We start from the raw sequence: 57,671 nt of genomic DNA, 5'->3' as shown, positions 1-57,671 counted from the left end.
ACATCGATCCCGTCATCGTGGTCAACAAGGCCGACCTGCCGGAAACCGAGGGCTTGCTGCGCAAGTTGGAGCTGTACCGCCAACTGGGCTACCAAGTGGTCACCCTGTCCGCCAAGCAGGACGTCGCGCCGCTGCTGCCCTTGCTGCAAGGCCAGACCAGCGTCTTCGTCGGCCAGTCCGGCATGGGCAAGTCCACGCTGACCAATGCGCTGCTGCCGGACGCCAACGCCCGCATCGGCGACATTTCCACCGCGCTGGACTCCGGCCGCCACACCACGACTCACGCCACGCTTTACCATCTGAACGCGGACAGTCATCTGATCGATTCCCCCGGCCTGCAGGAGTTTGGCCTCAAGCATTTGAAGGCCGCCGAACTAACCCGCTACTTCCCGGAAATACGCCCGTTGATTGGTCAATGCCGCTTCCACAATTGTTCGCACCGCGTGGAACCGAACTGTGCCATCATGACCGCATGTGAATCGGGCGCCATCGCCAAGTCCCGGCTCTCTTTGCTGCAACGTCTAACGGATGAACTTTCACCGTCCAAGCCGTGACGAAGGGTGTGCGTACTTTCCATTCACATACGCGGGTAATTCACTTATCCTAAAAAACTGAAAGTCGTATCGCATAAGCATATCCAGACAGACAGCCAAAAAAGGAGCCAGCACTATGACTAAGCGAATCGCACTCGTAACCGGCGGCATGGGCGGTATTGGCACCGCCATCTGCAAAGCCCTGGCGGAAAGCGGTCACATCGTAGTCACCACCTACAGCAAGCCCGGCCGCGAACAAGCCTGGCTCGCCGACATGAAGGGGCTGGGACTCAAGGATATCCACGCCTACCAATGCGACGTCACCGACACCGCAGCCTGCAAGGCACTGGCCGAAAAGGTGGCCAAAGACCTGGGGCCGGTGGACGTGCTGGTCAACAACGCCGGCATCACCCGCGACTGCAGTTTCAAGAAGCAGACCAAGGACGATTGGGACGCGGTGCTGCGCACCAATCTGGACTCCCTGTTCAATATGACCAAGCCGGTGGTGGACGGCATGGGCGACCGCGGCTTCGGCCGCATCATCAACATCTCCTCGATCAACGGTCAGAAGGGGCAGTTCGGCCAGACCAACTACTCCGCCGCCAAGGCCGGCATGCACGGCTTCACCATGGCCCTGGCGCAGGAAGTGGCGCGCAAGGGCGTGACCGTCAACACCATTTCGCCCGGCTATATCGCCACCGATATGGTGATGGCGGTGGCGGAGGAGACGCGCAACAAGATCGTGGCGCAGATTCCGGTGGGCCGCCTGGGCAAGCCCGAGGAAATCGCCGCCCTGGTCGCCTTCCTCGCCTCCGAACAAGCCGGCTTCATCACCGGCGCCAACGTGGCGATGAACGGCGGTCAACACATGATGTAAACGGGCCCCGGCCCGCCGCGCAACGCCGCCCCGCCGGGCGGCGTTTTCTTTTGCCCGCCCGCTGTGTATGCTGTCGCTTTCCCAAGCCACACCCCGACGACACCCCATGGCAGAACAGCTGATCATCCACGGCGCCGACAAACAAGAGCGCTATCAAACCCTATTGCCGCAGGCGCTGGCGCTGATTGAGTCCGAAACCGATCAGATCGCCGCGCTGGCCAATCTCTGCGCCGCCTTGCACAGCAGCTTCGACTGGCTGTGGACCGGCTTCTACCTGGTCAAGGACAAGCAACTGGTGCTTGGCCCCTTCCAGGGCCCGATCGCCTGCACTCGCATCCCGTTTGGCAAAGGGGTGTGCGGCAGCGCCTGGCAGGCCGAAAAAACCCTGGTGGTGGAAGATGTCGACGCTTTCCCCGGCCATATCGCCTGCTCCTCCAGCGCCCGTTCGGAAATCGTGGTGCCCGTCCGCAACGCCGCCGGCGAAGTGGTCGCGGTGCTGGATGTGGACTCCAGCGAACCGGCCAGCTTCGACGCGGTGGACGCCGAATACCTGGAGCGCATCGCCGCGGGGCTGGCCCGCTTGTTCTGAGAAAGCCCGCAAACCGGCCTCAAGAGCTTGCGAGGCCGCCGCGGCCATGAAAAAAGCGCGCCCTTTGGCGCGCTTTTCATTGCCGGCCCTTGCCGCCGGCTACGACTGCAAATGCATAGGGTCTCGCCCCTCGCGGGATCTAGACCACGCGCGTCCCGCCAGCTCCAGAACCCAGAACACGGCCAGACCGGACAGAATGGACAGATTCTTGCCCGCGGCCATCGCCAGCAAACCCTGCCAGAAAGAGCCGCCGTCCGCCCAGCACAAGCCGGACCACACGAACAAGGCCAGCAGGGAGATCAGCGCCGGCGCGCGATAATATTCGACGAAAGTCATATTGCCTCCAATCAAGACAATCCTCACGTCAAACTAGCAAAGCCGGCTTCCGCCGGCATCGTGGCAAGCACTTAGTAGAAACACGCGTCCGGAGCGAGCTAGCCCAGCAGGGGCAATTGCAGTTGCCGCCCCAGCCATTCGCGCAAGCCCGCCTCGTCCAGCGCCAACAGCTCCTGGCGCGAACCGGCCAGAATCTCGACCAAACGCGCCAGCTGCCGCTCGGCGCCCAGATTCACCTCGCCGGCCAGCCGGCTGTTCTCGCTGGCCATATCCAGCAAGCGCGCCGAAGTCTGCTCCAACTGCACCGCCTGCCGCAACGCATCCTGCTCCAAGGCGGCGCTGCGCCCTTCCAGCCACTCCAGCCTCGCCTCCAAACGACCGTTGTCTCGCTCGCGCTCCGCCAGACGGTCGCGCCACTCGCTTTCCAGCCGCGTCCGCTCGCGCCGGCTTTGTTGCAAAGCCTCTTCCTGGCGCGCCTGCGCCTGCTGCATCGCCCGGCGCTCCTCTTCCATCTGTTCGTAGAGCCGCAGCCGCAAACCTTCCAGCCGCTCATAGGCCAGCGCCTCGCGCCGCGCGGCTTCCTCCCGCGCCTCCTGCACTTTCAGCTCGGCGCGCTCTTCCAGTTCCTGCTGACGTTGCTCCGCCTGACGCCTAAGCTCGGACAGCTCCTTCCTGGACTGCTCCAGCCTCGACTCCTGCTCCAGCTGCGCCCGCTCCAACATCTGGCGCCGGGTTTCCTCGCCCTGCAAGCGTCCTTCCAAGTCCGCCAGCCTCGCGGCGCGCAACTCCAGCTCGCGCAAGGCGGACTGCAACTCGGCCTGGCGCGCCGCCAGGCCGGCTTCCAGCTCGCGGGTCTCCGCCGCGGCCTGGGCCACCGCGGTTTCCGCGTCCTGACGCAAAGACTCCAGCCGCCCGTCCGCCTCGTCGCAGGCCCGCTGCCACACTTGTTCAAAGGCTTCGGCCAGGCCGGCCGGCCAATCCGGCCGCCGCGACGACACCGCCACCCGCGACAGAAACTCCTGCCGCCATTCTTTCAAGGTGTTGTTGATCGTGGTGTTGGAGCCCGCGCCTATCCTGGCCCTCACCTCCATCACCGTCGGCCATACGCCTTCGCCCACCAGCTCGAACGCCGCCTGCCGGATGCGCGAATAAATATCTGTCGCCATGCCTGAAAATGCCCGTTTGTCGTGGCCGACATTCTAGCAAAGCGTCGCTTTAAAATATATTACGTATTACATTTAAAATTTAACAGACAGCCTGCGCATGCCTCGGCAGAAAAACACAAAGGGCGGCGCGCCGTTTACGGCGCCCGCCCCGCATCGCTCCGTCCGCCCGCGTCAACCGCGCGCGGCTTCGCCCACGAAGATTTCCACCCGCCGGTTCTTCGCCCGCCCCGAGGCGCTGGCGTTGCTCGCCACCGGCTCATGCGAGCCGCGGCCGGCGATGCTGATCCGCCCCTCCGCCACGCCGCGCGCGGTCAGATAGTCGCGCGTGGCGCGGGCGCGGTTCAGCGACAGCGGGTCATTGACCGCATTGGAGCCGGTGTTGTCGGTATGGCCGACGATCTTCACCGTGGTCACCGGGTTCTGGTTCAAGGTGGCGGCGAAACGGTCCAGAATCGGCCGCAGATTGGGCTTGATGTCGTAGCGGCCCACGTCAAAAGACACATCGCTCGGGATGTCCAGCTTCAGCTGATTGTCCGCGGTCTGGCTGACGCTGACGCCCGAACCCTTGGTCGCCTGCTCCATCGCCGCCTTCTGCTCCTGCATGTGCTTGGACCACAAATAGCCGCCGCCGGCGCCCAGCGCCGCGCCCAGGGCCGCGCCGGTGGCGGCGCTGCGGCCAGGGTTGCCGCCGGCGGTCAGGCCGCCCAGCACCGCGCCGGCCACCGCGCCAATCGCCGCGCCGGTACCGGTGTCTTTCTGGGTTTCGGACATGTTCGCGCAGCCGGACAGGCCGCCGCTCCCCAGCGCCAATGCAACAAACATCACGATCAGTTTATTCATGCCTGGATCCTTTCCATTCAGTCCATTACCCGCCCCGGCTCCTGCGGGACGCGCTTTCAGCATATACCCATTGCGTTGCGGCCACCGCGCGCCCCGGCCAAAAGACAGGCGCGGCCGAAGCCGCCAAAGCGACAAAACGCTTGATTCGGTTGCCAAAGCCTTCCCTTGCCGCGCCAATCCGCGTACCATCGCGCCTCGCTTTACGGGAGGGAATATGAACACGCAGACTACGGCCCGCGCCTGCGGCATTGACTTTGGCACATCCAACTCCACCGTGGGGTGGCTGCGCCCGAACCAAGCCACTCTATTGACGCTGGAGGACGGCAAGATCACCTTGCCCTCGGTGGTTTTCTTCAATTACGAGGAAGATCATTCCGTGTTCGGCCGGCTGGCGCTGCAGGAATACATGGAAGGCTACGAAGGCCGGCTGATGCGCTCGCTGAAAAGCCTGCTGGGCTCCAACCTGATCGACAGCCAAACCGAAGTGCAAGGCAAGGCCCTGCCTTTCCGCCACCTGCTCAGCCTGTTCATCCAGGAATTGAAGCTGCGCGCCGACCGCGCCGCCGAGCGCCCGTTCGAACAAGTGGTGCTGGGCCGCCCGGTGCACTTTGTCGACGACAACCCCAAGGCCGACGCCGAAGCCGAGACCACGCTGGGCGAGATCGCGCGCCAGGTGGGCTTCAAGGACGTGTCCTTCCAGTTCGAACCCATCGCCGCCGCCTTCGACTACGAAGCCCGGCTGGAGCGCGAAGAGCTGGTGCTGATCGTCGACATCGGCGGCGGCACCTCGGACTTCACCCTGATCCGCCTGGCGCCCGAGCGCCACCGCCTGGACGAGCGCCTCGACGACATTCTCGCCACCGGCGGCGTCCACATCGGCGGCACGGACTTCGACAAGCAATTGAGCCTGCACGGCGTGATGCCCCTGTTCGGCTTCAAGAGCCGGCTGCGCAACAACGCGGAGATGCCGTCCAGCCAGTACTTCAACCTGGCCACCTGGCACACCATCAACTTCGCCTACACCCGCAAGGCCTGGATGGACCTGCAGGACGTGCACCGCGACGCGGCGCAGCCGCAGGTGCTGGACCGCCTGTTCCGCCTGATCCAGGACCGCGCCGGCCACCGACTGGCGATGCAGGTGGAAGCCGCCAAGATCGCACTATCGGACGAGGCGCAGCACCGGCTGGACCTGGGGCATATCGAGGCCGGCCTGCATTGCGAGTTGAGCCGCGATCAATTCAATCACAGCATAGATGCGATGCTGGGCCAGATCGGCGCCACCGTGCGCCAATTGCTGACCGACGCCTGCGCGCAGGCCGACGACATCGACACCGTCTTCTTCACCGGCGGTTCCAGCGGCGTGCCGGCGCTGCGCGACAGCATCAAGCGCCTGCTGCCCCAGGCCCGCCATGTGGAAGGCGATCTGTTCGGCAGCATCGGCAGCGGCCTGGCGATCGAAGCCGCCAAACGCTACGGCTGAACGCCTGTGCGCGAATAGCAAAAGGCCGGGCATTCGCCCGGCCTTTTGCCTATGAGGTTCCGTATCAAGCGCCCGGCTTGCCGCCGTCCGCCTTCTTGCCCTTGCGCCGCGCCTCCGGCGGCAGTTCAAACTCGAACAGCTGCGCGGTGCGCCCGGTCTGCGATTGACAGGCTATCATCAGCGCGCGGTTGATCGCCTCCTTCTTGCTGACGCCCCACCACTCTATCATTTTATCCAGCGACTTCTGCGCGTCCCGGCTCAGTTCCACCGTCACCGACAGCTCCTGCAGGCGGCTGCGGCGCAGTTCGCGGCTGCGCCGCTTGCGCTCGGCCACCGTCATCGCGCGCTCGCCCAAGGGCTTGCGTCCCGGCTTTTTGCGGACGCCGCCAATCAGATCGAAGGTGTAGTGATCGCAAGGATCTTTCATGGCTTGAGTGACGGGTCACGGTCGTTGCTGAAGAGGGGCGCAAGGATAGCACAAAGCAAGCCCTGACGGGCGTTTCACGCATTCCCGGCGCAAAATATCCCATTGCGATGCGGCGGGCGCAAAAAAACCCCGGCCTGGTGCCGGGGCAGACTCAATCAGCCGCCCTGAAGGCTGATCGAAAGCGACTATACAGTTCCAGCATAGCCCTTGTTTCGGCTTTGCACAGCCCGCTTTGGCGTAGTCGGGCCCCGTCTCAGTCGCTGCCGAATTCCCGCTCCAGTTCCGCCAGCGCCTGGCGCGTCACCCGCACCGGCATCAAGGCGCGGCGCAAAGGCTGGGCCTGCCCCAACACCAGCTCCTCGAACTCCAGTTCGGTGGAGTCTTCGCCCGGCGCGTCCTGCTTGATCCCCATGCGGTTCAGGTACAAGGTCCGCCATTCCAGCCGAAAATATTCGGCCGGATGCTCCAGCACATGGCGCACCGTCTCCAGCAAGCCCTCAAGGCTCAGCGCGCCGCGCGCCTCGCGCAATTGGGGCTCGATCTCGGCCATGCGCCGCTGCACCCCTTCGCAGGTATCGGGCAAGGGCGAACCGTCCGAGGAGCCGTCCACCACGGTGCCGGCCTCGCAACGCAGCACGCTCAAGCGCAATTGCAGCCGCGACATCTCGTTGTCCAAGGTCTGGCGCAACTGCTCCAGCAGGTTCAGCCGCCGCGCGATCACCGTGACCAGCATTTCCTCGCTGCGCCGCGCGCTGCTCTCAAGCAGCAGCTCGCGCGACGCGCAGGGCATGGCCAGCCTATGACCGTCGAAGCTCACCACCTGCTGCGGCACTTCGCGGCGCAGCTCCCCGCCCTCCATCGCCACGCCCAGGCGGCCGGTTTCGCTGCGCGCCATCGACAACAAGGCCCAGGCCTCGTCGCCCTGGCTGGCGGACAGGAAGAAATTGCGCAAGGCTTCGCTCTGCCGCAGGCAGGACAAAAGGCTGGCCGGCCCGGAAAACAGCAAGCCCAGCCGCGGGTCCTGCGCAAAGCCGCGCAAGGACAGCGTCAGCGGCTCCGGCATTCGGCTGGGCAACTCGGCCAGATAGGCCTGGGTGACGCGCATGCCCGGGGCCAGCGCGTCCAGATAGCCGGGAGACAGGCGCAAACGCTTGTCCGTGCCGTCGACCAGGCTCTCTATCGCCTGCGTCAACTCCCGCTGCTGCTGCCGGCTTTCGGCATCCAGCCCCCATCTTTGCAACAAGCGCCCTAACATGCGTCCCCCACTGACAACCGGCCGTCCGGCCGGATCAAAACGATTCGTCGTCGCGCAGATAGCGCCATTGGCCGGTGGGCAGATTGCCCAGCTTGACCTTGCCGATGCGAATCCGCTTCAGGCCTACCACGCGCAAGCCCACCAGTTCGCACATGCGGCGGATCTGGCGTTTCTTGCCCTCGCGCAGCACAAAACGCAACTGATCCTCGTTTTGCCAAGCCACGGTGGCAGGCAGCAATTTTTTACCATCCAGCTCCAGACCGTGATTGAGCAGACTCAAACCTTCTTCGGAAAGTTCGCCCTCCACCCGCACCAGGTACTCCTTGTCCACGCTGGAATGCTCGCCGATGATCTGCTTGGCCACCCGGCCGTCCTGGGTCAGGATCAACAGGCCCACCGAATCGATGTCCAGACGGCCGGCCGGCGCCAGCCCTCTCAGATGCTGCGCAGAAAACCGGCGGCGGCTCTTGTCCTCCGCCCACTGGTTTTCCGGTTTGACCAGCACCACCGCCGGCTCGTAGCCGTCCTCGGCCTGGCCGGACACGTAACCCATGGGCTTGTTCAGCAGGATGGTGACGCGCGAGGCTTGAGCGTCCTGCGCCTTCTTGTCCACTTCGATCAGATTGTGCGGCAGCACTTTCTGCCCGAGGACGGCCACCTCGCCGTCCACTTTCACCCACCCTTGTTCGATATAGCTATCGGCCTCGCGGCGCGAGCACAAACCCAACTCGGCCATGCGTTTCGACAGGCGCACTGGTTCCATCATTTCGTTCCGTAATAAAAAAAGCGGCTTGCGCCCGCTGCGGCGCCCGCTCCGTCTCCATCTTCCAAGACAGACGCTCGGGCCACCCGCAACCACCGGCAAGTCCGCTGTTGCATTCCCGCTATTGTAGGGGATGCCACTGCAACTGGCTATGCGCCAACCATCACCCTCCTGTTGGGGACTTATTCAGCACCCCGGTACCACGCACCTCCTCTCTGGTGGACAAGCGCCACTGCAGTACCTTACCCCCAACGTCAAACAATAACACCAGCTCCTTGTCGTAACGGTTCTGCGCACTGAACAAGGGCCCCAGGTCGGTGAAGTTTTGCAACTGAGGCCGATACTGAACATAGCTGTACACCCACAATTCACGATTGCTGGAAAAACGTATTCGGTCCTGCGGCTCCCCAAAAGCATCAAGCACCTCGCGCTGGCTGCCTCCGCTTTGCAGCATTCGCTTCACCGCCGGTTCATCCACTTCCGCCAACTGCCTGCTTCCGCTGCTGGCGCACCCCATCAACCAACAAACGCAACATAGCGCCCACCATCGCTTTTTCATTTGCCGCCCTCCCCAATCATGGGTTCCAACACGACTTGCGCATCGTCAGACCATGCCCCTACATCCAGCGGCACCGAATACAAATACTCACGCGGGTACGGCCATTGAAAGAACGGTGTGAACGACTCAGCGCGACCGTAAAGCCAGATGACGGGCAAGGTGAACTGCTTGCCACGCTCCAACAAGGTAACGCTGAACACCGGCTTGTCAGCAATGAACAAGTATTGAACGCGCCCTTGCTCATAAGGGTTTTTCTCGCTCTGCAAGCGCGCCAGCCCCTTGAGCATCGCCTCACCCAAGGCCGCTGAAGCCTTGCGCGCGCAGGCCACCACATCCTCCTGACACGCGGCCTCCACTACCGGCAAGCAGGCCACCTCCCTCTCATCCCGCAAGCTCACCCTACTCTGGACCCCCACCAAGCACTCCAGTCGCAAATCTCCCAGCCGCCGGGTATTGGCGGGCAGACCTTTGCTGCGTACCACCGGACGCCAACTCAACTCCACCGGGGGCAGGTTCGCCACCAACAGTGCTTTGCGCTGCGCCAGCCCCGCCAACTCATCCAGGGCAAAGCTGTAGTCGCTGGCGAGCTTGACCATGCCTTTGCCCCCACTGCCATCGCGCCAAAATAGCCCTACTCCCGCCCGCGGCGGATGTGGATAAAGGCGATAGCGCAGCGAGGAGCCCGGTGCCAGCGCGCGGAATGCGTCGAAGGCCGCCCGCCCCTTAGCCAATTCGGCATAGGCGTAAACCGACTCCTTGCGCGGGGCCTGCGAGTGTCCTGGTGTTTCGGCAACCGCCCCGACCGCCATCAGCAAACCCAAGAAACCAACTCCCGCCCTCAGATTGCGCATTGCCACGCCTCCCCCGTAAAATTCATATTGCATCATCAAGACAAGAAAACCATCGCATTCGATTTTATTTAGTCGCAATCAGTACATCAAGCCGTCTTGTTCGACTATGCTGGTACGCCATGGAGCGCCAGCCAAGCCCCCGGAGGCAGGCATGAACTGTTTCAATGAATACGAAGACTACGACGGCATTGGCCTGGCCCAGCTGATCGCCGATGGCCAGATCAGCGCCGGCGAGGCCGCGGCCGCCGCCCAGGCACGGCTGGAGCGCTGGAATCCGGCGCTGAACGCGGTCTGCCTGCCGCTGCCGGAACAGGCTCAGGCCCAGTTGCGGCAAGCGCAAGGCGCCGGCCCGCTTGCCGGCTGCCCGGTGCTGATCAAGGATTTGCTGGCCGACATCGCCGGCGTGCCCACTCGCAACGGCAGCCGCCTGTTCGACGGCTACGTCGCGCCGCGCGACGCCGACATCATCCAACGTTATCGCCAGGGCGGCCTGATCTTCATCGGCAAAACCGCCACGCCTGAACTGGGCCTCAGCCCCTACACCGAATCCGAGGTCTACGGCCTCAGCCGCAATCCCTGGGACCTGACCCGCACCCCGGGCGGCTCCAGCGGCGGCTCGGCCGCGGCGGTGGCCGCCGGCATCGTGCCCATCGCCCACGGCGGCGACGGCGGCGGCTCCATCCGTATTCCCGCCTCCAACTGCGGCGTGTTCGGCCTCAAGCCCAGCCGCGGACGCGGCCCGGCCGGACCGGACTACAGCGAGGGCTGGCAGGGCCTGGTCTGCCAACACGCGCTGACGCGCAGCGTGCGCGACAGCGCGGCGATGCTGGACCTGCTGGCCGGCGGCCCGCGCGGCGGCGAGGCCTATTACTGGCCGGCGCCGGAACAAAGCTTTTTCGCCGCGCATCAGCGCGAGCCCGGCAAGCTGCGCGTCGCCTGGAGCAAGCGCCCTATCCTGGGCGGCGCGCTGCACCCGGACTGCGCCGCCGCGCTGGACGACGCGCTGGCCTTGCTGACCGAGCTGGGACACGAGGTGGAAGAAGCGTCGCCGCCGCTGGCGTCGCCGGAGGAATACAACCGCGCGATGCTGGCCATCATCTGCGGCGAGATGGCCGGCCTGCTGCGCGACATCGAGCGCCGCACCGGCAAGCCGGCGCGCCACCAGCAACTGGAAGCGGCCAGCTGGGCGCTGGCGCGCTACGGCGAGCGGCTCAGCGCCGGAGAGCTGGCCTGGGCGCGCGGTTTCGCCTGGGAGCAGGCCCGGATCATGGAAACCTTCCACCAGCGCTACGACGCGCTGGCCACCCCGACCCTGAACCAGCCGCCCGCCCTCGTCGGCGGCCTGGGGCCCAGCGCCGCCGAAACCGCGATCTCGCGCTGGATGCTGGGCAAGCTGGGCTGGGATTGGACTTTGCGCTTCGGCCAGTTGATTCCAGCCACTTCGCGCCGTCTGATGGAGTATCTGGGCTGGACCATACCCTTCAATATGAGCGGACAGCCGGCAATGAGCGTGCCGCTGTACTGGAGCCAGGCCGGGCTGCCGATAGGCGTGCAATTCGTCGCGCGCTGCGGCGACGACCTGACCCTGCTGCGGCTGGCCCGCCAGTTGGAGCAGGCCAGACCGTGGGCGCAACGGCGCCCGCCGGCCCCTCCTAGCGCTTGAAGCCGGCCAGAGCCGGCCCCAACTCGCCGGCCAGCCGGCGGCCCAGCTCGGTCACCAGCGTCTGCAGGCCGGCCGCGGCCGCCGCGGCGTCCGGCGTCGCCAAAGGCTGGCTCTGCAGGAAATAACCGCTGGCCAGCGGCCGTTTGTCGCCCTGCGTCGGCAGCGCCTGCCAAGCCACTTCCAGCGAGGCGTCGCGCCCCGGACGCAGGCGCAGCTGGCGCACGTCCAGCAATAAGCGGACGTCCCCGCCGCCCATGCCCGGTTGCGGATAGGCGTAGATACTGGCCAGGCCCAGCGAGCGGGACAGGTCCGCCGCCACGGCTTGCGTCAGCATGCGGTCCAGCGGACCGGCCCAGCGTTGCAAGTCCAGCAATTCGACATTGCCGGCGGCGTCTTCCACTACCAGCTGGGGGCGCTCCAGCCCCGCGGGCAGGCTAGCCGGCCCCACCATCACGCTGACGCCCAGCACGGGGGTCGCGGCCGCCGTCGACAACGCCGGCCGCAATTGATGGAAGGTGGTGGGCGGCGAGGCGCAGGCGCTTAGCAGCGCCAGCATGATCAAGCTCAGCGCGATGGATTTCATTTTTTCTCTCCCTTGCCGCGTATCAACGCTTCCGGATGGCGGTCCAGGTAATCGGCCAGCGCGCGGAAACTGCGCGCCGTTTCCGACACTTCCTGCGCCGCCGCGCGCACGTCCTGCTGCAGCGGCGAATCCGCCTGCATCGTCTGGCGCGTGCTTTCCAGCGTTTTCTGCAAGTCTTCCAGCGTTTTCACCGCCTGCGGCAGCACCTTGCCGTCCATGTTCTCGGACAGCTTGCGCATGCCGTCCAGCGTCTGGTGCAGCGATTTCAACGATTGATTCAGCTCCTCGCCTATGCTGTCGAACGGCACCTTGTCCAGCCGGCGCGCAATGCGCTGCAATACCCGCTGCAGTTCTTCCAGATCGCCCGGCAGCGTCGGCAACTCGGTCATGCCGTTGCGCACCGCCACCTTGGCCGGCTTGGCCTCGGGGAAGAAGTCCAGCGCCACGTAAAGCTGGCCGGTGATCAAGCTGCCGGAGCGCAGTTGGGCGCGCAGGCCGTTGCGCACCAGCGATTCCACGGAAATCTTGGCCGACAGGCTGTGATCGCCGGACAGGGTGTTGAGCCGGCTGGGATAGGTGCGGATGTCCACCGTCATGTCGAAGTCCTTGCGCGCCGCCGCGTATTCGATGCCGATGGCGGTGACTTCGCCGAAGGTGATGCCGCGGAAATCCACCGGCGCGCCCACGGTCAGGCCGCGCACCGACTGCCGAAACTTCAGCCGGAAGGACTGGGTTTCCCGGTCGCGGTTCTGCAGCGCTTTTTCGCGGGTTTCATTGAGCAGGAACAGGTATTTGGCGTCCGGCGCCTTGTCCGGCCCGTCGCTGAGCGGGGTTTCAAAGGCGATGCCGCCCAGCGCAATCGCCGCCAAGGACTGGGTGTTGACGCTCAGGCCGTTGGCGCCGATGGCCACGTCGATGCCGCTGGCGTGCCAGAAGCGGCTGTTGACGGTGACGAAGTGATCATAGGGCGCGTTGACGAAGACCGACAGCTTCACCGCGCTACCGGCCGGGTCCAGCTCGTAGCCCACCACCTGGCCCACCGGCACGCGGCGGAAATACACCGGCGAGCCGGCGTTGAGCGAGCCCAGATTGTCGGAGCGCAGCACGAACATCTTGCCCGGCAGGTCCGCGTTGATGATGGGCGGCACTTCCAGGCCCTTGAACTCGGTGCGGCGCTCCTTGCTCTTGCCCACGTCCATGCCGATGTAGGAGCCGCCCAGCACCGTGCCCAGACCGGACACGCTGCCGCCGGAGATGCGCGGCCGCACCACCCAGAAACGGCTGTCCGCCACCAGGTAATCGTCCACATTCTTGCTCAGCTCCGCGGTGACCAGGATGGACTGACGGTCCGAACTCACCGACACCGCCTTCACCTCGCCTATCTCCACGTCCTTGTACTTGATCCGGGTTTTGCCCGCCTCCAGCCCTTCCGCGTTCTGGAAGGCGATGGTGATGGTGGGCCCGCGCGATAAGACCGCGCTCACCGCCAGCCAGCCGCCAATCACCGCCGCCACCACCGGAATCAGCCACACCAGCGACGGCGACCAGCGCCGCCGCTTCACCGGCACCGCGGCCGGCAAGTCCTCGCCGGCTGCGGCCGGTTTTTCGGGTTGATCACTGCTCATCGTCTTCCTTTACCTGATCCCAGATCAGCCTGGGATCGAAACTCATCGCCGCCACCATGGTCAGCACCACCACCGTGCCGAAGGCGATCGCCCCCGGCCCGGCCTTGATCGACGCCAGCGACTGCCATTGCACCAGCGCCACCATCAGGGCCACCACGTAAATGTCCAACATCGACCACGGGCCGATCACCTCCACCACCCGATACAGCCGCGTCCGTTGCCGCGGCGCCCAGCCGGAACCCAGCTGCACCGTCACCAGCAAGAGCAGCAAGGCCAGAATCTTCAACAGCGGCACCAGCACGCTGGCGGTGAACACCACCAGCGCCAGCGGCCAGGAGCCGGATTTCCACAAATACACCACCCCGCTCATGATGGTGTCGTTCTGCATGCCCATGATGGTGGAGGTTTCCATGATAGGCAGCAGATTGGCGGGCAGATAGGCCACCATCGCCGCCAGCAGCAAGGCCCAGCTGCGCTGCAGGCTGTGCGGCTTGCGCGAGTGCAGCGCGGCGTGGCAGCGCGGGCAGGATTGGGTGCCTTCTCCGGCCCGGCACAGCAGCCCGCAGCCGTGGCACAGCCACAGGCCGGACTGCGCAGCGGTTTTCACGCGGTAGTCCGACATTGCTGACAACGCTCCCACAAGTCTTCCGGATTGAAACGACTGGCGCTGGCCGCCATCAACACGATCAAGGCGAACAAGGCCATCAGGCCCACGCCCACGTGCACGGTGGCCAGGCTGACCAGTTTGACCAGGGACACCAGGATGCCCAGCAAAAACACTTCCACCATGCACCACGGGCGGGTCAGTATCTTCAGCCGCATCAGCCAGGGAAAGCCGCGCGGCACATGGCCGAAGGCCAGCGGCAGCCGCACATAGAGCATGCTGCCCAGCTCCAGCGAAGGCATCACGATGCCGGTGAACATCACCAGCATCGCCACCGACAACATGCCCTGGCGCTCCAGCGCCACCACCGTCTGCCACAAGGTGGCCGCGCTGCGGGCTCCGGCGGCCTCCAGGGTCACCACCGGATAGACGTTGGCCAGCAGAAAGGCGATCACCCCGGTCAGCAGCAGCGCCAGCTCGGCGTCCTGCCGCTGCGCGCCGTAACGGCGCACCAAAGCGCCGCAGCGCGGGCAGCACGCCCGGCCCTCCCCCTTCAACGCCACCCGCATCAGCAGATCGCAATCGTGGCAGGCGGTCAGCTTGGAATCGGCGTCCGGCCGCGCCATCAGTAGCCGCCTTTCGCCTTGCGCTCGGCGGTGAAGCTCCACCACGGCCGCGCCTCGTCGCTGTCCATGTAATGGACCACCGACATCAGCGTATCCAGCACGCACGGGTCCTGCCGGGTTCCGGTCAGTTCGCACAAACGGTGGTACAGCCGCAAAGGCTCGGCGCCGCGCAATTGGCGCGGCTCTTCGATGCCGAGCAGGCGCAAATCCTCGGCCAGGCTGGGGCCGATATTGGGCAGCTCGCGCAAATGCCGCGCCCGCGCCGCGGGCGGACAACGTGATGGATGCATAAACTCTCTGCGCAGATGGCGACAACCCGCATCATAAAGGAGGCCGCGCCAGAGTTCAAAAGCCGGCCCGGTCCGGAGGCCGTTCAACATCCCGAGAATTAGGCGAGACAAGGAGGGAGGAAAGGAAGAAACGGAAGGGAGGCGGCGCATGCGCCTTGCGCAACGGCGCCCGCCGCGCCCGGTCCAGCGCGGCGGACTTGAACAGACGCTCAGCCGTGGAAGATGTCCCAGCCCAGCTTGAGGATCAAGGTGCTGGTCAACAGCAGGAACAGCACCCGCACAAAGCCGGTGCCCTTCTTCATCGCCACCCAGGTGCCCACTGTCGCGCCGGCCATATTGCACACCGCCATCGGCAGCGCGTACTGGAACAGCACATGACCGGCGGGGATGAAGAACAGCAGCGCCGCGCAGTTGGTGGTCAGGTTCACCACCTTGGCCGAGGCCGAGGCGTGCAGAAAATCGAAAGCGAAGAAGCGGATGAACAAAAACATCAGAAAGCTGCCGGTGCCGGGGCCGAACAGGCCGTCGTAAAAACCGATGGCGCCGCCGATGGCCATGCCTATCGCCATTTCGCGCCGGCCTATCGCCACCGGCTTGTGCAGGGAGCCGAAGTCCTTCTTCCACAAGGTGTACACCGCCATCACCACCAGGAGCGCCAACACCAGGGGGCGCAGCACGGCCTTGTCGATCAGGCTGACCGTGGCCGCGCCGGCGATGGACATGAAGAAGGCCGCCACCGCCGCCGGCAGCACCAAGCGCCACGGCACCTTGACCCGCTTCAGATAGGAACGCGCGGCGGACAGCGTGCCCATGGCCGCCGCCAGCTTATTGGTGCCGAACACCGTGGCCGGCGCCAGATTGGGCAAGGCGCTGAACAGGGCCGGAATCTGAATCAGGCCGCCGCCGCCCACCGCCGCGTCCACCAGGCCGGCGGCGAAGGCAATCACGCACAAAAAACTCAAGGTCAACAGCATCCACTTCTCCCGGCTCCGCGCCGCTTACAGTTAGGACAAGATTCTATGCCTTGCCAGCCAAGCGTGCTTGCAATACCGTATTGCGAAAATCGCAATCAGAATACCGGGGCCGGGATGAAATCCTTATGGGAATTGCGCGTGTTCTGCGCGGTGGTGGAAAGAAAAAGCTTTGTCGCCGCCGCGCGCCAGCTGGGCACATCGCCCAGCAGCGCCACCCGCGCGGTGCAGACGCTGGAAGAAGCGCTGGGCGGCAGCCTGCTGGCGCGCTCGCAAAAACAGGTCAATCTGACCCTGGCCGGCGAAAGCTATTACGCCGCGGCGCGCAAAATGCTGGACCTGCAGGAAGAAGCCGAGGACGAGCTGGCGGCCTTGAGCGAGGCGCCGCGCGGTCTGCTGCGCTTTTCCGCGCCGGAGGCGATGAGCCACGCTCTGTTGCCGCCGGTGCTGACCCGCATGGCCGACGCCAACCCGGAGCTGCGCTTCGACGTGCTGTACAGCGACACCATACTGGACCCGATACGCGAGAAGCTGGACTTCAGCATCCGCGGCGCCTTCCCCGCCTCCAGCGAGCTGATCGGCTACCCGCTGTGGGATTACCAGCGCCACCTCTATGCCAGCCCGGCCTACGTCGAGCGCCACGGCGCGCCGCAAACGCCGGAACAACTGCCGGAGCACCGGGTGCTGATCCACTCCGCGCCGCGCGTGCTGAAAGCCTGGAATTTCGTGTCCGCCGGCCACCAGCTCAGCCTCAATCTGACGCCCTGGCACCGCGTCAGCTCCGGCAGCGCCGTGCTCCACGCCGTGCTGGCCGGCCTGGGCGTCGCCCGTCTGGGCAATTGGCTGGCCGAGCCGCTGGTGCGCGCCGGCCAGCTGCTGCGGCTGTGCCCGGATTACCGCATCGTCTCCAGCCACGGCGACAATCCGCAGATGCACGCCGTCTTCGCCAACCGCCGCATTCCGCGCAAAGCCCGGCTATTGCTGGAGGAGGTGCGCGCGGCCGCCCGCGACGCCGGCTACGGGCTTAAAGCGCGCTGAACCATAAAAAAACGGAAGCCAAAGCTTCCGTTTCGATCATGTTCACCATGGGCCGGAACACCGGCCCGCCATGGCCCCGCTCAACCCACCCAGCGGCGGGCAGCGGCGAACATCCGGTACCAAGCGCCGTTCTCGCCCCAATCCGCCGGGTGCCAGCTGTTCTGCACGGTGCGGAACACCCGTTCCGGGTGCGGCATCATGATGGTGAAGCGGCCGTCGGCCGTGGTCACCCCGGTGATGCCCGCCGGCGAGCCGTTGGGGTTCAGCGGATAGGTCTGGGTGGCGCGGCCGTCGAAATCGACATAGCGCAACGCCGTCAGCGCCTGCTCCTGCGCGCCCGGCGCGAACACCGCGCGACCCTCGCCGTGGCTGACCACCACCGGCAGCTGGCTGCCCACCATATCGCCCAGGAAGATGGACGGCGAGGCCGTCACCTCCACCATGGCGAAGCGCGCCTCGAACTGCTCGGAAGCGTTGCGGTGGAACTTGGGCCAGTGTTCGGCGCCCGGGATGATGGACGACAGATTGGACATCATCTGGCAGCCGTTGCACACGCCCAGCGCGAAAGTGTCGCCGCGGCCGAAGAAGGCCTCGAACTGATCGCGGGCGCGCGGATTGAACAGAATGCTCTTGGCCCAGCCTTCGCCGGCGCCCAGCACGTCGCCGTAGCTGAAGCCGCCGCAGGCGGCCAGGCCCTTGAAGTCCGCCAGCGACACGCGGCCGCTGATGACGTCGCTCATATGCACGTCCACGGTATCGAAACCGGCGCGGTCGAAAGCCGCCGCCATCTCCAGCTGACCGTTGACGCCCTGCTCGCGCAGCACCGCCAGGCGCGGACGCGCGCCGCCGGCGACGAAGGGCGCCGCCGGATCGGCGTGCACGTCGAAGCTCAGCTTGGCGCTCAGACCCGGCGCTTTCGGGCTGGAACGCAGCAGGTGTTCGCTGTCGGCGCAGGCCGGATTGTCGCGCAGGCGCTGCATGCGGGCGCTGGTCTCGGACCATTCGCGGTGCAGATCGGAACGGCTCTCGTTGAACAACTCCACGCCGCGGTGCTTGATCACCAGGCGGTCCTTGTTGTTCACGCGGCCGATCACGAACAGCTCGCGGCCGATACCGGCCTTCATGAAGCGCGAAATCACTTCCGGCGTGTCGGATTTCTTCACCTGCAACACCGCGCCCAGCTCTTCATTGAACAGCACCCGCATCAGGCGGCCATGGGTGGCGGCTTCCTGAGTGGGCTGCACGAAGTCGTCGATGATGCGCTGGGTGTTCTTGCGCTCGATCACCAGTTCCTGCAGATCGATGGTGACGCCGATATGGCCGGCGAACATCATTTCCGACAAGGTCACGAACAGGCCGCCGTCGGAGCGGTCGTGATAGGCCAGCAACATATCGTCGCGCAACAGCGTCTGCACGGTGTTGAAGAAGGCCGCCAACTGGTGCGGGCTTTCCACGTCCGGCGCCTTGCCTTCCATCGCCTTCCATACCTGGCCGTAGATGGAACCGCCCAGACGGCAGCGGCCGTAGCCCAGGTCGATCAGGATCAGATCGGTGTCTTTGTCCTCTTTCAGCTCCGGCGTAGCGGTTTTGCGCACGTCTTCCACCGGGGAGAAAGCGGAAATGATCAGCGACAGCGGTGCGGTCACGGCTTTCTTCTCGCCGGCCTCTTCCCACACCGTCTTCATCGACAAGGAATCCTTGCCCACCGGGATGCTGATGCCCAGGTCCTGGCTCAGCTTGGACACCGCGTCCACCGTACGGTACAGGCGCGCTTCCTCGCCCGGGTGGCCGGCGGCGGCCATCCAGTTGGCGGACAGCTTGACGTTGCCCAGGTGGCCGACAAAAGAGGCGGCGATATTGGTCAGCGCCTCGCCTATCGCCATGCGGCCGGAGGCCGGCGCGTCGAACAGCGCGGTGGGCGTGCGTTCGCCCATCGCCATCGCTTCGCCGCGGTAGGTGTTGAAACCCATGGTGGTGACGGCCACGTCCGCCACCGGCACCTGCCAGCGGCCCACCATCTGATCGCGCGCGGTCATGCCGCCCACGGTGCGGTCGCCGATGGTGATCAGGAAGGATTTGTCCGCCACCGTCGGGTTGCGCAGCACGCGCAGCGCGGTTTCCTTCAATTCAAAGCGCGAGGCGTCGAAGATGGCCAGATCGCGCTCGCGGGTGCTCACGTCGCGGGTCATCCGCGGCGGCTTGCCCAGCAACACCTCCAGCGGCATGTCCACCGGATGGTTGTCGAAGTGATCGTCGCGCACCTGCAGATGGCCGTCGTCGGTGGCCACGCCCAGCACCGCGAACGGGCAGCGCTCGCGTTCGCACAGCGCGGTGAAGCGTTCCAGATCCTGCGGCAGCACCGCCATCACATAGCGCTCCTGCGACTCGTTGGACCAGATCTGCATCGGCGTCATGCCCTTTTCTTCCAGGTGCACTTTGCGCAAATGGAAGATGGCGCCGCGGCCGGCGTCGTTCACCAGCTCCGGGAAGGCGTTGGACAGACCGCCGGCGCCCACGTCGTGAATCGACACGATGGGGTTGGCGTCGCCCATCTGCCAGCAGCGGTCGATCACTTCCTGGCAACGGCGTTCGATTTCCGGGTTGCCGCGCTGCACGGAGTCGAAGTCCAGATCCGCGCTATTGGCGCCGGTGTCCATGGACGAAGCCGCGCCGCCGCCCAGGCCGATCAACAGGCTGGGGCCGCCCAGCTGAATCAGCAGCGCGCCTTCCGGAATCTCGTTCTTGTGGATTTGCTGCTGCTGGATATTGCCCAGGCCGCCGGCGATCATGATCGGCTTGTGATAGCCGCGCATCTCGCCTTCCACCACTTCTTCGAAGGTGCGGAAATAGCCGGTCAGATTGGGACGGCCGAACTCATTATTGAACGCCGCGCCGCCGATAGGACCTTCCAGCATGATCTGCAAGGCGGAGGCGATGCGCTCCGGCTTGCCGTATTGCGCCGCTACGTCGCTGTAACGTTCCCACGGCTGCACAAAGCCGGGGATGTTCAGATTGGATACGGTGAAACCGGTCATGCCGGCCTTGGGACGCGAGCCGCGGCCGGTGGCGCCCTCGTCGCGGATTTCGCCGCCGTTGCCGGTGGACGCGCCGGCGAACGGCGAAATCGCCGTCGGGTGGTTATGGGTTTCCACCTTCATCAGAATATCGGTGGGCTCGCTGTGGTAAGCGTAGCCGTGGCCGTCCGGCTGCGGATAGAAACGCTCGATGAAAGCGCCTTCGATCACCGAGGCGTTGTCCTTGTACGCCACCAGCGTGCCTTGCGGATTGGCGTCGTGGGTGTCCCGGATCATGCGGAACAGCGACTTTTCCTGCTCCTCGCCGTCGATGATGAATTTGGCGTTGAAGATCTTGTGGCGGCAGTGCTCGGAGTTGGCCTGCGCGAACATCATCAATTCCACGTCGGTGGGATTGCGGCGCATCTTGGTGAAGTTTTCCACCAGATATTCCACCTCGTCCTCGGACAGGGCCAGGCCCAGATCGGCGTTGGCCGCCTCCAGCGCCGCGCGGCCGCCGGCGAGGATGTCCACGCTGCTCATCGGCTGCGGATCTTGATGGACAAACAGGCGGGCGGCGTCGTCCAGCGAGGCCAGCACCGTTTCCGTCATCCTATCGTGCAAGAGGCCCGTCAAAATATGACGAGCCTCTTCATTTAAAGATTGTTGCGCGGACTTAACCCAGAAGGCGGTGCCGCGTTCGATGCGGTAAATTCCTCCCAGCCCGCAGTGCTGGGCGATATCGGTGGCCTTGGAGGCCCAGGGCGACAAAGTGCCCAATCGCGGCGTCACCAGAAACAGTTCGCCATCCGGCTGGCCGGCCAACGGCGCTTCGCCGTAACTCAGCAACTTGCCCAAGGTGGCCTGCTCTTCCAGCGTCAGTTCGGTTTCGCTTTCGGCGAAATGCCAGAATTCGGCACTGATGCTGAGGTCCGGCAGCCCGGCTTCGGCGGCTGCGGCAAGCAGTTTTTCAAGACGGAACGGCGACAGCGCAACGCCGCCACGGAGCTTGGTAAGGTAAGACATTAGACACCCGCGACAAGTATCAGGAAAGCGCGTCATAATACAGCAATTCACTGTTTGTTTTAAGCGGCTAATTGCCCGGATGTCCGCCGCTTAATAAAATAATCCGCATTTAGACAGCATTTCATCTCATCAGCAAGGAGCTTCCAGCATGAAAAAGGTTGAAGCCGTGATCAAGCCGTTCAAACTGGACGAGGTGCGCGAGGCCCTGTCCGAGCTGGGCATCAACGGCCTGACCGTCACCGAGGTCAAGGGCTTTGGCCGCCAGAAGGGCCATACCGAGCTCTATCGCGGCGCCGAATACGTGGTGGACTTTTTACCCAAGGTGAAAGTGGAAGTGATCCTGCCGGATGACCTGGTGGAGCGCGCCATCGAAACCATCGTCGCCACCGCCCGCACCGGCAAGATAGGCGACGGCAAGATCTTCGTCACCCCGGTGGAGCAAGTGGTGCGCATCCGCACCGGCGAAACCAACGAACAGGCGATTTAAGCCCACCGGCAAGCGCCGGAACCCGTTCTCCAAAGCCCCGCTTCCGCGGGGCCTTGCCATTTAATCCAAAGGCCCGAACAGGCAGGTATGCGTATCCTGCCCCGCGGCCACCACCTTGCCGTCCCCGGACATGACAATGTGGCTGCTGCTCCGCTCCTCGCCCGGGCAGAACAGGCGCTGCGTCTTGGGCGCGCCAAAATGCCAGCGTAAAGTGGCGTAGCCACCCTGCTCCGGCTGGGTGGAGATGCCCGCCACCACGCGGCCGTCCTGACTATAAGCGGTCAGCGTCAGATCGCCGATCACCGGCGAGAACGGCGCCAGCTTGCCGTTTTCCAAGCGCAGCGGGTGCTCTCCGTCCGTAGCGGACGCGCTTAGCCATACGCGGCGGCCATCCTCGGAAACCGAACGCAAGAACATCCCCAGGCTCTCCTTGCGGGTTTCCGCGCGCACCGCCGCCTCCAGATCCGCCTCGCCCTCCGGCGAGATTTGCACCAAGGCGCGCCTATGGTCGTTTTCCCGGTCAAAGGACACAAAAACCGTGCGCCCGTCCGCGGACAAGCCCTCCAGCACCGACTTGGCGCGGATCACGCTGACGCCCTCGCCCGCGCGCCAACGCACCGCGTCGCTTTCCGTGAAGGTCTTCCCGTCTGCGCCGCTCATGCCGGCCCAGGCCAGCACTTGCGCGTCGCGCTGCGCGTCATCCATCTTGCCTTCCGCCTCTACCGGCCACGGCAAGGGCTCGCGCCGGCTTGGCTTGCCCTCGTCCGGATTCCAGACAAAGCCGTGCCACACGCCGGAGTCGGCATGCTTGAAGTAGCCGGCCACATCGCCGCGCCCCAGATGGACGCCGGAAACATGCAGCTGATTCGCCGCGCCATCGCTCATCAGCGGGCTTTCGTTCATGAAATCTTGCATGCGCCGCATCCGCCGCAGCGTGTCCAGATCGCCGCGCAGGGCGATGCCAGCCGTTACGGCCCCGTCCGCGCTCAGCGCCAGCGGCAGGCTCATGGGCTCCGGCAACAAGCTGAAGCCCTTGCCCTCCACCCATTGGAAGCCGCGCGGCATGGCCCCTTTATCGCTCAGCAGCCAGCCAATCACCGTGCGGCCGTCGGCGCTGATGTCGGTGACGCCGGACAGCCAGGCCTGGCCGGCAGGCACCAGCGTTTCCAACGTCCCGCCGCGCCGCCAGCGCACCGCCTCCAGCTTGCCGTCCCGGCCGCTTCCAAAAGCCAAGGTCAGGCCATCTCGCGACATCGCCACATAGCTGGCGGTGAAATAACCGCCCTTGGGCAAAGGCAAGGCCGCCTCCGCGCGCCCCTGACGCAAGCTCAGGCCATTGGCCGAACGCAGCGCCCACAGCTCATGCCAGGGAAAACGCAGCTTGAGCGCGTCGATCAAACCCATGGCGGAATCGTTCAGTTCGCCGCCGCCGGCGCTCAGCAATTGCGCCGAGCCGTCGTAGGACAGCTTTTCCGGGTAACGCGCTTTCAATAGGACGAAGTCTGGTTTTGCGGCGGCGGCAAGCGGCGCGCACAAGACGGCCAGCGCCAATAGGGAGGCGAAGGTTTTGGACATGGCTAATTATGATTATCGGCTTAAAGGGCGAAACCATATCATCCCGCAGGCATTGCCCTCAAACCCTTGCCCCGCTGCGCCTGCGCGGCGTCAAACAAAAAGCCCCCGGATTCCGGGGGCTTTCAAACCATTTAAGGTCGGCTTACTTCCACAGCTTCCACCACGGCATGTCCTCGATGGACCAGCCTTCTTTCAGGTATTCGCTATTGGGGTAGTTCAGCGCCAGCACGCGCTTGGCGTCGTCGCGCAGCTGCGGCATGGACAGCTTGTCGTAAGCCGCCACCATGATGCCCAACGCCTCTTCCGGATACTTGGTGTTGGCGTAACTCTTCACCACGCCCTGGGCGCGGTTGGCCGCCGCCAGGTAAGCGCCGCGCTTCATGTAATAACGGGCCACGTGCATCTCGTTGCCGCCCAGCGCGTCCAGCAGCCGCTCCATCTTCTTGGAGGCGTCTTCCTTGTAAATGCTGTTGGGGAAGCGCGTCACCAGCTCGCGGAAGGCGGCGAAAGCCTCGCGCGCGGCGCGCGGATCGCGCTCGCTCATGTCCTGACCGGCCCATTTGGCCAGCAGCCCGGAATCATCGTTGTAAAACACCAAGCCTTTCAGATAATAGATGTAGTCCAGGTTTGGATGGGTGGGATGAAGCTTGATGAAACGGTCGGCGGAGGCGATGGCCTGCTCCGGCTCATTATCCTTGTAATGGGTGTAAGCCAGGTCCATCTGCGCCTGCTGGGCGTAGCGCCCGTAAGGGAAACGCGCTTCCAGCGTTTCGTAGAGCTTGACAGCGCGGGTATAATTGCCGCTGTTCAACTCATCATGCGCTTCCGAATACAGCTTTTCCACGGTCCAGCCGCGAGTCTCATCGTAGGTTTCCGTGGTTGCACAACCGGCAAGCCCCATCACCAACATTGCAGCGACAACGTATCTTTTCATGACTGATCCTTACTTTGACCCGGACGATTATAGCGACATCTCGGAAAACGAGGTATCCGCTACACAACAACTTGATGTTCCGCTGTCGCTGTGCGGCGAACGGCTGGACGCCGCGCTGGCGAAATTGATGCCGGAATACTCGCGCAGCCGGCTGACGCAATGGATCAAGGACGGCCATGTGCTGCTGGACGGCAAACCCGCCGCGCCCAAGACCAAAGTGCTGGGCGGCGAAAAGCTGGACGTCACCCTGATGCGCAGCAACGAGGAGATGGCCTTCCAGGCGGAAGCCATGGACCTGCCCATCATCTTTGAAGACGATCATATCCTGGTGATCAACAAACCGGCCGGTTTGGTAGTCCACCCCGCCTCCGGCAACTGGAGCGGCACCCTGCTCAACGGCCTGCTCCACCATTGCCCGGCGCTGGCCCAGGTGCCGCGCGCCGGCATTGTGCACCGGCTGGACAAGGACACGAGCGGCCTGATGGTGGTGGCCAAGACGCTGCCGGCCCAGACCGAGCTGGTGCGCCAGTTGCAGGCGCGCACCGTCAAGCGCATCTACCGCGCCATCGCCGACGGCAACGTGCCGTTTGACGGCACCATAGAAACCCAGATGGGCCGCGATCCGCACAACCGCCTGAAAATGGCCGTGCTGAAGTTTGGCGGCAAACAGGCCATCACCCATGTGCGGGTGCTGGAACGCTTCGCCAGTCACTCCTACATTGAATGCAAGCTGGAAACCGGCCGCACCCACCAGATCCGCGTGCACATGCGCGAGGCCAACCACCCGCTGGCCGGCGATCCGGTCTACGGCAACCTGCGCCACAAGATGGACGAAGGCGTGGCCGCCGTGGTGAAGACGCTGGGCCGCCAGGCGCTGCACGCTTACTCCCTGACCCTGGTGCATCCGGCCAGCGGCGAAGAACGCAACTGGAAAGCCCCGCTGCCGGACGACCTGCGTCACCTGCTGGACGTGTTGCGCGGAGACGGCGACACCGCCGACGCCGCGCCGCTGCCGCAGTTGCAGGACGAGCCGGAAGACGAGGACTGGGACGAAGAGGACGATGAAGACGACGGCGACGTGGAGGTGATCTATGTCCGTTGAACGGCCCGCCGAACAAGCGCCGGACTGGCTGGAGGCCGACTGGCCGGCGCCGCCCAATGTGCGCACCCTGATCACCACCCGCAACGGCGGCGTCAGCGCTGCGCCCTTCCACAGCCTGAACCTGGGCCAGCACGTGGGCGACGACCCGGCCGCCGTGGCCGCCAACCGCGCGCTGCTGCGCCAGCAACTGCCGGCGGAGCCGGCCTGGCTGAACCAGGTGCACGGCGTGACGGTGCTGAACGCGGCCGAGGTGGGTGCCCAGCCGCCGGACGCCGACGCCAGCTTCAGCCGCCAAAGCGGCGCGGTGTGCGCGGTGATGACCGCGGACTGCCTGCCGCTCCTGCTGTGCAATAGCGAAGGCACGGTGGTGGCCGCCGCCCACGCCGGCTGGCGCGGCTTGTGCGAAGGCGTGATAGAAGCCGCCGTGGCCGCCTGCCAGGAACGCCCGGCGCGGCTGATGGCCTGGCTGGGCCCCGCCATCGGCCCGGACGCCTTTGAAGTGGGCGCGGAAGTGCGCGCCGCCTTCATGGAGCGGGACCCCGCCGCCGCGGCCGCCTTCAGCGATATCGGCGACGGCAAATTCCTGGCCGACATCTACGCGCTGGCGCGTCAGCGCCTGAACGCCGCCGGCGTGGAGCAGATTTACGGCGGCGAAGAATGCACGGTGATAGACCGCGCGCGCTTCTACTCCTACCGCCGCGACGGCCAGACCGGCCGCATGGCCAGCCTGATCTGGCTGGAGTAAGAACCTGTTTACGATCTAAGAGCGTGTTTACGATCTCGCGAGCTAGAGCGAGACAAGGCGAAAACGGCTGAGAAAGCGGAGTGTACATACGGTACATGAGCATTTCGAATCCGGTTTCAACGCCGTATCGCCGACGCGCAGCAGATCGTAAACAGGTTCTAAGACGCCCGCCCCACAGCCCCGCCGCGCGCGGGGCTTTTTATTGACCGCGCGGTCGGACAGGCCAAAAACCCAACACACCAATTACGCACCAATTTCCGCCCGCGCGACGCCATCCGCGCCCTGATGCAAATCCACAACATCTAGTGGCCCGCGCCGCCCTCCCCGCTGCGGCTTGTTTCAGCAAGGTTTCCTGCCTACAGAATGAAATGTGTCGGCCGGCCAAAAAAAAATCTCAGGCCCCGCAAAGCCAACAACCACGGGCTTTCGCCCCTCGTCCGCGCCAAAACAGCCATTAAATCTTCCGCTGTCAAGACTTGTACTGCCCCATACTCAACACTAGAATTTGGGTGTTCCGCGAGCTACAAACAATACATATTGTGTTTACCCACAGCTCGCGCACAGCTTTTCAACAGATTTGTCCACAGCCGGCCTGCCCCTCGGGAAACGCAGCAACGGAAGGACGCAACCACCCACCTTATCGAGGGCTACATGCAATTGACCACCTTTGAAGGGCAGACCGCCGCAGAACTCGGCCGCGCAGCCGCGCCCAAGGCCGATTTCAGCCAGTACAAAACCATCCGTCGCAACGGTGCGGTGGTGCCGTTCGAGCCCGTCAAGATCTCCATCGCCATGACCAAAGCCTTCCTGGCCGTCATGGGCCATCAAGGCGCCACCTCCGCCAGCCTGCGCGAAAAAGTCGCCCAGCTGAGCGAGCAAGTGGCCAGCGCCCTGATGCGCCGCAAGCCGGAAGGCGGCGCCATCCACATTGAAGACATCCAGGACCAAGTGGAACTGTCTCTGATGCGCTTTGGCGAGCATGATGTAGCCCGCGCCTACGTGCTGTACCGCGAACAGCGCGCCCAAGAGCGCGCCGCCCGCGGCGAAGCGCTGACCCAGGTGCAGATCAACGTGGTGCGCAAAGACGGCCGCAAGCTGCCGCTGGACATCGCCCGCCTGCGCGCCACCATCGAATCCGCCAGCCAGAACCTGGCCGGCATCGATATCGACGCCATCCTGAGCGAAACCCTGAAGAACATCTACGACGGCGTCAGCGAAGACGAAGTCAACAAATCCGCCATCCTGGCCGCCCGCTCCATGATCGAGCAGGACCCGGCCTACGATTACGTAACCGCCCGCCTGCTGCTGAACAACATCCGCCTGGAAATCCTGGGCGAAGCCGTCAGCCAGGAAGAAATGGCCAAGCAGTACGCGCTGTACTTCCCCACCTTCATCAAGAACGGCATCGACGCCGAACTGCTGGATGAAAAACTGGGCGAATACGACCTGAAAAAAATGGGCGCCGCGCTGGACGCCAACCGCGACCTGAAATTTGGCTACCTGGGCCTGCAAACCCTGTTTGACCGCTACTTCCTGCACGTGGACGGCAACCGCATCGAAATGCCGCAAGCCTTCTACATGCGCGTGGCCATGGGCCTGGCGTTGAACGAAGTGAACCGCGAAGAGCGCGCCATCGAGTTCTACAACGTGCTCTCCAGCTTCGACTTCATGTCGTCCACCCCCACCCTGTTCAACTCCGGCACCCGCCGCAGCCAGCTGTCCAGCTGCTACCTGACCACCATTGCCGACGACCTGGACGGCATCTACGAAGGCATCAAGGAAAACGCCCTGCTATCCAAGTTTGCCGGCGGCCTGGGCAATGACTGGACCTCCGTGCGCGCCATGGGCTCCCACATCAAGGGCACCAACGGCAAATCCCAAGGCGTGGTGCCCTTCCTGAAAGTGGTCAACGACACCGCCGTGGCGGTGAACCAGGGCGGCAAGCGCAAAGGCGCCGTCTGCGCCTACCTGGAAACCTGGCACGCGGACATTGAAGAATTCCTGGAGCTGCGCAAGAACACCGGCGACGACCGCCGCCGCACCCACGACATGAACACCGCCAACTGGATTCCGGACCTGTTCATGAAGCGCGTGATGGAAGGCGCGGACTGGGCCCTGCTGTCCCCGTCCGAAGCCCCGGACCTGCACGACCTGTACGGCGCGGCCTTCGAGAAGCGCTACAAAGAATACGAAGCCATGGGCGAGCGCGGCGAGCTCAAGGTGTACAAGCGCATCCCGGCGCTGTCCCTGTGGCGCAAAATGCTGACCATGCTGTTTGAAACCGGCCACCCGTGGATGACCTTCAAGGACCCATGCAACATCCGCAGCCCGCAGCAGCACATGGGCGTGGTGCACAGCTCCAACCTTTGCACCGAGATCACCCTCAACACCAATGAGGACGAAATCGCGGTCTGCAACCTGGGTTCCGTCAACCTGTCCGCCCACCTGAAGGCGGACGGCAGCCTGGACTCCGAAAAACTGCAGCGCACCATCCGCATCGCCCTGCGCATGCTGGACAACGTGATCGACATCAACTTCTACCCGGTGAAGAAGGCGCGCAACTCCAACCTGAAACACCGTCCGGTGGGCATGGGCATCATGGGCTTCCAGGACTGCCTGCACCAGAAGCGCGTGGCCTACGGCTCCGACGCCGCGGTGGAGTTTGCCGACGAATCCATGGAAATGGTGGCCTACTACGCTTACTGGGCGTCCACCGAACTGGCGGAAGAACGCGGCCGCTACCCGTCCTACAAGGGCAGCCTGTGGGACCGCGGCATCCTGCCGCACGACAGCATCAACCTGCTGGCGGCCGAACGCGGCGGCTTCCTGGAAGTGGACCGCAGCGAACGCATGGACTGGAACGCGCTGCGTGAACGCGTGAAAACCCACGGCATGCGCAACAGCAACTGCCTGGCCATCGCGCCCACCGCCACCATCGCCAACATCATCGGCGTATCGGCGAGCATTGAGCCGACCTACCAGAACCTGTTCGTCAAATCCAACCTGTCCGGCGAATTCACCGTCACCAACGAATACCTGGTGCGCGATCTGAAAGCCGCCGGCCTGTGGGACGAAGTGATGGTGGCCGACCTCAAATACTTTGACGGCAGCCTGGGCCAGATCGACCGCGTGCCGGCCGAACTAAAAGCCATCTACGCCACCGCCTTTGAACTGGACCCGCGCTGGCTGGTGGAAGCGGCCTCCCGTCGCCAGAAGTGGATCGACCAGGCTCAGTCCCTGAACCTGTACATGGCGGGCGCTTCCGGCAAGAAACTGGACGAGCTGTACAAGCACGCCTGGTTGCGCGGCCTGAAAACCACCTACTACCTGCGCACCCTGGCCGCCACCAGCGCCGAGAAATCCACCGGCCGCGGCGGCGAACTGAACGCGGTGTCCAACAGCCACAGCCAAGCGGCCGCGGCTCCGGAAGCCATGGTAGACAACACCCCGGCCACCGACGCCAAGTTCTGCAGCATCGACAACCCGGATTGCGAGAGCTGCCAATAAGGCGGAAGCAGCCATCCTGGCTTGAACGGCCGGCCCCTCGGGGCTGGTCTAGCCTGGCCCCGGCCAGGCTCCATCTCACAGCCCCCTGCCCGCAGCCGGCTGTGACATGGCCCCGTAATCCGGCCGCCCCACCCATTGGCCAGCCGCCTGCCCGTCCAGACGGCTGGCCAATGGGGAACGCAGCAACAACCCGCGCCAGACCGTAAGGGCAAGGGAAGCTGCACACACACAAAACCAGGGGAAACCGGATGAACATAGAGGAATTTTTCAACAGCTACGCCGTTGGCTACAGCCAGCTGGATGTGCCCCAAGTGACCGCGCACTTCACCGTGCCCTTCACCGCCATCCACCAGGGAGACCTGAGCAGCTGGGAAGACATGGCATCGCTGCGCGACACCACCACCGCCTTGCTGGCGTGGTACCGCAGCCAGGGCTTTCTCAGCGCCAGCCACCAGCTGGACAGCGTGCTGAATTTTGGCGAAGACGCCGCCAGCGCCCGCGTGCGCTGGATTGTGCAGCGCCAGGACCAGCCGGCCTGGGAATACTGCACCGGCTACCACCTGAAACGGGTGGACGGCCAGTGGAAGATTTACGGCCTGGTCCAGTACCAGGACGCGCCGCAGCAGTAAGTAGCGCCCAGCCTCAAGCCGCTTGCCCTCAGGCGGCTTCGGGATGGAAACGCCGCCGGCCCGCGATGCGGGCGACGGAAACAGCTCAAGGCCAAGCAAGCAAGCGCGGCGGGTGTTGAGCGGGTTCCAGGAAGACGAGGCCCACGGCCCCGCCGCCACAAGCCAGGCTTCAGCAGGAGGTCAGATGCAAACGTTTGAAAACATCCGGATCAACGGGTTTTGCGAACAAAGAACCCACAACCCCGACAAGCAGTTTGTGCTGTTCAATATGTACCTGACGCTGAACCAGGCCCCGCCCTGCGAATGGAAGGACCTGTTCAACGAAGCCCGCCGCCTGCCGCGCCAGAAAGTATGGCGCAAAGCCTGGGTGGAAGCGGACGCGCTGGTGGTGTACTGCCAGCCGGAAGAACTGCAGCAGCAAATAGAGCTGCTCAAGCAAGACATAGAACAAGCCAACCGGCAATACCGCCAGCTGCTGAAGCTGCGGCAGCCGCGCGGCAGCCAGGTGGAGCAGGAGGAAAGCAGCGAACGCCAGCTGATCCACCGCCTCAGCCAACAGCTGCGCTTCTGAAAGGACGCCGCTCATGAGCGCCACCGCATTCTGTATCGCCCGCCATGGCGAAAATGGCAAAGACGCAGGCTACCGCAAACTGGGCAGCCTGCACGTGGACCTGGACCCGGTGCCGGCAATCGCCGCCGCGCCGCGCCAGATACAAATACTGCGCAAAAGCAGCCTGCCGCTCAGCCCCAGCCTGGCTGGCGACAAGCAGCCGCTGCCGCCCCAAATCACCGCGCCGGACGCGGAGTAAATCCAGACAGGAGCCCTTAATGCTGAACTTTGACGACACCATCGAAACCAAACCGGCCGCCCCCTCCGCGGGCGCCAACGCCGCCGGCCGCGTCAACGTGGTGGACAAAAAAGTGATCAACGGCACCACCGACGTCAACCAGCTCGTGCCCTTCAAACACAAATGGGCATGGGAAAAATACCTGGCCCAATGCGCCAACCACTGGATGCCGCAAGAAGTGAACATGCAGCGCGACATCGAACAGTGGAAAACCGGCCAGCTGACCGAAGACGAAATGCGCATCGTCAAGCGCAACCTCGGCTTCTTCGTGACCGCGGACTCCCTGGCCGCCAACAACATCGTGCTGGGCACCTACCGCCAGATCACCAGCCCGGAATGCCGCCAGTTCCTGCTGCGCCAGGCCTTTGACGAAGCCATCCACACCCACGCCTACCAATACATCGTGGAAAGCCTGGGCCTGGACGAAGGCGAAGTCTTCAACGCCTACAACGAAATCAAATCCATCCGCGACAAAGATGAATTCCTGATCCCCTTCATCGACGTACTGTGCGACCCGGCCTTCAAGACTGGCACGCTGGAAAACGACCAGAAGCTGCTCAAATCCCTGATCGTGTTTGCCTGCATCATGGAAGGCCTGTTCTTCTACGTGGGCTTTGTGCAAATCCTGGCGCTGGGCCGCCAGAACAAGATGACCGGCGCCGCGGAACAGTACCAATACATCCTGCGCGACGAGTCCATGCACTGCAACTTTGGCATCGACCTGATCAACACCATCAAGCTGGAACAGCCGGAAATCTGGACCGAGAGCTTCAAGGCCGAGATCACCGAACTGTTCAAACACGCGGTGGAACTGGAATACGCTTACGCCGAAGACACCATGCCGCGCGGCGTGCTGGGCCTGAACGCCAGCATGTTCAAGGAATACCTGCGCTTCATCGCCAACCGCCGCATGCAGCAGATTGGCCTGGACCAGCTCTATCCCGGCGTGAACAACCCCTTCCCGTGGATGAGCGAGATGATTGACTTGAAGAAAGAGAAGAACTTCTTTGAGACACGGGTTACGGAATATCAAACTGGCGGGGCGCTGAGCTGGGATTGATTTAGAATAAAAGGACTGCTCAAGCAGTCCTTTTTTATTAACCATACCAATACAATCTATGCGCTACAATCAATCGCAAGTTGACATTTCCAATAGAAAATGGTTTGAAAACGACTATTCAAGAACCACTCTTAGGAAAATAAATCTTCGCATCGGATCTGTAAGGGGGTTAAGATCATTTTCCATTGAATTTAATTATCCACTAGCTGCAATTTCAGGAAAGAATGGCAGCGGGAAATCAACAATTTTGGCAATAGCCGCATGTGGATATCACAATACGGCAGGAGGGTACTGCCTACCAGGAAGAAAGCAAAGCTACTATACATTTTTTGACTTTTTCATAGTATCAAAAGATGAATTCCCCATAGAGGGTGTTTACATTGACTATTTATTCATGCACAACAATTGGAGAAGTGAAAAATCAGAAGACAAAGTTGGAAAAAAATGGCAAACCCGATTTAAAAACCACGGTGGAAAGTGGAATAACTATGACTCAAGAGTGCGAAGACCCGTTCTTTATTTTGGCATAAGTCGAGTCACCCCACACTCAGAGAAGAGTACATCAAAATCATATAAATCAAGATTCAAGACAGCAGAAAAAAAGGGAATCGAAGAGAGGGTTTATCAAGATGTCGCTTTTGTCTTGGGCCTGAAATATACAGATTTTGAATATGGATTTCATGTTGGATACAGATTACCCTTTGTAAAAAAGGGTGATGTACAATACTCTGGATTCAACATGGGAACTGGTGAAAATGCGCTATTTGACCTATTTTGGCACATCCATGAAAGCCCCACAGGAACTCTAGTATTAATTGACGAAATTGAGCTAGGCCTTCATGAGAGTGCACAGAAAAATTTAATTCTAAAACTAAAGGAAGTAGCTCTTGAAAAGAAAATGCAATTTATTTTCACCACCCACTCATCCCACATATTAAAACACCTCCCTCCAGACGCAAGGTATTTTATCGAGCCTGGCAGCAGAACAAAAATACATCAAGGAATATCACACCAGTATGCAAAGGGGCTACTAGGTGAGGAATGCAGCAATGAGCTTGCAATATATGTCGAAGATGTTTTGGCAGCCACAATAATATCAAGCTTGTTAAGAACGACCATTAGAAGCAGGATAAAAATAATTCCCATTGGCTCTGCAGCTGCTGTCATGAATCAAGCTGCTGCTGAAAGGAAAAACCCTCATCAGGAGTCCATTTTCATATTAGATGGAGATCAAAAAAGTAAGAAAAAAATCCATTACAGTAACTTCAAATCAAGAATGGAGAGATCTCAAAATGAAAAAGAAGAAGAAGATAAACAATGGATTGAATCTAGACTTCACTTCCTTCCGTCAGATACATGGCCCGAAAAGTGGGCATTAGAAAAAATATCAACCCGAGAAGGAATAAGACACATTGCAGACATTACTAAATCAGAGACTGACCAGGTTGAGTCAGCACTATCAAATGCCTCACTATCCAAAAAGCATGGCGAGATCGCCACTCTAGCAAACCAACTTCTTATTGATCAGCGGTATTTGGAAAATTCAATATTTATATTTATATGCAATCAAAATGCAGATGAATTCTTCGAAATAACAAACACAATCGAAAGAATGCTGAATTAATATTGCACTACTGCAAATTCAACCGGTAGGTGTGCTGAACTTGTGAAGCCCTACGTTTACCACGCAATAGAATTAACCAATTGGAATCGTAGGAGTATATTTTTATAACCCGCTTCACGGATAACATTTTTCATACCTGTTCCACCTGGGAAACAGGCAAGAGGATTACGCAGTCAATCCCCCGTAACCCTAGGCCATCCCTATAGCGCTGCGGAACTCCATCTTTCTCGCTCTCATGCCCTAACAACACTTCCACACTCCTCGTGCAGAGTCATGGCTAACCAAAAGTCCAGTTCCAAATGACGATACTTCCATAATCGCCGCTGTCTCAGATTGATAGATGTAAGTTTTGAATCCAACGGCAAGAACATCATCAATACAGCTTATAATTTTTGAAATAAACGAAGCTGGAATTTCCAAAACGGGAACAGCAGCATCATCCCAAAAAATATAAAGCCCCCCACTTTCCTTATTGAATTCATCCAACAGCTTCCTGGCCTCCCCTCTCTTCGACAGGCACCCATCTCCGATTTGAAGACCACCAGACACGGAAAATAGAAATTTCTTTTCAATATCAGAAAAAACAACTTCCGCATCGCTAGCACTTATAACCTTCGCATCACCACCCAAAGCTTGCAAACATTCGGCAAATAAAACTGACATAGCCATCTCCAAAGCCAAGTTACTGTCCATTCTACCTGAATGAATTGCTACCAAGCAGCATCGCTGCTAGATTGATCAATGGTGCTCAACACACCTCCGTTAGCGGTAGCCCACGCCCGAAAGCCGTGGTTGTTCAACACGCCCACGCATTGCATCTCAACGCGCCCTTGCGCTCGCAATGCTTGGTCGGGCAAAGCCGTTTGGAGACATCGCCATGGATGCTCGTCTTATCGTTTCCCCTCCTCTTATTTACTCTCCCCGCCGCCTATCACATGCCCGCTTGCGCCTGTGTGCCGCGTATCGTCTTGCGTTTTTGGCGGCGCGGTTCACTCGTTTCACTGGGGAGGCTCGGCCATGAATACCGCTATCGGTCTGGACGTGAATACGCCGCTGCGGCTGGATTTCGCCAAGGATTTGGCGATGCGGGTGCTGCGGCGGCCGGAGGGGTTCTGGTTTGTCGCGGCGGAGGTGGCTGTGTCCATGAAGCTGGAGGTGAAGGATTTGCAGATAGCCTTGGGCGAGCCGCTGGGACGATCCTTCTGCCTGGCGGATGAGGCGGAGCCGGTGCTGTGCCTGTCCGAAAGCGAGCTGGACGAGGTGCTCCGCCGTATCAAGAAGCCCGGTGCGCGGCGGCTGCGGCGCTGGTGGCTGGAGGAAACCCGCCCGGCCTTGCTGCATGAGGCCGGCGCGGCTGGCACAACGGAAACCCTGCACCTGGCGCTCGCCCTCGCCGCGGAGGCGGCGCAACAGGTCAGCCGCGCGGTGTTGGACACCGTGCTGCGCGAACCCGGCCCGTGGCTGCATTCACGCTGGGTGCTGACGCTGGATTACGCGCCCAACAACCAGCAGCGCTGGCCGCAAGGCAGGCTGATCGGCCTGGATAGCAGCGTCTCCACGCTTAGCGGCATGGCGGAGCTGATCGCCCCGCCCGGCAAGATGCCGGTCAGCAAGGCGGAACTGGTGAAGCTAGCCACCGCCTGCCAGTTGCGTTTGGCGGAGCGCATAGGCAGTTAGAGCGGCTGATAAAATCCCTGATGCTGCGTTGCGCCGACTTGCCGTACTCAATGTACTGTCTGCGTCGGCCCGCCTTGCCTCAGCCGCAAAACTGAGTTTTGTTAGCCACTCTTAGTCGGCTAATCGCGCAGCGTAATAAGAAACACCGCTTCACTATTGCGAAGCGGTGTTTTCGTCAAAAGAGTCCTAGTAGTTTAAATGCGACCTACCCGTCGGCTTCTTTCTCAAAGTATTAACTTGGATATGCGGCCAGCGCGTCACTTGCCCGTTGGAGCCGAACATGAACTCAAAAAATAGCACTTGTTCATATTGAAGCTGCAACACCTCACAGCCGTTGCTGTCGATCACCGTCTGTATCCATAAGTTCAGATTCATCTCGGTAACATTGGCAAAGGTGCTCACAAAGGGGGTATTTAAAATCCCGCCTTGCGGCCCGCCATTGTGTTTGCTGCTTAGCTGAATCAACGTGTATTTTTTGATGCGCTGGTCTTTGATCACATCACGCAACCGCAAATCCGGGCGCACGGAATACGGGTAGTTTGGGTCAGCGACAATCCGTTGGAAATAAGTCAGATTGCTGTCCGGCTGGGTGGCCGGCAATGACTTGTCAAACGCCCAAGCCGGCGCGGGTTCATCCAGATTAAGCGGCGCGGCCGGTGTGCCCTCCTGAACCGACAGCAGTGCGGCTGCGCCCATGCTGGGTGAAATGGCGAGCGGAGACCCAGCCAGGGGCACGGGGTTGGCAGCAACGGCAGCCGGCACCGTATTATTGTCTTGCGGCGGCGGAGTCGTTGGCCACGAGTTGCTAAAGGGCTGAGTCCAACAGTCGGTGCCGGTGGGATATTCCGGTTTGCCAGGAATATCCGCCTGAAATCCGCCGGTGATCATCATCGCACTGCCATGGGGTATGGTCCCGCTACGCGCGATGGAATAAGGCGGCACATAATTTGGCCCGTTGGCGCCCGCGCCAATGGCAATCCCAGGGAAGCCGTTATCAGAAATAACGGATTCCTCAGTAGCCGCATGGTTGTACATCGGGTTCATCCACAAATACATGCCATCTTCTTCGTGAATGCCCACGCCGTCACTGACGCGCTGTATGCTTTGATTGTATTTCACCGCGCCCGCAAACTGCTCGTTGGTGCCGCCCCGATTCCGCACCCCGCCATCCACCAAGGAGAAGGTAAGTTCTTCGGTATAGTTTTCACAGAGGAAGTGGAATATGCCGAAAATGGTTTCAGAATTTGTCCCTGGAGACGGCATACAGGTGGTATGCAAGCCCCATCCCAGATTCGTCTTATCCGGATTGTAGTTAACCCATGTGCCTTCCAGCTGCTTCAGCACACCATAATCAGCCGGCTGATCCAGTACTTTATCCGAATATTCCGGATAGGGCGGAGCCGGCGTTTGAACCACATTGTTTTCAGGCATACACACCTCGCATGATCATTCATTTTGATAAAGGGCGGTGCAGCGAAAAGACGAGAAAAGCCGTGTCAGCTTTACGGGACTTGCTGTACAAATAAAAACACGTCAATGAAAGACTGGTTTTCTAGCAAAATTTGTATTTGCATGACTGAAATATTCTGCAAATCTTCAGCCACGAAATTAAGTAAATTCCGCCATACAAAAATCCTAGCACTAGACATGACAATGTCAAGACAAATTCTATTGATTATTTTATTATGAATAGAGAACGTCTAAGTTAGGCGAAATTTTCTGAGAAACCATCTTTGGAGAGAATGCGGTCATGGGGACGGTAGAACCGAAACCCAAGCACAGTGGAAGTGATATCGCCCTCCCGGGCGATTGCGGTACAGCCACCGTCTTCCATCCGCACCTCGCTTCCGCCAAAGCCCGCAAGCCACTCCTTAACTTATGGCGAGCGCTTGCGAAGACTAGAAACGGGGAGGATGCTGCTGGAGCGATGAGCACGCCTTATGCTAGGGCCGGCGCGCATCGGTGTGATAGAAAACGGGGCACGGAACTGATTGGTGCAGGCTCTTCCACAGTAATCAATCAAGCAAAAACCTATACACATTCCCCTCCTCCACAAAGGAAGCGAAATGCTTGCCCGCCAAGGGCACAAATCGGCCGGACTTAATCGCGTACTCATTGAGTACCACCCCAGCCGGCTCATCCTTGCCACCCTGATAGCGATACTCAAGCTTGTCGAACCGTACTTGGCCGTTCAAAAACCTAAGGCCCTGACAGGATGCAAACAGGCTGGGTAGCTTCCATCCTTGAGGCTTGGATCTGCCCAAGCGCAACAGGTAGACCGACTTATGTCTCACCGCCGTACCCGAGGCCGATGCAGGCGTATTTTCCACGCATGCCCAGCCGGCGGCGAAATACGCCACAGCCCCTCTCCCCAAATCCCCTGCATTAACCACCTCGCCAGGGAAAGCCTTGATCGACTTGGCCAACCATGTCCTGCCATCCAGGATGATCTTACCCTCTTTCAGCTCTACCTTATGACGGCCACCCGCTGCCATGCCCTGCCAAACATATCGGATGTCTTGTTCCCCCTCCAGGCTGAAAGGTTCTAGCTCGATACCCGAAGACTGGAATAAGCGATTTGGCAGGCTGCGGTAATAGGTCTCATACCCATCAAACAGCTCAGCAGCTAGGGCCCATGTTGGCAGAAACAGTAAAACCGCAAAATGATTCATGCGCATATCATTGTAAGGTCAGCAGAAACAAGCCATTTTATCGCCGCTCTAGCCTGCAGAACTCGGCATTTTACACTTCAACAGAAGCTCCCGGCTTCACCAACAATCAAACCTAGCATTTTCTACTAGCAGCTCCCCAATCTCGTAGTGTAAGATACTTTTTAGGTCTCATAAAACCAAAGCACGACCTGTGTTTTAGCTCATTCAACGAATAACTTACCCGCCCCTCCTTCTGAACTGACAACTCATATCTTTTCCCGCTTTTATACTTATAAAAAATCAAGCCATTCCCTTGAAGATGATGCTCTTGAATAAACCCATTATCCTCAGGCGTTGCGCTCAAATTAATCCGATCGACAACGTGAAAATCCTCATCAAGCAGATAGAACAGATAATTTGTCCCCTCCCAAAAATCATTCTCAAGAACAACAAGAAATAAATGATCTATCTTATATTGAGCAAAAACAGTTTCATAATCCACCCTAACTCTTGTAGCATGACCATCAAACATCAAGTCAAAGCATTCGTCCACCTCCCTTAAGGGCTTCACTTTCTGCAAGTGAAACAAATTTATTGAATGTACCATCTAATAAAATCTCCCCACACTTGCCCCACTTACATTTGACAACCACTTTTCAAAAACAAGCCCCTACACCTCTGTTAAAAGCAAATATTTTCTCAATCTAAAAAATCAAAAAATGACCTCCCCTTAAAATCACTCAACGAATAAAAAACCTTTCCTTTACCATCTATCTTTAAAGAGTACTTCTTGGAGTTATCTGATCTTTTGAAAACAAACTCTCCCTCCGAAAAATGCTTATCAGTCATAAATCCATCACACCCATAAGACTGAAATTGCTTCACACAATCCAAAGTCGAAAGACCTTTATCCAAAAGATAAAAAGCGTAGTTGACAATCTCAAAATGTTCATTCTTCAGCACGACAAAAAAACACCCATCCATTAATTTATATTGAACGACAATATCGTGATAGTAGATAGATTTGATACCAGTGCCCGCTCCTTCATACAAAAGTGTATACTCAACATCTCTTGATTCAGAAAGGTAGACATCACGTTTAGCTATGCTGAAAGCGCTTATTGCAACTGCCAATTTGCAAACTCCCCTAGCCTTTCATCTAGACAATCAATCGCCATTTTTATCAAGATTACAAGAACAGAAGGCATCATGCCTGCACTGACAGGGTTAAGAATTTCCGTGGCCTGATGAAATCAAGCAAAGCCCTATATTTGAAATCCCTTCCTGAATAACGAAATTCACCATCATCGCTAATCTTCAGCGCATATTTTTTATTATTCAGAGATCTCTCAAAGCAAAACACACCATCATTCAGTTGATAGCTCTGTATAAACCCCCTATCCAATTCAGACCAATCCAGACACAAGCAATCCAAGACATGAAGATTGGCATCAAGCAAATAAACAATATAATTTACAGCATCAAAACACTCATTTTCCAAAACAACAAAGAATCGCCCACTTTCACCTAAGCTATGCTGAATAAAGATAGTTTCACAATATGTTCTTACTCCTGTCCTATTGCCATCAAACAGTAGAAAGTAATAAGCACCCCCATCATTTGATGACCTCTCATCTTTTAGCAAGCTGAAGTTTATTATTTCAGACACCACCTTGCCCTCCTTTACACCTCACCCTACCACAACAATCGAAACCTTAAATAGCAGCACTACACTTCAGTTAGTGAAAAATATTTTTTCAGGCGAAGAAAATCAAAAAACGACCTACTCTTCAGGTCTCTTGTCGAATAAAAAAACCTTCCTACATGATCAATTTTCAAGACATATTTTTTCGCATTACCGGCTCTTTTGAAAGTAAACTCATCTCCATCAAGCCTATGGTCAACGATAAATCTCTCTTCACAATCATCAGAAGCAAATTGTCGCACACAGTCTAGAATCGAGAAATCAAAACTCAAGAGATAGAACTGATAATTAGTATCTTCCCAAGAGTCATTTTCCAGCACAACAAAATAGCGCCCCTCCTCCAACTGATATTGGGCAAAAACAGCATTATAGTAAATAGACTTGATACCGGTATCTTCTCCTTCACACAAAAGCACATACTCCACCTCTCCAGACTTGGAGAGGTGGCCATTACGTTCTTCTATACTGAAATATTTTATTGCAACTGCCAATTTGCAAACTCCTCCAGCTCATCATCTAGACTATCAACTACCACCTCAGATAATACCCCGCCAGCAACACTCCCCGCTAGAATCACAGCAATCGCACAAAATGGAGCACCTGGACCACAAAGAGTTGAAACTGCAAGTCCAGCAGCAGTTCCTCCCAGCATACCACCGCTAATAATAACTCCTTGTCTAATGGCTTCCTTTTTCTTATTCTCCGCTGCGGCCACCGAATACGTTGCTAGTGTGGCAGTTACAACCCAGCCCACCCTCCCCATCACTTTAAGTTTTTTTGCTTTCACATCAAACTTAGTACTTGAACTCGCTGCTGACTTGACTATTGCGTAGTAAACACTAGTTTTCTTTGAGCGCGTTAATCTTTCGAAGTCTTTACCATACAATCTCTTTGAATAAATATCTAACAACTCTTTTTCCGTAAGCCCTACTTTCTTATGAGCCTCGGCAATAGCAAGACCTTGCCTTGAAGTTATAACCCGGTGCTCCATCATAATTTTATTGCGCATCTTACTAGCAAATTGCATTCCTTCCTTTGCCGTTATAGTGCCAGCATCCACTTCATCAAGTACCGCCTGTGACATCCGCTGAATATTCTTCTGATAAGAAACCCGTACATTCCCATCACTGATAGCATCGGTTGCAAAACGTGCAGCCGCAGCTTCAAGTGCTTCAATGCTTTTCTTGAGCGGGGACTCCAGCTCATGCCGCTGGTTCACCTGATAATAGCCCCGGTACTCAATCTTATACTCGGGAGCGCTGGCCCCGCTGGTGGTGGAAGTGCCGGCGCTGCGGCTTCTGCCATAGGTCACGGAATCGCTCATGTCTCAGCCCTCGATCAGATTAAGGATTTTGCTGGAGAGGTTTTCGTCGCTAACGTCTTCATTTGCCGGAATTTCAACATGGATGCCCGCGATCTCCGCAATGGAGTCGATCCGCAAACAGCTGGCCTGGTCAAATGTCATCTCCTTCGAACTGCCGTCGTTAAAGTTGATGGTGCAAGCCAAGCCTTGGTAGTTCTCCTGCTCAGGCAGAGCAAACTCGATCCAGTTCGGGCCTTGAGCCGGCAAGGCCGACCCTGCCGCAATCATCGCGCTCAGCGGCCCCGGCACCCTCTTGGCTGCGCCAGGGTCGGTATCTACCGTGGCTTGAGACTGGGAGGCAATCAGGACTGCGCCGCAGGAAGTGAGCATCCCTTCCACCGCCACATTCTTGCCCATGAAGATGACGTTTTGCGCCCCGGCCACGATGACGAACTCTGTCTTGCACTGCGGACAGTAGCCACGGTGGCCGATGCCGGATGCGTTCTTGCCATAGATATTGAAGTTGGGGAATGACTCCAGCACGGTGCCGCCATGTGAAGTGGTATCGCCCTCCCGGACGATTGCGCGCGCAGCCATAGTTTTCCTTTCCATTCAAGAAAGTAGCTTCCGGCACGCCACGGGCATTCTCGGCAATTATTCTTAAGATATCAACTAAACGAAGTCCCCTGCTCCGATTTGTCCATACGGAGGCAACCGAACCTAGCGGCTCCGCCGCTGTATAGGTTCGTCTGGCTGCGCCCTCTTCGTACCCGCAAGAAGGCCAAGCCTGACGGCTGTCGTAGTAGATTGCGGTCTTGCAACCTTGTCGCGCGCCTGGTCAAGCCTCTCGGCTGGCGCCAAAGTTGACCAGGAGGCCGCAATAACGCCTTCCCCTCCGCACTCCGTTGCGTATGCCTCGTCCATGGGATATGCCGGGCCGCCGGTCATCAAAGCATTGCGGGGCCTCAGCCAGCGCTTGCTCGCGCAACAGGAGCAAAACAGCTTGCCGCAGCTAGCCGTCCAAGCAAAGCGGCTTGCGGCACAGGAGGCTTTCCCACGCTATGGCGCCCGGAATGTGGTAGTCCAGGCGGCGAACTGCTCAGCCGGCATCGGCGCGGCAATAAAATACCCCTGAGCATAGTCGCAGCCCAGCTCACGCAGGCTCTGCCAGTCAGCGGCGGACTCCACTCCCTCCGCCACCACCAGCCGTCCCAGATGGTGGACAAGTTCGATGGTGGATTTCACGATCATGGCGGAGTCTTTGTCCTGCGACATATTCATCACAAAAGACTGATCAATCTTGATGTAATCCACCGGCAGTTTTTGCAGATAGCTCAACGACGAGTAGCCGGTGCCAAAATCATCCACATACAGTGCGACACCAGCGCATCGCAGTTCATGCAACAAGGCCAGCGCCAGCTCCGGGTCCAGCATCACGGAGCTTTCCGTGATTTCCAGCTCCAACAAGCCGGTGCGAATCGAACGCTGTTCCTGCCAAAGCCGCAGCTTGTCCGGCAAGGCGTCGTCCTGCAGATTGCGCACCGATAAATTGACCGCGATGGGCAGCATCAGCCGCTGCCGCTGCCAAGCTTGCAGAAGCTCCAGCGTTGCCGTAATGACCCACTCGGTCAGCGGGTGGATAAGCCCGGACCGCTCAGCGATATCAATGAAGGCGCTGGGCCCCAACAAGCCGTGCTGCGGATGCTGCCAGCGCACCAAGGCCTCAGCGCCGCAGACCCGGCCATCGGCCAGGCTGACCTTGGGCTGCAGGTATAGCCGCAGCTCGCCCTGCGCTATGGCATGGCGGAGTTCTCTGGCCAGCGTCAGCCGCTCGGCCTGCGTCTCGCCCTTGCCCGGTTCGTACAGGCAATAAGCCACCCCTCGCTGCTTGGCCTGCTGTGCGGCCTTGCCCATATGACGCAACAAATCGTGTACGTTCCCCCCATGTTGAGGGAACAGCGCGATTCCCACTCTTGCAGCAACGTCCAGGGTCAGCCCCGCCACTTCAAAAGCGGTGGTCATCGTCCAGGTGACCGCCGTGACCAGCACCAAGGCCTCTTGCGCATCGGCGCCGGGGAGCAAGACCGCAAATTCGTCGCCTCGCACGCGCGCGGCCAACGCGGCGGCGGGCAGGCAAGCCCTCAGGCGAGCGCCAAACTCACGCAATACCTGGTCGCCCTGCGCAAAGCCGAGCACCTCGTTGATTTCCCCCAGCCGCTCGATATTGAACTGCAGCACGGCCAGCATGCGGCCCTCCTGGCTGGCGTGCACAACGGCCAGCGTCAATGCCTCTTCAAACTGCAACATATTGGGCAGGCCGGTCAGTTGATCATGGCGCAGCATTTGCTGCATGGCTGCGCGGGCCTGCTCTCGTTCCCGCTGCGCACGCAAGGAGCCGATGCCGAACGCGAGATCGGCGCTGGCCTCAATCAGCAAATCAATCTCGTCGTCGTCAAAGGTATCCGCCTGCTTGTCGTAAATGGTCAGGGCGCCGATCACGCGGCCGTCCACCCGCAACGGGCAGGCCAGGCCGGATGCCGCCCCATACATCAAGGCCCGCAGCGCCTGGTACCGGCTGTCGTTCTGCATGTCGCGCGCCAGTTGCACCTTGCCGGTACGCACGGCAGTCGGCGTGATGCTGATGCCGCCGGCGGCATCGGCCCTGCCCAGGACAATGCCTTTCAGTTCGTCCAGCCCGCCGGCAAAGCCGCATTGAGCCATCGGCTGTAGCTCTTGCGCCTCTCCGTCGCCATACCAGATCACCGCCGTGTCGTAACCGCCGGCCTCAACAATGGCCCGGCAGCTGCTGTCCAGCAACTCCTGCTCGTCCTTGGCGCGCAACATGGCGCGGTTGCCAGCGCTGAGGGTACGTAAGGCGCGGGAAACATGCTCCAGCTCGCGCACTTGCTGAGACAGTTCGTTGTTGAGCAGCTGGATATGCTCCTCTGCCGCCTTGCGCTCGGTGACGTCGATGCCCAGCACGTAATAACCGATCACCTCCTCCTGCTCATTGCGTTTGGGCACATAGCGTATGTTTTGCCAAACCCCCGGAAAAGGCTGCCAGTCATAGTCCAGCGGCTCGCCTGCCAGCGCTTTGTCAATGCGCGGACAGGCTATGTCGTAACGCTCCTCCCCCAGAATTTCCTTCACGGCGCAGCCGGTGATGTTCACGCGCTCTGGCGCAAAGCGCTGCCGGTACTGTTCGTTGACATACACATAGAGGCGATCGGCATTGACATAGGCAATCAGCACCGGCACTGCGCTGAGGATGGCGTCCAGATGCGCCTCGCTTTCCACCAAGCGCAAGGACCGGTCCTGCACTCTCTCGGTAAGCAGGGCATTCTGCGCCAGTATGGTCAGCCGGGCATCCCGTTCCGCGGTGGAGTCATGGAATACGACCACCACGCCGTTCAGTTGACCGCCGCTGGCGATAATCGGGGCCACGGTGTAGCTGATCGGGCACTGCCGGCCGTCACGCGCCACCAGTTCCCCATGCCAGGACTCCGGCATGTGCAAGGCCTGAGTCACCATTCTTGTGCCGCACGCCAATAAATCGATAGCCCGGTCGTCTTTATCCCGCCGCACCGTCAATATCTGTGACAGGGGCAAGCCGACGGCCTCGGCGGCGGGCCAACCCGTAAGTAACTCGGCCACCCGGTTGCAACGGGTAATCAAGCCCGCCGCATTGACGGAAACAACCGCGTCCCCAATCGAATGCAGCGTGGCGGCCAGGCTTTCCTCGCTGGACGCCAATGCCTCCCGGCTGGCCTTGAGCGCCCGCCATTGCCGCCGCACCATGAAAAAAGTCCCGGCCAGCAGCAGGTAAAGCGTAATGCCGCTCAGGCCGTTCCACCATAGCTGCCACTGCTGTGAGCGCTCATAATCGATCTGCCTCCGTTCCAACACGTGGTGCTCTTCCCGGTCCATTTCGTCCAGCAAGCGATATACCTGTGTGCGGGAGGCGCGTAGCGGCGCTTGCGTCGCATAGGCGCTGGCTGCGGTTCCGCCCTGCTGGCGATACAAGCGCTCAACCTCACGGGAGATTGCCAATCGCTGATTGACGACTCTGCGCAGAGCTATCCAACGCTTAAGCTGTTCCGGGCTATCGCCGACTCGCACACGAAGCTGCGCCAGCAAGTGCTCGCGTGCGTCAATTGCCCTGTCGCGCTCCTTTAAATTGGATTCATCGCCTGTCAGACGATAGTTCTGAGTGCTCATTTCCACTTGCGTGGTATCGCCGCGGATATGCGCCAACTGGTCCATGACCAGAACGCTGTTCGCCAGCCAGTGCGCGGCTTGACTGGCGTTGTCGACAACCTTCCAGATGGAAAGCGACAGCGCCGCTACAAACAACATGGCAACGGCAATGGCGACTCGCAACTTGGCTTCAAATCGGTCTGGCAAAATGTCCACCCCGGCGTGCTGACCCCAATCAATATCCTATATAGATAGTAAATTCCGCCACGGTAGAACAAGGCATTAACCAAGGGTTTGGTCTTGAGGCCCCACAAACTCCAGCCCGCTCCCCCTTGAAAATTCCGATTTGATGAACCACGACGCATCCTTTGAAGGATGACAATCAAGAAACCCTCCTCTCCTCCGCCATTGGCTTGACGCCCCACCCCCGCCTCAGTACCCTGTGCCTCGCGCTGCGCCCAATACGCTGCGTAGGGCTGGCAAGCCCAGAAATGTATGATCGCAGACTCTTTTGTGTCCGCTTTGGCACAACTACGTCTGCTGCCACGCTGTACCCATTCGGGTAGGCCGTGGCAGGGAGCTCCTTGTGGGCTGCCGGTCCTTGATCATACATACCGGTCTTGCCACCTTGTCACGTGCCTGTCCATGCCTCTCCGGGCAGGCTCTAAAGCTGACTAGGAGACCGCAATGCCCCCTTCCCATCCGCACTCCGCTTTCGCCAAACCACCGCCTGATCCACAGAGCCAAACCCTGGCCGCCTGCACCCTGGCCTTGAACTGCCTCGCCACCCTGCGTCATGCGCTTGACGCCTTCCAATCCCACGCCGCACAGTCACATCAACCCCGTTTGCAGCATCTGGCCTGCGCCGCCACCGCGGTGCTGGACGATTGCGCCAGCCAGTTGCACAGCCTTTGCCCCGACGCCGTTCCCTGCCCGCAGAACGACGGGTTTCCAACACTGACTTGGAGACCGCAATGACGCCTTCCCTCTCTTTCGCCACGGCCGCTAAACCGCCCCCGGCTGCCCGCTCTGTCAGACGCCCGCATCAGTCGGCGTTGAATCGTCATATTTTTAACAAATTAAGTTGTCATTCCTACCATCCTATGGTCTTATGCGTTGATGACAGCTGGGACCAAAGCCGTGACAGGGTTCCCGCGTCGTCAAACCGGATGTATGTGCTCAAGGATTGTTACTGCGCAAGCAGGCAAAACCTGATGACTTGGCTGAGGCCAAGCCGTCAGGTTTTTTTGTTTTCAGGGTGTGCGCTATGAAAATCAGCAAAATCTTGAACAACAACGCGGCCCTCGTGTTGGACGAACACCAGCATGAGTTGGTGGCCATGGGCTGCGGCCTCGGGTTCCAAAAGCGCCCGGGAGACGCGCTGGACCCGGCCCGGATCGAAAAACTCTTCGCCTTGCAAAACCATGAGCTGACATCCCGCTTGAGCGAAGTCTTGAGCGGCATCCCCGCGGAGGTGATGGCGGTGTGCGCCGATATCCTCAGCCTGGCGAAAAAGCAATTGGGCAAACTGCCCGAGGAGGTGTATCTGGCGCTGCTGGATCACTGCCATTTCGCGATTGAACGCCAGCGCCAGGGTATTGCCCTCCACAACGCGCTGCAATGGGAAATGCGCAGGCTCTACCCAAGAGAGTTCGCCCTTGGCCAGCAAGCGCTGATGCTGATTGAACAGCGCCTGGGTCTGAGCCTGCCGGAAGATGAAGCGGGGTTCATCGCCTGGCATTTGACCAATGCCCAAATATCAACCGAGGCTCTCGGGATGCAAGCTATTTCCCAATTGATGCAGCAGATACTCCGGATTGTCACCTACCAGCAAGGGCGTGAGCTTGACGAGCAAATGCTGAACTACCACCGCTTCATTGCCCACCTGAAGTTTTTTGCGCAACGCGTGTTGTCGCAGCAGACATTGCCTGTTGGAGACGCCTCCTTGCATGCGGCGGTGAAGGCAAGCTACCCGCAGGCGTGGCGCAGCGCGGAAAGTGTTAGAGGCTTTATTTGGGAGCAGTACCAGAAGGAACTTGAGTTGGACGAGATGATGTTCCTCGCCATTCACATCAGCCGCCTGTAAGCCTGATCTTTACTCGCCGGCGGCTTTGAGCCGCCGAGACATCAACAGGGTTGTTACTGTCTAGAACAGGCAAAACCTGACCACGCCTCCCCCATTGCGGGCGGGCGCGGTCAGGTTTTTTTTTGAGCGCTCGCTCGCCATAGGGAGGAGAACAATGGACATACTCGCCAAGCTGATCGTCGCGGGAGTGGGCGGCAAGGACAATATTCTGAGCCTGGTGCACTGCGCCACCCGTCTGCGCTTCAAATTGCGCAACCCGGGGCTGGCCCATGCCGAAAGCTTGAACAACCTGCCCGACGTTCTCATTGCGCTGGAGAGCGGCGGGCAATTCCAGGTGGTGATCGGCAACCGGGTGGCGGAGGTCTATGCCGAGATACAGCCGCTGATGGGTGCCCAGGAGGACGCCGATAAGGAAGAAAAGGATGGGCTGTTCAATCGTTTTATCAGCCTGGTATCGGCCATCTTCATGCCCGTCCTGGGCATTCTTACCGCCTCCGGTGTTTTAAAAGGGCTGCTGGCCCTGTTCGTGGCTTGCGCTTGGCTGAGCAAGAGCAGCGGCACTTATTTACTCTTGTTCACCGCCAGCGACGCCTTGTTTTATTTCCTGCCGATGGCGCTGGGCTATACCGCCGGCAAAAAATTTGGCGGTAATCCTCTGTTCACCATGGCGATTGGCGGCGCCTTGGTGCATCCACAAGCGCTCCGTGCTTTTGAGGCCGCCAAAGACCCGGGGACGGCGGCTTTGGATTTTCTCGGCCTGCCCGTGACCTTGATGAATTACAGCTCCTCGGTGATGCCCATCCTGTTTGCGGCCTGGGTCAGTTGCCAAGTCGAGCGTAGGCTCCGTCCACGCCTGCATGACTCGGTGCGCAACATCCTGACGCCCCTGGCCTGCCTGATCCTGGTTGTGCCGCTCACCTTCATTCTGATAGGACCGCTGGCCACTTGGGCCAGCCAAACACTGGCGGGCGGCATTCAGGTCTTGTACGGCTTCATGCCCATGCTTGCGGGTGCCGCCTTGGGCGCGGGCTGGCAGGTCTTGGTGATCTTCGGCCTGCACTGGGGCTTCATCCCGCTGTTCTACAACAATCTGAGCGCGCTGGGCTACGACACCTTGACGCCCATGTTGATCCCCGCTGTTTTAGGGCAGGCTGGCGCAGCCTTTGGGGTGATGCTGCGCAGCCGCGACGCCAAAAAACGCGCCCTGGCCGGCTCGGCGGTCACGTCCGGCCTGTTCGGCATTACCGAACCGGCCATCTATGCCATCAATTTGCCGGCCAAACGCCCTTTCATCTTCGGCTGCGTGGGAGGCTCGCTAGGCGGCCTGTTTGTCGGCTATGTGCAGGCAAAAAAATACTCGATGGGTCTGGCCAGCATTTTTTCCTTTGCTCAACTCATTCCCGACAGCGGCATCGACTATACGGTTTGGGGCGCGATTGCCGGCAGCCTGCTGGCGGCGAGTCTCGCCGCGCTGCTCACCTTCTTTTTTGGCACGCCCAAAGCGGAGGCGGCGGCTGCCGCGACGGCAGAGCCTCCAACCGCGGTCGATGCCGCATCGTCTTATCAAGTCCTCTCCCCGATTCATGGCCAGCCCCAGCCGCTCGACACCGTGTCGGACCCCGCCTTCGCCAGCGGCGTGCTGGGCAAGGGCGTGGCTATCCTGCCGCATAGCGGCCGGGTGGTGGCGCCGTTTGGCGGCCGGGTCAAATCCCTATTCCACTCTTGCCACGCCCTGGCGCTCGTCGCCGACGACGGCACCGAAATGCTGATCCATATCGGCATCAACACCGTCAAGCTCGATGGCCGCCACTTCAACGCCCATGTCCGGACAGGCGACGCCATCACGGCGGGCGATCTGCTGTTGGAGTTTGACCGCGCCTCCATTGCCGAGGCCGGCTTCGACATGACCAGCTTGGTGCTGATCAGCAACCCCGGCTGCCCGCAAGTGCAGCCTCTCACCATGGCCGAGGTGGCGGAGTTGGCCCCTCTGCTGGCCGTCAGTCGTTAACCACCGCATCAGGAGATATAGAGATGACATTGTTTCCCGCTGATTTTCTATGGGGCGGCGCTTTGGCCGCCAATCAGGCTGAAGGCGCTTACCTGGCCGATGGCAAGGGCCTGTCCACCTCGGATGTGCTGCCGCAAGGGGTGTTTGGCCCCATCGCCCAGCGCGTGGCCGGCGACAGCGGCCTCAAGGACCAGGCCATAGACTTTTATCACCGCTATCCGGAGGACATCGCCCTGTTCGCCGAGATGGGTTTTAGCTGCCTGCGCGTGTCCATCGCCTGGAGCCGCATCTTTCCCCAAGGCGACGAGGACGCGCCCAACGAGGCCGGGCTGGCGTTTTATGATCGCCTGTTCGACGAAATGGCCAAGCACGGGATTCAACCCTTGGTCACGCTGTCGCACTTCGAAATGCCCTATGCGCTGACCCAGCGACACGGCGGTTGGGCCAGCCGCCAGACCATCGCCTTTTTTGAGCATTACGCCCGCACCGTGTTCGCCCGCTATCGCGACAAGGTCAAATACTGGCTGACCTTCAATGAAATCAATATGGCGCTGCACGCGCCGTTTACCGGCGTCGGTCTGCCGCCGGACAGCGGCAAGCAAGCGGTTTACCAAGCCATCCATCACCAACTGGTGGCCAGCGCCCGCACCGTCAAAGCCTGCCATGAACTGATACCGGGCGCCCGGATCGGCAATATGTTGTTGGGAGGCGTTCGTTACCCGCTCACGTGCCGGCCGGAAGACGTGCAGGAAGCTTTGCGGCAAAACCGAAAGTGGCTGTTCTTTGGCGATGTGCAGGCAAGAGGCGCTTATCCGGCCTATATGCAGCGCTTCTTCCGCGAGGCAGGCATCGCGTTGGACATCCGCGCTGCCGACCTTGACGACCTGCGCGCCACCGTGGATTTCATCTCCTTCAGCTACTACATGTCCGGCTGCGCCTCAGCCGATCCCACAGTGGGCCAACAGACAAACGGCGTGCTGGGCATGGTGCCCAACCCTCACCTGCCCAGTTCGGAATGGGGCTGGCAGATCGACCCGCAGGGCCTGCGCTACCTGCTCAATCTGCTCTACGACCGCTACCAGAAGCCGCTGTTCATCGTGGAGAACGGCCTGGGCGCGCGCGACGAGGTGACGCCGGACGGCCGCATCCACGACCCCTACCGCATCCAATACCTCAACGATCACCTGCTGCAAGCGGCCGAGGCCCTGGACGACGGCGTGGAACTCCTTGGCTACACCAGTTGGGGGCCTATTGATCTAGTCAGCGCCTCCAAGGCGGAGATGTCCAAACGCTACGGCTTCATCCACGTCGATCTGGACGACCAAGGCCAAGGCAGCCTGGAGAGACGGCGCAAGGACAGCTTTTACTGGTATCGAGACGTGATCCGCAGCCGGGGACAAACGCTGAAGCCGGCCGGCTAATCGCAGAAACGGGAACATTCGCGGCCCGCCAACAGCGGGCCAAGCCATAGCAGGCTCTGCCATAGGCCAGGAGCGGGCTTTGCCCGCGCCTAGGCAGCCGCCGGAAAGTCAGGAGACAAACATGCCTACCTTGTTCTCTATCGCCCCGCGTCGCGGTCCCTTGGCTTTGGCGCTGAGCTTAGGGGTATTGCTAAGCCCCGATGTCATTCAAGCCGAAAGCCAAAACCCGGCCTGGAACGGCACGGTTCTGGGCTTCGAACCGCAGGCCGGCGACTTGCTCAGCACCGATACCGGTATTCGCAACCGGCTGGAACAATATGGTTTTCGTTATCGCCTGGCCCACGTCAGCCAAACCGCCTACAACGCCAAAGGCGGTTACAACACGGACAAGAAAGCCGAATACATCGACCAGTTTTCGCTGACCTTCAGCCAAAGCCTGGAGGCGCTGACCGGCATGCCCGATGCCGCGATCGAGGGCAATATCGTCAACCGCAATCATGACAACAATCTGACCAGCACGCGGCTGCAAGACCCACGCGTCGGTTTCAACGATCTGGCGCAGGAAAGCTGGGGCGGCCAGTCCATTACCCGGCTGGGCTGGCTGACCTTCCGTCGCAGCTTTCTCGACGGCAGATTGCAGTGGCGGATAGGACTGATGAACAAGGTGCAGGACTTCGACCAGATCATTCCCTGCGATTTCCAGACCTTGAATCTGTGCGGAGGAAAATCCGCCGGCTCGCGCACTTGGTACAACTGGAACGTGCACTACTGGGGCACAAGCTTACAGTACCGGCTCACTCCGGAAGTCACCCTGAAAACCGGCCTGCTGGAACAGAACCCGCAAGCGCCATCACGCAGCCACGCCTGGAGCGTATCCACCGACGGCAGCCGCGGCATCCTGCTGCCGCTGGAAGCGGAATGGAAAACCCGCCATTTTGGCCTGCCAGGCATTTACATGCTGGGATTGCTCTATACCAATGCCAAGCAACGCGACTTCTACGCCGGAGCATCCGGAGGCGCGGGAACGGACGACCCCGCGGGGTATCGGCACTACCGCAATACTTGGTATCTGTACACCGGCTTCAATCAACAGCTGACTCGCCGCCTTGAAACAGCCAACCGCGGGCTCAGCCTCTCCTGGAGCTTGGGCGTGGCCGATCAACGCAGCAACGCCCGGTCCTATGCCAGCTCCTTGTCCTTACGCTATCGCGGACCATTTGATGCCCGGCCAAATGACTGGCTGGCCTTGGGCGTATCCAAATTTCAGGCCAGCCCCAACTGGCGCCGCAGCCAGAGCCTGCTGAATCAGCGAGCCGGCGTCAGCGACTATCAGGACCCGCTTTACGCGCCGCTGCCGGAATCCTCGGTCAACGCCGAATTGATCTACCGCTACCAGGTCTGGCCCTGGCTGGAGTTGCAACCCGGACTCCAATACTGGGTGCGGCCGGGAGGGCTGGTTCAGACGCCCAATGCCTGGGTCGTGGGCCTAAAAACCACCCTCAACTTCTGATATCGCCAATCTTCTTGAGTTTTTCAGAGGGGTCAAACCAAGGAATGCCATGACAACGACCTTGCCCGCCATGGAGCAATTAAGGCGCTTGAACCAGAACCTGAGCAATGCACAGGACCAGAGCGCCTTGCCGCAGCTTGGCCGGCAACTGGCCCGGCAATGCGAAGAGATGGACGCCCGTCTGACGCAGGGCCTGATCGACATCCGCGCCGCCCATCTTGGCCTGCAGGCCATCCTGACCCTGCTGCAGCGCCGCGACGAGCCCTTGCTGTGGAGCAGCGAGGAAGCCGCGGCGCTGCTGGAGCCGCTGCAACAGCGCCTGAGCCAGGGCTTAAGCCGCATCAACCGCCTGGTCTAGCCCGCCTGGCCTCCCTGCCTGCGGCCGGCGGGCCTCAGGTGCTGCTCTCGCTCAACAGCCCCGCCAGGGTCAGCAGCCCGGACGCGCCGGTGGCGCCGTTGGGATCGGCGACATCCTCGCTCTGCGGGATGACCGACGCATCCGTCGGGCCCAGCCACAGCGGGGCCAGCCGGCTGAGGCCGCCTTGCATCAGCAGATCCGAGATCAGATCAAAGGCCGCGGCGGGCGATTGCAGGCGCAGCCATTCCGAGGCCGGCAGCCCCGCCGCGTCCGTTGGGCTCACCTGCAGCTTGGCCGCCATCAGTTGCCGGCGGAAAGCGCTCACCTTGCGGCTGTAACCGCCGGCGATGTCCCGATCGAACGAGGCCACCGCCATGCTGCCGTCGAAGGTCATGCCGCGGCGCCGGAAATGGGTGGCGCCGCTCAGGCACCAGACGTCGTCGACAATGACGGTGGTGGTACGCAGCTGCGCCCAGCGGCCGGGGAAGCCGCGCGGGTGGAACACCGCCACGCGCGCCGCGCCAGCGCTTTGCAGGATGTCCACGGCGTCCTTGCGCTGGGCGATCGCCCTGCGCACAAAGGGCGCGTACGCGGGCGCGAAGTCCGTCTCGCGCGGCAGGCAGACAATCACTTTCAGATTGGGGTTGACCGCCATCCGGTCCGCTATCTTTTGCGCAAGGTCTATCTCATAGGCGGCGGGCGGGCCGCTGGGCCGCGCGGTGCGGGCGAAACCGGCGGTTTCGATGTAGATCAGTTCATCGGCCTCGCCGATGGCGCGGGTCAGCGCCCAGAGCGAGTCGCGGTTGCCATGCTTGGAGACGAAGAATTCGCGCCGCACCGCGTTGATCAGCCGGTCTTCGTTGGAGATGGTGATGGACGGCGCGCTGCCCAGCCCCAAGGCCGCGGCCAGCTGGTTGAGCAGGTTCTGGAAGGTGATGGGCGAGGACGAGCCCAGCGGGTTGTCGTCGGGCAGCAAGGACAGTTCCGGCGTTTCGCATACCGCGCACACCGTTTCCAGCGCCACGCCCGAGGAGCTGCCGGGCGTGGCCGCCGGCGCGGCGGCGGGCGGGTTGAAGTTGTTGCCGCCGGACATGGCGATCCAGCCCGGCGTGCTATCTCCGGGCAAGGGAAAGATGGGCTGGACGCGGCGCAGCGCGTGCTGGGCCAGGTCGTAAGCCAGCGCGCCGGTGACGCGCACGCCCGGCGCATGGGTGTCCGGGCCGGCGGGGTTGCCAGGGTTGGCGTTGGCGTGGTCCGCCGATCGGCTTTCGCGCGCCCAGCGGCCGCCGCTGAGCACCGCGTCCCAGTCCAGCCCCGCCGATACGTTGGCGCTGGGGACGCCGGTGACGACGATCGCGTCGAAGCGCGCCATGGTGGGCATGCGCGGCCCTTGGCGCGGCTGGGTTTCGGACATCAGCGCGCGCGCCAGGTCCGCCGCGGTGGCCGGGGAGCCGCCCGGCGGCGTCACGGTGCGCGGCAGGCCGAAGAGCGGCACCGGGCAGATGGATTTGATGTTGTCCGGCCAGGCCGCCAGCGGGTCTCCGGCGGCGAAGGGGTCGGCCGGCGCGGCCGCCGGCCCGGCGGCGATGACGGCGCGCTGCGCCGCCCACATGCGCCGCCGCCCGGTGCGCGGCGCGATCACCAGGTCATAGACCAGGGTGCCGGGGCTGGGCAGCGGGTCCCCAGGCTTCAGGCCAAACGGGTTGCGCACCAACACCTGCACCGGGCTGCCCGCCGCGGCGATCGCCGCGCCGCCGTCCGCGCGCAGGAAGGAGAGCTCCTCGCCTATGGCCTGGATCAGCTGGAAGCGCTGCGCGAAAACGCGCACGGTGGCGCCGCTGGGCGCGAAATCGGCCGGGATGGCCACCACCACGTCGTTGGTTCCGGACCAGGCGGCGGTGACGCCGGCCGGCGGCGCCATGCCCGCGCCAAAGCCTGCATTGGTGTTGGGGCCGGGAAAAGCCGGCCAGTGCGCGCCCGCGCCCGGCGCGGCGGCGGTGCCCACGCCGGATTCAAAGGTGGGCGACACGGCGAACATCAGCGCGCCAGCGCCGGCCCCCATCATGCGTCCCGCCGTCTGAGACGCCGCGGCCAACATGTCCGGGCCGTCCGCCAGATAATCCACGGTTACGCCGTCCCTGACCTGGGGCTGCAGGTCCGCCGGTATTTTCTGGTCGTCCGCGGGGATGCCGTTGACCGCGGAGGCGGTGCGGTTGCCGCGCAAATGCCAATCCAGGTCCACGGCGAAGGCGCGGACGAACTGGCGCGCCAGCGTCACCCCCGCCGGCAGATTGGGCACGGTGAGCGGTCCGGCCGACATGGTGCCGCCGCCGGCCCAGCCCAGGCGCAGCCTGGCCGCCGCGCCGGCTCCCGTGCCCGCCAATTGCTGGCCGGCGCTCATGGCCACCAGCCCTGCCGCGCCCAGCGCCGTGGACGAGCCGCCGCCGGACGCCTGCCTTTCCACGCCGGGGCCGCCGCCCACCGCTGAAAACGCGCGCCCGTGCAACGTGGCCACCTGGGCGAGCACGCCGCCGGCCAGGCCGGCAATGCTGCGCACCCCGCCCGCCGCCGCGGGCGATACCGCGCCGGCGCTGATATCCAGCGCGGGAAACGCCGTTTGCAGATCGTCCAGCATGGCGGCCACCGCGACGGGGTCGACGATGAGTCCGCGCGCATCGTGAAAACTCAGCGCCGCGCCCGCGGCCCCGGCCGGCAGGTCATCGCCCGGATCGTAGCTGTGCGGCGAGACGTTGTCCGTCAGGCCGCGGACAATCAGGGTATGCGGCACGGCGCGCACCTGGGGCTGCCCGGGCGCGGCGTAACGGCCGGCGGCCAGCGTCTCCAGCCGCGCAGCCGCCTGCGGATGCAGACGCAGCGCCGCGCCGGCCCCGCTCAGGGGCGCGCCGTCCGCCGCGCGGAACGCGGCCAGGTTGTCCAGGTATTCAAGAATGCCGCGCCACGGCGCCTTGGGCGCGCCGGCAAAGGCGAGCGTAAGCGCCGCGCCGTCAAACGCGGGGTTGGCCCCGCCCCAGCGGGGCCCCAGCCGCAGCGCGGTCAGCCCCAGCGCGTCCAGTCCGTGGTCCTTGAGCGCCTGCGCGGCGCCCGCCGGCGTCAACGTGAAAACCGTCACCATGGCGCGCTCCTTATCCGTGGGCCCGTTGTTCGACCGTGCGGCCGTCGGGCGTGATGATGCGAACCAAGACGCCACGCAAGGCCAGCGCCGAGACGATGGCGAAATGGTCGTGCGCCGGCGCGGCCTGCCGCGCCACGGCCGGCCCCGACGCGCCGAGGACGGGCCTGCCGGACACGGTGGGCACCGAGCTCAGCTCCGCCTCGAACACATAGACCCCGTTGATCAGCTTGAACTGGGACGGCGCAGGACGCGGGCCGATGATGATGGGCGGGATTCCTATGCCGCCTATGCCGCCCAGCCCGGGCGGCAGCCGCGGCGAGAGGGGCGGAATGGTCGGCAAGGGCCGGATGGGCGGTATCGGCGTAATGGGCGGAACCGACGGTTCGGGCGTCAGTTCTATGCGCAGACGATAGACCCCGCCCGCATCGCTGTCCGGCGCGTTGCTGCTAAAGGTGTAGGCCTTGCCGGACGGCGACAGGGCCGCGCCGACGATGGGCGACAACAGCGGCAGCGGGACGATGGAGCCGGACGGGATGGCCAGCGTACGCTCGCTCGCGCGTCCCAGCGGGTCCGTCATCCGCACCGTCACCGACACCGCGTCGCCCATGGCGGCGCGGCGCACCAGCAGCCGGTATTGGGTGGGGCCGCCGTCTATGCGCCAGACGTCCGTGCCGGTGACGGGCGGCGCCAGGCCCAGCTTGTCCAGCGCCGTCTGCCGCCGCAACAGGGGCGCGCCGCCGGCCAGGACGGCTTCCACCGACAGCATGTGCGGCCCGGCCGGCGTGGCCGCCACCGGCGCGTTGGAGCTGAACTGCAGCAGCACCGCGGCCGGATCGCCGCCGGGCCAGCTCATCGTCAGCGGGGACAGGTCCGGCGGCCCGGCCGGCGGGATCAGCACCGACACCGCGGGCGACGGCCGCGAACGCCCCTTGAGCACGCCGCGCAGCGCGTCGTCGTCGCTCCAGGCCACGGCGCGATACCAGACATTGCGCCATGAGCCGCTGGGGCGGTCTTCGCCGGCCAGGCGGGCGATCCAGTCGCCGCCGCCGTCCGGCGCGCTCACCGTCCAGCCGCCGCCGCTGGCCATGACGCTGGCGATTGGCGGGCCCATGCTGTCCAGCGCGCGCGCCGCGTCGTCCACGCGCACGCGGTACAGGTCTATGCGCTTGGGCCGCGCGCCCGCGCCGCCGCGCGTGCCCACCCGGATGCGCGCCCGGTAGTCCGGCGCGGCGGGCGGTTTGTCGAACACCATCTGCACTTCTATCGTTGGCGGCGCGGGCTCGGCCACACGCGGCGCGGCGTAGGCGATGAGCGCCTGATCCGCGTTCGGCCCGCTGGGCCAGGCCGCTTCGTGGCCGCCCGCCATCATGGGCAGCACGGTGTAGACGTGGATGTCGCGCGAGCCGCGCGGCATCGTCACGTCGGCGGCGGTGACGGTGATCAGTTCGGCGTTGCGGCGGATGAAGTCCCGGCGGATGGGGTTGGCCTTGAACGCCTGCTTGATCGTGCTCAGCCGCTGGCTGAGCGTGCGTTCCGGCGTTGGTTCCGGCTGCCCGGGGTGGCTGCTGAGGATGCGGGTTTCGGTGCTTTCATACACCGCGTAGCCCACGGCGCCGGCCACGGCCGCCCAGCTCAGGTGCGCGTGGCATTCGCCGGCGGCGTCCGGCAGGCTGGCGAGCTGGACGATGTCCACGACGGTGGGCCGCGCTCGCGGATCGGAGGCGTAAGCCAGGCGCGGCGTAGGCGGCCAGGGGCCGCTGCGGTGCGGCGCGATGGCCTCCACCGCGCGCGCCTCCAGCACCAGGCCGATATGCGGCGCGGCGCCGAAGTCCAGCGAGAAGCCGGGAATCGTCAGCCGGTAACGCCGGCTGCTGCCCTGCGCGGCGTGGCCGGGCGTCACCACCGCCGCGCCTTCCGCGTCCAGCGCATCCACCGTGCCGCCGGCCAGCGCGGGCGCGTCGCCGGCGAAAGTCAGCTGCATGGCCGCCGCCGCGC

Annotated in this window: 51 protein-coding genes (1 of these 51 running past the window's edge); 22 read left to right on the top strand and 29 right to left on the bottom strand. The window is 61.6% G+C overall.

Features of this window, described 5'->3' with window-relative positions; translation table 11 throughout:
• The 3 genes from rsgA to NK214_RS01390 form a co-directional block, all read left to right on the top strand.
• Window positions 1-554, top strand: partial view of a ribosome small subunit-dependent GTPase A gene (gene rsgA, locus NK214_RS01400; RefSeq protein WP_227103405.1) — the 3' portion only. It extends 322 nt beyond the left edge of the window; the window shows 554 of its 876 coding nt (coding positions 323-876); its start codon lies off the left edge, out of view; it ends in the stop codon at window positions 552-554.
• A gap of 115 nt (window positions 555-669) precedes the next feature.
• Window positions 670-1,410: an acetoacetyl-CoA reductase gene (phbB, locus tag NK214_RS01395; RefSeq protein WP_107798814.1), complete on the top strand. Its 741-nt coding sequence runs from the start codon at window positions 670-672 to the stop codon at window positions 1,408-1,410.
• Between the two features lie 106 nt (window positions 1,411-1,516).
• A complete protein-coding gene (locus NK214_RS01390; RefSeq protein WP_253313612.1) occupies window positions 1,517-1,999 on the top strand; it encodes a GAF domain-containing protein in 483 nt (160 codons plus the stop codon).
• A 99-nt stretch (window positions 2,000-2,098) separates the two neighbouring features.
• Here the strand turns inward: NK214_RS01390 and NK214_RS01385 are convergent, their stop codons facing one another.
• From NK214_RS01385 to NK214_RS25060, 3 genes are all read right to left on the bottom strand, one after another.
• Window positions 2,099-2,335: a hypothetical protein gene (locus tag NK214_RS01385; RefSeq protein ID WP_253313611.1), complete on the bottom strand. Its 237-nt coding sequence runs from the start codon at window positions 2,333-2,335 to the stop codon at window positions 2,099-2,101.
• Window positions 2,336-2,433: 98 nt separating this feature from the next.
• Window positions 2,434-3,501, bottom strand: a complete 1,068-nt coding sequence (locus tag NK214_RS01380; protein ID WP_253313610.1) for a DNA-binding protein — start codon at window positions 3,499-3,501, stop codon at window positions 2,434-2,436.
• Window positions 3,502-3,672: 171 nt separating this feature from the next.
• Window positions 3,673-4,341, bottom strand: a complete 669-nt coding sequence (locus NK214_RS25060; RefSeq protein WP_107798810.1) for an OmpA family protein — start codon at window positions 4,339-4,341, stop codon at window positions 3,673-3,675.
• A gap of 214 nt (window positions 4,342-4,555) precedes the next feature.
• Here NK214_RS25060 and NK214_RS01365 point away from each other — a divergent pair, with 214 nt between their 5' ends.
• Window positions 4,556-5,821 (top strand): Hsp70 family protein, encoded by a 1,266-nt coding sequence (locus NK214_RS01365; RefSeq protein WP_107798809.1) that lies wholly within the window; start codon window positions 4,556-4,558, stop codon window positions 5,819-5,821.
• A gap of 64 nt (window positions 5,822-5,885) precedes the next feature.
• On the opposite strand, the gene NK214_RS01360 is transcribed toward NK214_RS01365, so the two are convergent.
• The 5 genes from NK214_RS01360 to NK214_RS01340 form a co-directional block, all read right to left on the bottom strand.
• Window positions 5,886-6,248 carry a hypothetical protein gene (locus NK214_RS01360; protein ID WP_253313609.1) on the bottom strand — a complete coding sequence of 121 codons (363 nt, stop codon included), beginning with the start codon at window positions 6,246-6,248 and terminating at the stop codon, window positions 5,886-5,888.
• 253 nt (window positions 6,249-6,501) lie between these two features.
• Window positions 6,502-7,503 (bottom strand): hypothetical protein, encoded by a 1,002-nt coding sequence (locus NK214_RS01355; protein ID WP_253313608.1) that lies wholly within the window; start codon window positions 7,501-7,503, stop codon window positions 6,502-6,504.
• Window positions 7,504-7,537: 34 nt separating this feature from the next.
• Window positions 7,538-8,266, bottom strand: a complete 729-nt coding sequence (locus NK214_RS01350) for a pseudouridine synthase (RefSeq protein ID WP_227103415.1) — start codon at window positions 8,264-8,266, stop codon at window positions 7,538-7,540.
• A gap of 163 nt (window positions 8,267-8,429) precedes the next feature.
• Window positions 8,430-8,825 carry a hypothetical protein gene (locus NK214_RS01345; protein ID WP_253313607.1) on the bottom strand — a complete coding sequence of 132 codons (396 nt, stop codon included), beginning with the start codon at window positions 8,823-8,825 and terminating at the stop codon, window positions 8,430-8,432.
• The gene (locus tag NK214_RS01340) at window positions 8,822-9,754 is read right to left on the bottom strand and encodes a hypothetical protein (protein WP_253313606.1); all 933 of its coding nucleotides are present in this window, start codon (window positions 9,752-9,754) and stop codon (window positions 8,822-8,824) included. The genes NK214_RS01345 and NK214_RS01340 overlap by 4 nt, the downstream gene beginning before the upstream one ends.
• A 73-nt stretch (window positions 9,755-9,827) precedes the next feature.
• Here NK214_RS01340 and NK214_RS01335 point away from each other — a divergent pair, with 73 nt between their 5' ends.
• The gene (locus NK214_RS01335; protein ID WP_253313605.1) at window positions 9,828-11,339 is read left to right on the top strand and encodes an amidase; all 1,512 of its coding nucleotides are present in this window, start codon (window positions 9,828-9,830) and stop codon (window positions 11,337-11,339) included.
• Here the strand turns inward: NK214_RS01335 and NK214_RS01330 are convergent.
• The 6 genes from NK214_RS01330 to NK214_RS01305 all read right to left on the bottom strand — a co-directional run bounded on the left by NK214_RS01330 (window position 11,329) and on the right by NK214_RS01305 (window position 16,041).
• Window positions 11,329-11,922: a membrane integrity-associated transporter subunit PqiC gene (locus tag NK214_RS01330; protein ID WP_227103423.1), complete on the bottom strand. Its 594-nt coding sequence runs from the start codon at window positions 11,920-11,922 to the stop codon at window positions 11,329-11,331. The genes NK214_RS01335 and NK214_RS01330 overlap by 11 nt on opposite strands.
• Window positions 11,919-13,547 (bottom strand): intermembrane transport protein PqiB, encoded by a 1,629-nt coding sequence (locus tag NK214_RS01325; protein WP_253313604.1) that lies wholly within the window; start codon window positions 13,545-13,547, stop codon window positions 11,919-11,921. Before NK214_RS01325 ends, NK214_RS01330 begins: the two co-directional genes overlap by 4 nt.
• Window positions 13,537-14,169 carry a paraquat-inducible protein A gene (locus tag NK214_RS01320; RefSeq protein WP_253313603.1) on the bottom strand — a complete coding sequence of 211 codons (633 nt, stop codon included), beginning with the start codon at window positions 14,167-14,169 and terminating at the stop codon, window positions 13,537-13,539. Before NK214_RS01320 ends, NK214_RS01325 begins: the two co-directional genes overlap by 11 nt.
• Complete coding sequence (locus tag NK214_RS01315) at window positions 14,151-14,777, bottom strand: paraquat-inducible protein A (protein WP_253313602.1); 627 nt, start codon at window positions 14,775-14,777, stop codon at window positions 14,151-14,153. The genes NK214_RS01320 and NK214_RS01315 overlap by 19 nt, the downstream gene beginning before the upstream one ends.
• Window positions 14,777-15,067: a helix-hairpin-helix domain-containing protein gene (locus NK214_RS01310; RefSeq protein WP_107798801.1), complete on the bottom strand. Its 291-nt coding sequence runs from the start codon at window positions 15,065-15,067 to the stop codon at window positions 14,777-14,779. The genes NK214_RS01315 and NK214_RS01310 overlap by 1 nt, the downstream gene beginning before the upstream one ends.
• A 209-nt stretch (window positions 15,068-15,276) precedes the next feature.
• A complete protein-coding gene (locus tag NK214_RS01305) occupies window positions 15,277-16,041 on the bottom strand; it encodes a TSUP family transporter (RefSeq protein WP_197081470.1) in 765 nt (254 codons plus the stop codon).
• A gap of 114 nt (window positions 16,042-16,155) precedes the next feature.
• Between NK214_RS01305 and NK214_RS01300 the strand changes: the two genes are divergently transcribed.
• Window positions 16,156-17,076, top strand: coding sequence for a LysR family transcriptional regulator (locus NK214_RS01300; protein ID WP_235088406.1), 921 nt, complete (start codon window positions 16,156-16,158; stop codon window positions 17,074-17,076).
• Window positions 17,077-17,156: 80 nt separating this feature from the next.
• On the opposite strand, the gene purL is transcribed toward NK214_RS01300, so the two are convergent.
• Entirely contained in the window at window positions 17,157-21,116 is a 3,960-nt protein-coding gene (gene purL / locus NK214_RS01295; RefSeq protein WP_253313601.1) for a phosphoribosylformylglycinamidine synthase, read from the bottom strand.
• A 148-nt stretch (window positions 21,117-21,264) separates the two neighbouring features.
• Between purL and NK214_RS01290 the strand changes: the two genes are divergently transcribed.
• The gene (locus NK214_RS01290; protein WP_019100167.1) at window positions 21,265-21,603 is read left to right on the top strand and encodes a P-II family nitrogen regulator; all 339 of its coding nucleotides are present in this window, start codon (window positions 21,265-21,267) and stop codon (window positions 21,601-21,603) included.
• Window positions 21,604-21,663: 60 nt separating this feature from the next.
• On the opposite strand, the gene NK214_RS01285 is transcribed toward NK214_RS01290, so the two are convergent.
• Together NK214_RS01285 and NK214_RS01280 are read right to left on the bottom strand one after the other, a co-directional pair.
• Window positions 21,664-23,178, bottom strand: coding sequence for a hypothetical protein (locus tag NK214_RS01285; protein WP_253313600.1), 1,515 nt, complete (start codon window positions 23,176-23,178; stop codon window positions 21,664-21,666).
• A gap of 142 nt (window positions 23,179-23,320) precedes the next feature.
• The gene (locus NK214_RS01280; RefSeq protein ID WP_107798797.1) at window positions 23,321-24,112 is read right to left on the bottom strand and encodes an outer membrane protein assembly factor BamD; all 792 of its coding nucleotides are present in this window, start codon (window positions 24,110-24,112) and stop codon (window positions 23,321-23,323) included.
• Between NK214_RS01280 and rluD the strand changes: the two genes are divergently transcribed.
• The 8 genes from rluD to NK214_RS01240 all read left to right on the top strand — a co-directional run bounded on the left by rluD (window position 24,111) and on the right by NK214_RS01240 (window position 33,627).
• Window positions 24,111-25,214, top strand: coding sequence for a 23S rRNA pseudouridine(1911/1915/1917) synthase RluD (gene rluD, locus NK214_RS01275; RefSeq protein ID WP_107798796.1), 1,104 nt, complete (start codon window positions 24,111-24,113; stop codon window positions 25,212-25,214). The two genes, NK214_RS01280 and rluD, sit on opposite strands and share 2 nt — an antisense overlap.
• Window positions 25,204-25,959 carry a peptidoglycan editing factor PgeF gene (gene pgeF / locus NK214_RS01270; RefSeq protein ID WP_253313599.1) on the top strand — a complete coding sequence of 252 codons (756 nt, stop codon included), beginning with the start codon at window positions 25,204-25,206 and terminating at the stop codon, window positions 25,957-25,959. The genes rluD and pgeF overlap by 11 nt, the downstream gene beginning before the upstream one ends.
• Before the next feature lie 651 nt (window positions 25,960-26,610).
• Complete coding sequence (locus NK214_RS01265) at window positions 26,611-29,466, top strand: ribonucleoside-diphosphate reductase subunit alpha (protein WP_107798794.1); 2,856 nt, start codon at window positions 26,611-26,613, stop codon at window positions 29,464-29,466.
• A 248-nt stretch (window positions 29,467-29,714) separates the two neighbouring features.
• Complete coding sequence (locus tag NK214_RS01260; protein ID WP_107798793.1) at window positions 29,715-30,095, top strand: hypothetical protein; 381 nt, start codon at window positions 29,715-29,717, stop codon at window positions 30,093-30,095.
• A 184-nt stretch (window positions 30,096-30,279) separates the two neighbouring features.
• Entirely contained in the window at window positions 30,280-30,666 is a 387-nt protein-coding gene (locus tag NK214_RS01255; protein ID WP_019102819.1) for a hypothetical protein, read from the top strand.
• Window positions 30,667-30,679: 13 nt separating this feature from the next.
• A complete protein-coding gene (locus tag NK214_RS01250; RefSeq protein WP_227103441.1) occupies window positions 30,680-30,904 on the top strand; it encodes a hypothetical protein in 225 nt (74 codons plus the stop codon).
• A gap of 19 nt (window positions 30,905-30,923) precedes the next feature.
• On the top strand, window positions 30,924-32,003 hold the full coding sequence (locus tag NK214_RS01245; protein ID WP_048410338.1) for a ribonucleotide-diphosphate reductase subunit beta: 1,080 nt from the start codon (window positions 30,924-30,926) through the stop codon (window positions 32,001-32,003).
• Between the two features lie 58 nt (window positions 32,004-32,061).
• On the top strand, window positions 32,062-33,627 hold the full coding sequence (locus tag NK214_RS01240; RefSeq protein ID WP_253313598.1) for an ATP-dependent endonuclease: 1,566 nt from the start codon (window positions 32,062-32,064) through the stop codon (window positions 33,625-33,627).
• 240 nt (window positions 33,628-33,867) lie between these two features.
• Here the strand turns inward: NK214_RS01240 and NK214_RS01235 are convergent, their stop codons facing one another.
• Window positions 33,868-34,308 carry a hypothetical protein gene (locus NK214_RS01235; RefSeq protein ID WP_253313597.1) on the bottom strand — a complete coding sequence of 147 codons (441 nt, stop codon included), beginning with the start codon at window positions 34,306-34,308 and terminating at the stop codon, window positions 33,868-33,870.
• Between the two features lie 336 nt (window positions 34,309-34,644).
• Between NK214_RS01235 and NK214_RS01230 the strand changes: the two genes are divergently transcribed.
• On the top strand, window positions 34,645-35,304 hold the full coding sequence (locus NK214_RS01230) for a hypothetical protein (protein WP_253313596.1): 660 nt from the start codon (window positions 34,645-34,647) through the stop codon (window positions 35,302-35,304).
• Window positions 35,305-35,490: 186 nt separating this feature from the next.
• On the opposite strand, the gene NK214_RS01225 is transcribed toward NK214_RS01230, so the two are convergent.
• The 9 genes from NK214_RS01225 to NK214_RS01185 form a co-directional block, all read right to left on the bottom strand.
• Window positions 35,491-36,735, bottom strand: coding sequence for a peroxidase, FMP-type (locus NK214_RS01225; protein ID WP_253313595.1), 1,245 nt, complete (start codon window positions 36,733-36,735; stop codon window positions 35,491-35,493).
• A gap of 584 nt (window positions 36,736-37,319) precedes the next feature.
• Window positions 37,320-37,976, bottom strand: a complete 657-nt coding sequence (locus tag NK214_RS01220) for a hypothetical protein (RefSeq protein WP_253313594.1) — start codon at window positions 37,974-37,976, stop codon at window positions 37,320-37,322.
• 112 nt (window positions 37,977-38,088) lie between these two features.
• Entirely contained in the window at window positions 38,089-38,457 is a 369-nt protein-coding gene (locus NK214_RS01215) for a hypothetical protein (protein WP_253313593.1), read from the bottom strand.
• Between the two features lie 197 nt (window positions 38,458-38,654).
• The gene (locus NK214_RS01210) at window positions 38,655-39,089 is read right to left on the bottom strand and encodes a hypothetical protein (RefSeq protein ID WP_253313592.1); all 435 of its coding nucleotides are present in this window, start codon (window positions 39,087-39,089) and stop codon (window positions 38,655-38,657) included.
• A 73-nt stretch (window positions 39,090-39,162) separates the two neighbouring features.
• The gene (locus tag NK214_RS01205; protein WP_253313591.1) at window positions 39,163-39,627 is read right to left on the bottom strand and encodes a hypothetical protein; all 465 of its coding nucleotides are present in this window, start codon (window positions 39,625-39,627) and stop codon (window positions 39,163-39,165) included.
• A gap of 56 nt (window positions 39,628-39,683) precedes the next feature.
• Complete coding sequence (locus NK214_RS01200; RefSeq protein ID WP_146176590.1) at window positions 39,684-40,151, bottom strand: hypothetical protein; 468 nt, start codon at window positions 40,149-40,151, stop codon at window positions 39,684-39,686.
• Window positions 40,136-40,984 carry a hypothetical protein gene (locus NK214_RS01195; RefSeq protein ID WP_253313590.1) on the bottom strand — a complete coding sequence of 283 codons (849 nt, stop codon included), beginning with the start codon at window positions 40,982-40,984 and terminating at the stop codon, window positions 40,136-40,138. Before NK214_RS01195 ends, NK214_RS01200 begins: the two co-directional genes overlap by 16 nt.
• Window positions 40,985-40,987: 3 nt before the next feature.
• The gene (locus NK214_RS01190; RefSeq protein WP_107798785.1) at window positions 40,988-41,560 is read right to left on the bottom strand and encodes a PAAR domain-containing protein; all 573 of its coding nucleotides are present in this window, start codon (window positions 41,558-41,560) and stop codon (window positions 40,988-40,990) included.
• A 462-nt stretch (window positions 41,561-42,022) separates the two neighbouring features.
• Complete coding sequence (locus NK214_RS01185; RefSeq protein WP_253313589.1) at window positions 42,023-45,343, bottom strand: EAL domain-containing protein; 3,321 nt, start codon at window positions 45,341-45,343, stop codon at window positions 42,023-42,025.
• 504 nt (window positions 45,344-45,847) lie between these two features.
• Here NK214_RS01185 and NK214_RS01180 point away from each other — a divergent pair.
• From NK214_RS01180 to NK214_RS01155, 6 genes are all read left to right on the top strand, one after another.
• The gene (locus tag NK214_RS01180; RefSeq protein WP_253313588.1) at window positions 45,848-46,138 is read left to right on the top strand and encodes a hypothetical protein; all 291 of its coding nucleotides are present in this window, start codon (window positions 45,848-45,850) and stop codon (window positions 46,136-46,138) included.
• Window positions 46,139-46,427: 289 nt separating this feature from the next.
• On the top strand, window positions 46,428-47,246 hold the full coding sequence (gene licT / locus NK214_RS01175; RefSeq protein WP_107801716.1) for a BglG family transcription antiterminator LicT: 819 nt from the start codon (window positions 46,428-46,430) through the stop codon (window positions 47,244-47,246).
• Window positions 47,247-47,400: 154 nt separating this feature from the next.
• Complete coding sequence (locus tag NK214_RS01170) at window positions 47,401-49,254, top strand: beta-glucoside-specific PTS transporter subunit IIABC (protein ID WP_253313587.1); 1,854 nt, start codon at window positions 47,401-47,403, stop codon at window positions 49,252-49,254.
• A 23-nt stretch (window positions 49,255-49,277) separates the two neighbouring features.
• Window positions 49,278-50,675 carry a glycoside hydrolase family 1 protein gene (locus NK214_RS01165; RefSeq protein ID WP_253313586.1) on the top strand — a complete coding sequence of 466 codons (1,398 nt, stop codon included), beginning with the start codon at window positions 49,278-49,280 and terminating at the stop codon, window positions 50,673-50,675.
• 121 nt (window positions 50,676-50,796) lie between these two features.
• Window positions 50,797-52,185: a carbohydrate porin gene (locus NK214_RS01160; protein WP_253313585.1), complete on the top strand. Its 1,389-nt coding sequence runs from the start codon at window positions 50,797-50,799 to the stop codon at window positions 52,183-52,185.
• A 49-nt stretch (window positions 52,186-52,234) separates the two neighbouring features.
• Window positions 52,235-52,543, top strand: coding sequence for a DUF1484 family protein (locus tag NK214_RS01155; protein WP_253313584.1), 309 nt, complete (start codon window positions 52,235-52,237; stop codon window positions 52,541-52,543).
• A 34-nt stretch (window positions 52,544-52,577) separates the two neighbouring features.
• Here NK214_RS01155 and NK214_RS01150 read toward each other — a convergent pair whose 3' ends face one another.
• Together NK214_RS01150 and NK214_RS01145 are read right to left on the bottom strand one after the other, a co-directional pair.
• The gene (locus tag NK214_RS01150) at window positions 52,578-55,676 is read right to left on the bottom strand and encodes a hypothetical protein (RefSeq protein ID WP_253313583.1); all 3,099 of its coding nucleotides are present in this window, start codon (window positions 55,674-55,676) and stop codon (window positions 52,578-52,580) included.
• A gap of 10 nt (window positions 55,677-55,686) precedes the next feature.
• Window positions 55,687-57,671: hypothetical protein (locus tag NK214_RS01145; RefSeq protein ID WP_253313582.1), on the bottom strand; the 1,985-nt coding region annotated here is incomplete at its 5' end.

This window comes from Chromobacterium sp. S0633 (genome assembly GCF_024158805.1).
GTDB lineage: Bacteria > Pseudomonadota > Gammaproteobacteria > Burkholderiales > Chromobacteriaceae > Chromobacterium.
Note: the sequence above shows the minus strand (reverse complement) of the source record. Positions and strands in the feature narration are given on the sequence as shown.

Bases quoted from the DNA above. Each gene is read 5' to 3' on its own strand.
- phbB (WP_107798814.1), top strand. From the start codon at position 670: ATGACTAAGCGAATCGCACTCGTAACCGGCGGCATGGGCGGTATTGGC.
- NK214_RS01390 (WP_253313612.1), top strand. From the start codon at position 1,517: ATGGCAGAACAGCTGATCATCCACGGCGCCGACAAACAAGAGCGCTAT.
- NK214_RS01385 (WP_253313611.1), bottom strand. From the start codon at position 2,335: ATGACTTTCGTCGAATATTATCGCGCGCCGGCGCTGATCTCCCTGCTG.
- NK214_RS01380 (WP_253313610.1), bottom strand. From the start codon at position 3,501: ATGGCGACAGATATTTATTCGCGCATCCGGCAGGCGGCGTTCGAGCTG.
- NK214_RS25060 (WP_107798810.1), bottom strand. From the start codon at position 4,341: ATGAATAAACTGATCGTGATGTTTGTTGCATTGGCGCTGGGGAGCGGC.
- NK214_RS01365 (WP_107798809.1), top strand. From the start codon at position 4,556: ATGAACACGCAGACTACGGCCCGCGCCTGCGGCATTGACTTTGGCACA.
- NK214_RS01360 (WP_253313609.1), bottom strand. From the start codon at position 6,248: ATGAAAGATCCTTGCGATCACTACACCTTCGATCTGATTGGCGGCGTC.
- NK214_RS01355 (WP_253313608.1), bottom strand. From the start codon at position 7,503: ATGTTAGGGCGCTTGTTGCAAAGATGGGGGCTGGATGCCGAAAGCCGG.
- NK214_RS01350 (WP_227103415.1), bottom strand. From the start codon at position 8,266: ATGGAACCAGTGCGCCTGTCGAAACGCATGGCCGAGTTGGGTTTGTGC.
- NK214_RS01345 (WP_253313607.1), bottom strand. From the start codon at position 8,825: ATGAAAAAGCGATGGTGGGCGCTATGTTGCGTTTGTTGGTTGATGGGG.
- NK214_RS01335 (WP_253313605.1), top strand. From the start codon at position 9,828: ATGAACTGTTTCAATGAATACGAAGACTACGACGGCATTGGCCTGGCC.
- NK214_RS01330 (WP_227103423.1), bottom strand. From the start codon at position 11,922: ATGAAATCCATCGCGCTGAGCTTGATCATGCTGGCGCTGCTAAGCGCC.
- NK214_RS01325 (WP_253313604.1), bottom strand. From the start codon at position 13,547: ATGAGCAGTGATCAACCCGAAAAACCGGCCGCAGCCGGCGAGGACTTG.
- NK214_RS01320 (WP_253313603.1), bottom strand. From the start codon at position 14,169: ATGTCGGACTACCGCGTGAAAACCGCTGCGCAGTCCGGCCTGTGGCTG.
- NK214_RS01315 (WP_253313602.1), bottom strand. From the start codon at position 14,777: ATGGCGCGGCCGGACGCCGATTCCAAGCTGACCGCCTGCCACGATTGC.
- NK214_RS01310 (WP_107798801.1), bottom strand. From the start codon at position 15,067: ATGCATCCATCACGTTGTCCGCCCGCGGCGCGGGCGCGGCATTTGCGC.
- NK214_RS01305 (WP_197081470.1), bottom strand. From the start codon at position 16,041: ATGCTGTTGACCTTGAGTTTTTTGTGCGTGATTGCCTTCGCCGCCGGC.
- NK214_RS01300 (WP_235088406.1), top strand. From the start codon at position 16,156: ATGAAATCCTTATGGGAATTGCGCGTGTTCTGCGCGGTGGTGGAAAGA.
- purL (WP_253313601.1), bottom strand. From the start codon at position 21,116: ATGTCTTACCTTACCAAGCTCCGTGGCGGCGTTGCGCTGTCGCCGTTC.
- NK214_RS01290 (WP_019100167.1), top strand. From the start codon at position 21,265: ATGAAAAAGGTTGAAGCCGTGATCAAGCCGTTCAAACTGGACGAGGTG.
- NK214_RS01285 (WP_253313600.1), bottom strand. From the start codon at position 23,178: ATGTCCAAAACCTTCGCCTCCCTATTGGCGCTGGCCGTCTTGTGCGCG.
- rluD (WP_107798796.1), top strand. From the start codon at position 24,111: ATGACTGATCCTTACTTTGACCCGGACGATTATAGCGACATCTCGGAA.
- NK214_RS01280 (WP_107798797.1), bottom strand. From the start codon at position 24,112: ATGAAAAGATACGTTGTCGCTGCAATGTTGGTGATGGGGCTTGCCGGT.
- pgeF (WP_253313599.1), top strand. From the start codon at position 25,204: ATGTCCGTTGAACGGCCCGCCGAACAAGCGCCGGACTGGCTGGAGGCC.
- NK214_RS01265 (WP_107798794.1), top strand. From the start codon at position 26,611: ATGCAATTGACCACCTTTGAAGGGCAGACCGCCGCAGAACTCGGCCGC.
- NK214_RS01260 (WP_107798793.1), top strand. From the start codon at position 29,715: ATGAACATAGAGGAATTTTTCAACAGCTACGCCGTTGGCTACAGCCAG.
- NK214_RS01255 (WP_019102819.1), top strand. From the start codon at position 30,280: ATGCAAACGTTTGAAAACATCCGGATCAACGGGTTTTGCGAACAAAGA.
- NK214_RS01250 (WP_227103441.1), top strand. From the start codon at position 30,680: ATGAGCGCCACCGCATTCTGTATCGCCCGCCATGGCGAAAATGGCAAA.
- NK214_RS01245 (WP_048410338.1), top strand. From the start codon at position 30,924: ATGCTGAACTTTGACGACACCATCGAAACCAAACCGGCCGCCCCCTCC.
- NK214_RS01240 (WP_253313598.1), top strand. From the start codon at position 32,062: ATGCGCTACAATCAATCGCAAGTTGACATTTCCAATAGAAAATGGTTT.
- NK214_RS01230 (WP_253313596.1), top strand. From the start codon at position 34,645: ATGAATACCGCTATCGGTCTGGACGTGAATACGCCGCTGCGGCTGGAT.
- NK214_RS01225 (WP_253313595.1), bottom strand. From the start codon at position 36,735: ATGCCTGAAAACAATGTGGTTCAAACGCCGGCTCCGCCCTATCCGGAA.
- NK214_RS01220 (WP_253313594.1), bottom strand. From the start codon at position 37,976: ATGAATCATTTTGCGGTTTTACTGTTTCTGCCAACATGGGCCCTAGCT.
- NK214_RS01195 (WP_253313590.1), bottom strand. From the start codon at position 40,984: ATGAGCGATTCCGTGACCTATGGCAGAAGCCGCAGCGCCGGCACTTCC.
- NK214_RS01190 (WP_107798785.1), bottom strand. From the start codon at position 41,560: ATGGCTGCGCGCGCAATCGTCCGGGAGGGCGATACCACTTCACATGGC.
- NK214_RS01180 (WP_253313588.1), top strand. From the start codon at position 45,848: ATGCCCCCTTCCCATCCGCACTCCGCTTTCGCCAAACCACCGCCTGAT.
- licT (WP_107801716.1), top strand. From the start codon at position 46,428: ATGAAAATCAGCAAAATCTTGAACAACAACGCGGCCCTCGTGTTGGAC.
- NK214_RS01170 (WP_253313587.1), top strand. From the start codon at position 47,401: ATGGACATACTCGCCAAGCTGATCGTCGCGGGAGTGGGCGGCAAGGAC.
- NK214_RS01165 (WP_253313586.1), top strand. From the start codon at position 49,278: ATGACATTGTTTCCCGCTGATTTTCTATGGGGCGGCGCTTTGGCCGCC.
- NK214_RS01160 (WP_253313585.1), top strand. From the start codon at position 50,797: ATGCCTACCTTGTTCTCTATCGCCCCGCGTCGCGGTCCCTTGGCTTTG.
- NK214_RS01155 (WP_253313584.1), top strand. From the start codon at position 52,235: ATGACAACGACCTTGCCCGCCATGGAGCAATTAAGGCGCTTGAACCAG.
- NK214_RS01150 (WP_253313583.1), bottom strand. From the start codon at position 55,676: ATGGTGACGGTTTTCACGTTGACGCCGGCGGGCGCCGCGCAGGCGCTC.